This window comes from Neobacillus thermocopriae (assembly GCF_010975035.1).
Taxonomy (GTDB): domain Bacteria; phylum Bacillota; class Bacilli; order Bacillales; family Cytobacillaceae; genus Neobacillus; species Neobacillus thermocopriae.
The window spans coordinates 1-45,516 of record NZ_JAAIUV010000026.1 but is presented as its reverse complement, the minus strand read 5'-3'; the positions used below and the strand labels follow the sequence as shown (position 1 = coordinate 45,516).

Annotated in this window: 45 protein-coding genes and 1 rRNA gene; 44 read left to right on the top strand and 2 right to left on the bottom strand. The window is 37.4% G+C overall.

Features of this window, described 5'->3' with window-relative positions; all coding sequences use genetic code 11:
• Positions 1–307 precede the first annotated feature (307 nt).
• Positions 308–592, bottom strand: a complete 285-nt coding sequence (locus tag G4Z05_RS14150) for an AbrB/MazE/SpoVT family DNA-binding domain-containing protein (RefSeq protein WP_038538253.1) — start codon at positions 590–592, stop codon at positions 308–310.
• A 463-nt stretch (positions 593–1,055) separates the two neighbouring features.
• Between G4Z05_RS14150 and metG the strand changes: the two genes are divergently transcribed.
• The 42 genes from metG to lysS all read left to right on the top strand — a co-directional run bounded on the left by metG (position 1,056) and on the right by lysS (position 43,643).
• Positions 1,056–3,020, top strand: coding sequence for a methionine--tRNA ligase (metG, locus tag G4Z05_RS14145; protein WP_163252468.1), 1,965 nt, complete (start codon positions 1,056–1,058; stop codon positions 3,018–3,020).
• Positions 3,021–3,307: 287 nt separating this feature from the next.
• Positions 3,308–4,075: a TatD family hydrolase gene (locus G4Z05_RS14140; RefSeq protein ID WP_163252467.1), complete on the top strand. Its 768-nt coding sequence runs from the start codon at positions 3,308–3,310 to the stop codon at positions 4,073–4,075.
• A 157-nt stretch (positions 4,076–4,232) separates the two neighbouring features.
• Positions 4,233–5,492 (top strand): G5 and 3D domain-containing protein, encoded by a 1,260-nt coding sequence (locus G4Z05_RS14135; protein WP_163252466.1) that lies wholly within the window; start codon positions 4,233–4,235, stop codon positions 5,490–5,492.
• 202 nt (positions 5,493–5,694) lie between these two features.
• Positions 5,695–6,258: a ribonuclease M5 gene (gene rnmV / locus G4Z05_RS14130; RefSeq protein ID WP_163252465.1), complete on the top strand. Its 564-nt coding sequence runs from the start codon at positions 5,695–5,697 to the stop codon at positions 6,256–6,258.
• On the top strand, positions 6,251–7,129 hold the full coding sequence (gene rsmA / locus G4Z05_RS14125) for a 16S rRNA (adenine(1518)-N(6)/adenine(1519)-N(6))-dimethyltransferase RsmA (RefSeq protein WP_163252464.1): 879 nt from the start codon (positions 6,251–6,253) through the stop codon (positions 7,127–7,129). The genes rnmV and rsmA overlap by 8 nt, the downstream gene beginning before the upstream one ends.
• 176 nt (positions 7,130–7,305) lie before the next feature.
• Positions 7,306–8,184 carry a sporulation peptidase YabG gene (gene yabG, locus G4Z05_RS14120; protein ID WP_163252463.1) on the top strand — a complete coding sequence of 293 codons (879 nt, stop codon included), beginning with the start codon at positions 7,306–7,308 and terminating at the stop codon, positions 8,182–8,184.
• A 187-nt stretch (positions 8,185–8,371) separates the two neighbouring features.
• Positions 8,372–8,635 (top strand): biofilm formation stimulator Veg, encoded by a 264-nt coding sequence (gene veg, locus G4Z05_RS14115; protein ID WP_163252462.1) that lies wholly within the window; start codon positions 8,372–8,374, stop codon positions 8,633–8,635.
• Positions 8,636–8,760: 125 nt separating this feature from the next.
• Positions 8,761–8,940 carry a small, acid-soluble spore protein, alpha/beta type gene (locus tag G4Z05_RS14110; protein WP_038538273.1) on the top strand — a complete coding sequence of 60 codons (180 nt, stop codon included), beginning with the start codon at positions 8,761–8,763 and terminating at the stop codon, positions 8,938–8,940.
• 264 nt (positions 8,941–9,204) lie between these two features.
• The gene (ispE, locus tag G4Z05_RS14105) at positions 9,205–10,074 is read left to right on the top strand and encodes a 4-(cytidine 5'-diphospho)-2-C-methyl-D-erythritol kinase (protein WP_163252461.1); all 870 of its coding nucleotides are present in this window, start codon (positions 9,205–9,207) and stop codon (positions 10,072–10,074) included.
• Positions 10,075–10,128: 54 nt separating this feature from the next.
• Positions 10,129–10,947: a pur operon repressor gene (gene purR / locus G4Z05_RS14100; RefSeq protein WP_038538279.1), complete on the top strand. Its 819-nt coding sequence runs from the start codon at positions 10,129–10,131 to the stop codon at positions 10,945–10,947.
• 11 nt (positions 10,948–10,958) lie between these two features.
• Entirely contained in the window at positions 10,959–11,336 is a 378-nt protein-coding gene (locus tag G4Z05_RS14095) for a RidA family protein (protein WP_163252460.1), read from the top strand.
• A 172-nt stretch (positions 11,337–11,508) separates the two neighbouring features.
• Positions 11,509–11,799, top strand: a complete 291-nt coding sequence (gene spoVG / locus G4Z05_RS14090) for a septation regulator SpoVG (protein WP_003347151.1) — start codon at positions 11,509–11,511, stop codon at positions 11,797–11,799.
• A 204-nt stretch (positions 11,800–12,003) separates the two neighbouring features.
• Entirely contained in the window at positions 12,004–13,377 is a 1,374-nt protein-coding gene (gene glmU / locus G4Z05_RS14085) for a bifunctional UDP-N-acetylglucosamine diphosphorylase/glucosamine-1-phosphate N-acetyltransferase GlmU (RefSeq protein ID WP_163252459.1), read from the top strand.
• Positions 13,378–13,399: 22 nt separating this feature from the next.
• A complete protein-coding gene (locus G4Z05_RS14080) occupies positions 13,400–14,356 on the top strand; it encodes a ribose-phosphate diphosphokinase (protein ID WP_038538289.1) in 957 nt (318 codons plus the stop codon).
• Positions 14,357–14,487: 131 nt separating this feature from the next.
• Positions 14,488–15,123 carry a 50S ribosomal protein L25/general stress protein Ctc gene (locus tag G4Z05_RS14075; protein WP_163252458.1) on the top strand — a complete coding sequence of 212 codons (636 nt, stop codon included), beginning with the start codon at positions 14,488–14,490 and terminating at the stop codon, positions 15,121–15,123.
• A gap of 119 nt (positions 15,124–15,242) precedes the next feature.
• Positions 15,243–15,803, top strand: a complete 561-nt coding sequence (gene pth, locus G4Z05_RS14070; protein WP_163252470.1) for an aminoacyl-tRNA hydrolase — start codon at positions 15,243–15,245, stop codon at positions 15,801–15,803.
• Between the two features lie 164 nt (positions 15,804–15,967).
• Positions 15,968–16,198, top strand: a complete 231-nt coding sequence (locus tag G4Z05_RS14065) for an anti-sigma-F factor Fin (protein WP_163252457.1) — start codon at positions 15,968–15,970, stop codon at positions 16,196–16,198.
• An 80-nt stretch (positions 16,199–16,278) separates the two neighbouring features.
• Positions 16,279–19,815, top strand: a complete 3,537-nt coding sequence (gene mfd / locus G4Z05_RS14060; RefSeq protein ID WP_163252456.1) for a transcription-repair coupling factor — start codon at positions 16,279–16,281, stop codon at positions 19,813–19,815.
• Positions 19,816–19,995: 180 nt separating this feature from the next.
• Positions 19,996–20,532 (top strand): stage V sporulation protein T, encoded by a 537-nt coding sequence (gene spoVT / locus G4Z05_RS14055; RefSeq protein ID WP_038538301.1) that lies wholly within the window; start codon positions 19,996–19,998, stop codon positions 20,530–20,532.
• Between the two features lie 115 nt (positions 20,533–20,647).
• Positions 20,648–22,273 carry a putative polysaccharide biosynthesis protein gene (locus G4Z05_RS14050; protein ID WP_163252455.1) on the top strand — a complete coding sequence of 542 codons (1,626 nt, stop codon included), beginning with the start codon at positions 20,648–20,650 and terminating at the stop codon, positions 22,271–22,273.
• A gap of 1 nt (position 22,274) precedes the next feature.
• On the top strand, positions 22,275–23,741 hold the full coding sequence (yabN, locus tag G4Z05_RS14045) for a bifunctional methyltransferase/pyrophosphohydrolase YabN (protein WP_163252454.1): 1,467 nt from the start codon (positions 22,275–22,277) through the stop codon (positions 23,739–23,741).
• A gap of 17 nt (positions 23,742–23,758) precedes the next feature.
• Positions 23,759–24,037: an RNA-binding S4 domain-containing protein gene (locus tag G4Z05_RS14040; protein ID WP_163252453.1), complete on the top strand. Its 279-nt coding sequence runs from the start codon at positions 23,759–23,761 to the stop codon at positions 24,035–24,037.
• A 71-nt stretch (positions 24,038–24,108) separates the two neighbouring features.
• Complete coding sequence (gene yabP / locus G4Z05_RS14035; RefSeq protein WP_038538310.1) at positions 24,109–24,411, top strand: sporulation protein YabP; 303 nt, start codon at positions 24,109–24,111, stop codon at positions 24,409–24,411.
• On the top strand, positions 24,408–25,040 hold the full coding sequence (gene yabQ, locus G4Z05_RS14030; protein WP_163252452.1) for a spore cortex biosynthesis protein YabQ: 633 nt from the start codon (positions 24,408–24,410) through the stop codon (positions 25,038–25,040). Before yabP ends, yabQ begins: the two co-directional genes overlap by 4 nt.
• Before the next feature lie 15 nt (positions 25,041–25,055).
• Positions 25,056–25,448 carry an FtsB family cell division protein gene (locus G4Z05_RS14025; RefSeq protein WP_163252451.1) on the top strand — a complete coding sequence of 131 codons (393 nt, stop codon included), beginning with the start codon at positions 25,056–25,058 and terminating at the stop codon, positions 25,446–25,448.
• A gap of 95 nt (positions 25,449–25,543) precedes the next feature.
• Complete coding sequence (locus tag G4Z05_RS14020; protein ID WP_038538316.1) at positions 25,544–25,966, top strand: S1 domain-containing RNA-binding protein; 423 nt, start codon at positions 25,544–25,546, stop codon at positions 25,964–25,966.
• A gap of 294 nt (positions 25,967–26,260) precedes the next feature.
• Positions 26,261–28,735 (top strand): stage II sporulation protein E, encoded by a 2,475-nt coding sequence (gene spoIIE, locus G4Z05_RS14015; protein ID WP_163252450.1) that lies wholly within the window; start codon positions 26,261–26,263, stop codon positions 28,733–28,735.
• Positions 28,736–28,827: 92 nt separating this feature from the next.
• Positions 28,828–29,565, top strand: coding sequence for a vWA domain-containing protein (locus G4Z05_RS14010; protein WP_163252449.1), 738 nt, complete (start codon positions 28,828–28,830; stop codon positions 29,563–29,565).
• A complete protein-coding gene (locus G4Z05_RS14005) occupies positions 29,534–30,544 on the top strand; it encodes a protein kinase domain-containing protein (RefSeq protein ID WP_163252469.1) in 1,011 nt (336 codons plus the stop codon). The genes G4Z05_RS14010 and G4Z05_RS14005 overlap by 32 nt, the downstream gene beginning before the upstream one ends.
• Positions 30,545–30,673: 129 nt before the next feature.
• A complete protein-coding gene (gene tilS / locus G4Z05_RS14000) occupies positions 30,674–32,059 on the top strand; it encodes a tRNA lysidine(34) synthetase TilS (RefSeq protein WP_163252448.1) in 1,386 nt (461 codons plus the stop codon).
• Positions 32,060–32,082: 23 nt separating this feature from the next.
• Positions 32,083–32,622, top strand: coding sequence for a hypoxanthine phosphoribosyltransferase (hpt, locus tag G4Z05_RS13995; RefSeq protein WP_231315204.1), 540 nt, complete (start codon positions 32,083–32,085; stop codon positions 32,620–32,622).
• 113 nt (positions 32,623–32,735) lie between these two features.
• Positions 32,736–34,682, top strand: coding sequence for an ATP-dependent zinc metalloprotease FtsH (ftsH, locus tag G4Z05_RS13990; protein WP_163252447.1), 1,947 nt, complete (start codon positions 32,736–32,738; stop codon positions 34,680–34,682).
• Positions 34,683–34,783: 101 nt separating this feature from the next.
• Positions 34,784–35,551 carry a type III pantothenate kinase gene (locus G4Z05_RS13985; RefSeq protein WP_163252446.1) on the top strand — a complete coding sequence of 256 codons (768 nt, stop codon included), beginning with the start codon at positions 34,784–34,786 and terminating at the stop codon, positions 35,549–35,551.
• A gap of 33 nt (positions 35,552–35,584) precedes the next feature.
• Complete coding sequence (gene hslO / locus G4Z05_RS13980; protein WP_163252445.1) at positions 35,585–36,463, top strand: Hsp33 family molecular chaperone HslO; 879 nt, start codon at positions 35,585–35,587, stop codon at positions 36,461–36,463.
• 40 nt (positions 36,464–36,503) lie between these two features.
• Positions 36,504–37,391: a peptidyl-prolyl cis-trans isomerase gene (locus G4Z05_RS13975; protein WP_163252444.1), complete on the top strand. Its 888-nt coding sequence runs from the start codon at positions 36,504–36,506 to the stop codon at positions 37,389–37,391.
• 388 nt (positions 37,392–37,779) lie between these two features.
• Entirely contained in the window at positions 37,780–38,709 is a 930-nt protein-coding gene (gene cysK, locus G4Z05_RS13970; RefSeq protein ID WP_163252443.1) for a cysteine synthase A, read from the top strand.
• Between the two features lie 339 nt (positions 38,710–39,048).
• Entirely contained in the window at positions 39,049–39,885 is an 837-nt protein-coding gene (folP, locus tag G4Z05_RS13965) for a dihydropteroate synthase (RefSeq protein WP_163252442.1), read from the top strand.
• Positions 39,878–40,237 carry a dihydroneopterin aldolase gene (gene folB, locus G4Z05_RS13960; RefSeq protein ID WP_163252441.1) on the top strand — a complete coding sequence of 120 codons (360 nt, stop codon included), beginning with the start codon at positions 39,878–39,880 and terminating at the stop codon, positions 40,235–40,237. The genes folP and folB overlap by 8 nt, the downstream gene beginning before the upstream one ends.
• A gap of 2 nt (positions 40,238–40,239) precedes the next feature.
• The gene (gene folK / locus G4Z05_RS13955) at positions 40,240–40,767 is read left to right on the top strand and encodes a 2-amino-4-hydroxy-6-hydroxymethyldihydropteridine diphosphokinase (RefSeq protein ID WP_163252440.1); all 528 of its coding nucleotides are present in this window, start codon (positions 40,240–40,242) and stop codon (positions 40,765–40,767) included.
• The gene (locus G4Z05_RS13950; protein WP_038538354.1) at positions 40,719–40,919 is read left to right on the top strand and encodes a helix-turn-helix domain-containing protein; all 201 of its coding nucleotides are present in this window, start codon (positions 40,719–40,721) and stop codon (positions 40,917–40,919) included. The genes folK and G4Z05_RS13950 overlap by 49 nt, the downstream gene beginning before the upstream one ends.
• 28 nt (positions 40,920–40,947) lie before the next feature.
• Positions 40,948–41,940, top strand: a complete 993-nt coding sequence (dusB, locus tag G4Z05_RS13945) for a tRNA dihydrouridine synthase DusB (RefSeq protein WP_038538357.1) — start codon at positions 40,948–40,950, stop codon at positions 41,938–41,940.
• A 218-nt stretch (positions 41,941–42,158) separates the two neighbouring features.
• Complete coding sequence (gene lysS, locus G4Z05_RS13940; protein ID WP_163252439.1) at positions 42,159–43,643, top strand: lysine--tRNA ligase; 1,485 nt, start codon at positions 42,159–42,161, stop codon at positions 43,641–43,643.
• A 261-nt stretch (positions 43,644–43,904) separates the two neighbouring features.
• Here the strand turns inward: lysS and G4Z05_RS13935 are convergent, their stop codons facing one another.
• Entirely contained in the window at positions 43,905–44,495 is a 591-nt protein-coding gene (locus tag G4Z05_RS13935; RefSeq protein ID WP_163252438.1) for a TetR/AcrR family transcriptional regulator, read from the bottom strand.
• Between the two features lie 42 nt (positions 44,496–44,537).
• On the opposite strand from G4Z05_RS13935, the gene G4Z05_RS13930 reads away from it, so the two are divergent.
• Both G4Z05_RS13930 and G4Z05_RS13925 read left to right on the top strand, forming a co-directional pair.
• Positions 44,538–45,080, top strand: coding sequence for a hypothetical protein (locus G4Z05_RS13930; protein WP_163252437.1), 543 nt, complete (start codon positions 44,538–44,540; stop codon positions 45,078–45,080).
• Positions 45,081–45,427: 347 nt separating this feature from the next.
• Positions 45,428–45,516 (top strand): 16S ribosomal RNA (locus G4Z05_RS13925); the annotation flags it as partial.

The window sequence follows — 45,516 nt, the reverse complement described above, 5'->3', positions numbered from 1 at the left end:
TAAAGAAACTGGCAAACTGGACTTGGACTAGTCCAAAAATGGTATAATAATTGACCCCGTAGGGGTCAAATTAAAGTTAATATAGACCAAAAATTGCTTAAAATTTGAAAAGGCATTTCGAATTAAGCTTATTCGGAATGCCTTTTGTCTACAATCTGAAAGCCCCAATCCAGTAAGGATAGGGGCTTTTTTTAGATAAGAAAAATTATTTGGACTAGAGATAGGCTAGTGGCAAGGAAGGATTCGACAGCAAAAGCCTCGTACTACTGGTAGCGAAAGCTTTTGATAGTATAAAGGGAATCCCTAATTATTTTACAGTTTCAAAATTGCTTTGAATTTCTTTTAATAATAATTCTGCTCCCTCGCGGCTAAGAATTAATTTTCCACCTGCAAGAGATAAGTTGTCATCTGAAACCTCACCGGTAATTTGACAAGTCATATTTGGCTTATATTTTTTTAAGATAATACGATCATCATCTACATAAATTTCAAGAGCATCTTTTTCAGCAATGCCAAGAGTACGTCTTAATTCAATAGGGATAACTACACGGCCTAATTCATCAACTTTACGAACAATACCAGTAGATTTCATTTGGTTAATCTCCTCTCACTAATAAACTATTAATTTTTTTATTTTATAATTCGTCATTATTCGACAAAATTCTTTTACGTTTATAATACCAGCCATTCCCAAATTCGTCAATTATTTTATTTTGAAAAATATAATGGAAAAATCTACTATTCATCATAATATTGATTAAACCAAGATTTGTTTAAATATCTTCAAAAGGAAGTTTCATATTATCAAATTGGAAATGAACACTAATAATTCTTCTCTGACTTTTCGACATTTTTCTACATAAATTACTCCTTATCTTGAACATAATTCGCTGGGAAGGGCAATCTTATGGGGGGAGGAAAAAGAAAAAATAGAATTTATGAAAAAGCGGTTTCTTGCACTCCTATTTGTTTTTAGGTATATTTTGATGATATAGAAGGGAAAAAAATAGGCCATAATAATTAGATGGGGATTGTTAATATGGAGGAGGATTTACATGGCGGAAAAAACATTTTACATTACTACACCGATATATTATCCTAGTGGAAATTTACATATTGGACATGCGTATACTACAGTTGCCGGTGATGCGATGGCCCGTTATAAGCGGATGAGGGGATATGATGTTAGATATTTAACTGGTACTGATGAGCACGGTCAAAAAATCCAGCAGAAAGCAGTTGAAAAAGGAGTTACTCCTCAGGCTTATGTAGATGAGATTGTGGCCGGAATCAAGGATCTTTGGAAAAAGCTTGATATCTCTTATGATGATTTTATCCGTACAACGGAAGAAAGACATAAAAAAATTGTCGAAAAGATTTTTGCACGACTACTCGAACAAGGGGATATTTATCTTGATGAGTATGAAGGCTGGTATTGTACTCCGTGTGAATCCTTTTACACCGATCGCCAGCTTGTAGACGGAAATTGTCCTGACTGTGGGCGCCCGGTAGGAAAGGTAAAAGAAGAATCCTACTTTTTTAAAATGAGTAAGTATGTCGATCGTCTTTTACAGTACTATGAAGAAAATCCGGAATTTATTCAACCTGAATCCCGAAAAAATGAAATGATTAATAATTTTATTAAACCAGGTTTAGAAGATTTAGCGGTTTCAAGAACGACCTTTGATTGGGGGATTAAGGTACCTGGAGATCCGAAACATGTCATCTATGTTTGGATAGACGCTCTTTCTAACTATATTACAGCTCTTGGTTATGGATCAGAAGATGATTCCAATTATTTAAAATACTGGCCTGCAGATGTCCACCTTGTTGGGAAGGAAATCGTTCGTTTCCATACCATTTATTGGCCAATTATGTTAATGGCCTTAGATTTGCCGTTGCCAAAGAAAGTTTTTGCTCATGGATGGCTACTGATGAAGGATGGGAAAATGTCGAAATCGAAAGGGAATGTGGTAGACCCTGTGACCCTTATTGATCGCTATGGACTTGACGCCCTTCGCTATTATTTATTAAGAGAAGTACCATTTGGTGCAGATGGTGTCTTCACACCTGAAGGGTTTGTTGAAAGAATTAACTTTGATTTGGCGAACGATCTTGGAAATCTGTTAAATCGTACAGTAGCCATGATTGAAAAATATTTTGACGGTATCATTCCGGATTATATTGGTTCCGTAGGAGAATATGACGAAGCATTGCTCCAAATGAACCGTGATACAATCACTAAGTATGAGGAAGCAATGGAGAAGATGGAATTTTCAGTTGCATTGTCTTCTATTTGGCAATTAATTAGCCGGACAAATAAATATATTGATGAAACACAGCCATGGACTTTGGCGAAGGACGAATCACGCCGTAAGGAACTAGCTAGTGTAATGGTTCATTTAGCTGAATCTTTACGTAGAGTGGCTATCCTATTAAAGCCTTTCTTAACTCGGACTCCAGATGGAATTTTTAAACAGTTAGGAATTAAAGATGCGGAATTAATGAAATGGGAAAGCCTTGAGAACTTTGGATTAATCCCTAGTGGTACAAAGGTTGAAAAGGATGCACCACTGTTCCCTAGACTAGATATTGCCGAGGAAGTCGAATTTATAAAAACAAGAATGCAGGGTGAAGCAGCACAGCCTCAAAAGCAGGATGCAGAAGAAAAGAAAGAGGAAAAACCTGAAGATCTTGATGAAATCTCCATTGATGACTTTATGAAAATTGATATGAGAGTCGCAGAGGTAATTGAGGCAGAGCCAGTAAAAAAAGCTGATAAATTATTAAAACTGCAACTGGATCTTGGCTATGAAAAACGTCAGGTCGTTTCTGGGATTGCCCAGTATTATAAACCGCAAGAATTGGTTGGTCGTAAAGTAATTTGTATTACAAATTTAAAACCTGTTAAACTGCGCGGTGAACTTTCCCAAGGAATGATTCTTGCCGGCTCAAAAGATGGAAAGCTTTCATTGGCCACTGTCGATCAAACATTACCAAATGGGGCAAAGGTAAAATAAGTAGAAATAGGAAAAAAGGGGATGTTCCACGTGTAACAATTTTCGTGGTTTTCCCTTTTTTTTATAGATTAAGAAATGATATATTTCGACATTTAATATTGTTTAGAGCAAGCACTATTGACGAGACGCCTCATTGTTTTCCTTTTCTTAGTTGGAGGTCACCACAAGGAAATCTACGTTAGCGTAAACATTGCACGACTGAAAGCGATAGCTTTTGAGAGGAGGTCGTACGCCGCTAAAAAGGGTGCTTTTGCTGTTCTAATGAAAGATGGAAAGAGGGGAAGACATTGTTATTTGATACTCATGTACATTTAAATGCAGAACAATATAATGAAGATCTTGAGGAAGTCATCGAAAGGGCGCAAGAAGCAGGGGTTACCAATATGGTTGTTGTTGGATTTGACCGACCAACGATTGAAAAAGCAATGGATTTAGTAGAGAGGTATGAGTTTATTTATGCCTGTGTTGGTTGGCACCCGGTGGACGCCATAGATATGACCGATGATGATTTAAGATGGATTGATGAGTTATCCTCACATCCTAAAGTAGTTGCCTTAGGAGAAATGGGTTTAGATTATCATTGGGACAAGTCTCCGAAGGAAGTTCAAAAAGAAGTATTTCGTAAGCAAATCAGATTGGCTAAAAAAGTCAAGCTTCCAATTGTCATTCATAACCGAGAGGCAACAGCGGATATTGTAGAAATTTTAAAAGAAGAAAGGGCAGAAGAAATAGGTGGAGTGATGCATTGCTTTAGCGGCAGTCCGGAAACAGCAAAGGAATGCGTCAATATGAACTTCTATATTTCCCTAGGAGGACCTGTTACTTTCAAAAACGCAAAGAAACCAAAAGAAGTTGCAGCAGCGATCCCATTAGATAAATTGTTAATCGAAACAGATTGTCCTTATCTTGCTCCACATCCATACCGTGGAAAGCGCAATGAACCAAGTTATGTGAAGCTCGTTGCTGAACAAATTGCCGAAATAAAGGGAATATCGTATGAGGAAGTTGCAAAAGCAACGACACGAAATGCGAAAAAAATATTCGCCATAAATTGATAAGTCAATTTGTCGAATATCTAGATAGCTTGTCTAAATTTTTTCTAATAACAAAAAGTTCTACATGCCTTCTTTTCTACATAGGATAACCGTGTCGATAAGTTTTCCTTTGCAACATTTCCAATATTGTGCATAATTAGGAATGTGTTCTCAGGATATGCAAGGGTTGACAGTCGGCAATGTGGTTATCATTAATCTCTCCGGAGAAAAGGAGGCGTTTTTCATCGTATTCAAAACCGTGAAAAGCCTGTTTTTCCAGTCTTTGAGCGGGAAATTGACCATTGCTTTTGCTAGTTTTGTAGTTTTGTTAACAGCACTTGGAGTTCTCTTTTACGAAGGATCGAAGAAAACAGTAGCAATAACTTTAAATGGTGATAAGCAGGTCATCCATACCCATGCAGATACAATTGCGGAATTGTTGGATGAACTGGATGTTTACATTCGCTCACATGACTACTTGTATCCTAAAGCCAACACGAAGGTAACTGATGACCTGAAAGTGGTTTGGAAACAAGCGAAACAGGTTACCCTTGTCAAGGATAACGAGAAGAAAACGATTTGGACAACAGCTGAGACTGTGGCAGAAGCTTTAAAAGAATGGAATATTCACTTGAACAAACACGATAAAATTTCACCTGGACCGCAAGCAGCAATCAAAAATAAGATGCATATTGGTATTGAAACAGCCTTTCGATTAAACTTAATTGACGGTGGAATTAAGAAAGAAGTATGGTCCACTTCGACTACGGTCGCTGACTTTTTAACGCAGCAGGGTATTGAACTAAACGAATTTGACCGAGTTGAACCGACATTAACAGAAACCATCCCAAAGAATGGTGTAGTGAACATCATTCGTGTAGAAAAAGTCACCGATGTAGTGGAAGAACCAATTGAATTTGCCGTGATCACTAAGAAGGATGAAACGTTAGAAAAAGGACAAGAAAAAGTAATCACTGAAGGAAGAAAAGGGCTCGTTTCCAAAAAATACGAAATTATTTTGGAAAATGGCAATGAAGTATCAAGAAAATTAATTAGCGAGCAAGTACTGACTGCCAAACAAGATAAGGTTGTAGCTGTCGGAACAAAAGATTTGTCCGTTCAAGTTTCACGTGGTGATGCTGAAACAGGTGTTGAGTACTATGTTACAGCGACTGCCTATACAGCTTATTGCAATGGCTGTTCAGGGCGTACCGCAACTGGTTTCGATCTCCGCGCAAATCCAAATGCTAAAATTATCGCTGTAGATCCGAATGTTATTCCACTAGGGTCAAAGGTTTATGTAGAAGACTACGGCTATGCGATTGCTGCAGATACAGGCGGAGCGATTAAAGGAAATAAAATCGATGTATTCATGTCTTCTAAAGCAGATGCATATCGTTGGGGACGAAAAAAAGTAAAGATAAAAATATTACAGTAACTTTCTTGGTGCAGAGGATTTTTTCCCTGCATTTTTTACTTTTTCCTTATCTTTATTTATACTAAACATCGATCCCTATTTCACTCATAAAGATAAGTTTCTTATACTTTAACTTTATGAACCTGTTCGTATATTTAGACGATGGACATTACAAAAATGTTTCATTTTTTTTTCAATTTTTATTTATTTTTTTGGAGGCAAAATGAAAATTCAAGAAATTATTGTGGTAGAAGGAAAGGATGATACGACTGCGATAAAAAGGGCGGTTGATGCTGATACTATTGAAACAAACGGATCGGCAGTAAATCAATCGACAATAGATAAAATTCGACGGGCACAGAAAACCAGGGGAGTGATTATTTTTACGGATCCTGATTACCCCGGAGAAAAAATTAGAAAAACAATCGCTGAAAATGTCCCGGGATGCAAACATGCCTTCCTGACAAAGGCTGCAGCAATGGCAAAGGGGGATAAAGGAATTGGGGTGGAGCATGCAAGCCCTGAAGCGATAAGGGAAGCATTAAGAGATGCGCAGGTGATGATGGAGCAGCCTGTTGAAGAAATAACCCAGGAAGATTTAATAGCTGCCGGTCTGATTGCCGGTAAAGGAGCAAAGGAAAGAAGGATTCGTTTAGGAGAGCTACTAAAAATAGGGTATACCAATGGAAAACAGCTGCATAAGCGATTAATGATGTTTCAAATTAGCAAACAGGAATTTTTGGAGGCACTTGTACAAGTACTCCAGCAGGAGGGAGAAAATGAATAGAGATATAGCTACCCCTGTACGAACAAGGGATATTTTAGAGAAATATGGGTTTTCCTTTAAGAAAAGTCTAGGACAAAATTTCCTAATAGATACCAATATATTAAAGAAAATCGTCAGTTTTGCGGAGCTTGGGGAGGAATCTGGAGCCATTGAAATTGGGCCAGGTATTGGAGCGCTGACAGAACATCTTGCCCGTTCAAGCAAAAAAGTAGTTGCTTTTGAGATTGATCAGAGACTTCTCCCCATTTTGGAGGAAACCTTATCCCCCTATTCAAATGTAAAAATTATTCATCAAGATGTATTAAAGGCAGATGTAAAAAAGGTAATGTCTCAAGAATTTGAACACATAGAGGATGTGATGGTTGTTGCTAATTTGCCTTATTATGTGACAACGCCAATCATCATGAAGCTTTTAGAAGATCATCTGCCAATCCGAGGAATTGTCTGTATGCTTCAAAAGGAAGTAGCTGATCGAATATCGGCAAAGCCCGGAACAAAGGACTATGGTTCTCTTTCCATTGCTGTACAGTATTATACAGAAGCAGAAACAGTGATGACCGTCCCTAAGACCGTTTTTATTCCTCAGCCAAATGTGGACTCTGCAGTCATTCGGTTGACAAAAAGAGAAACCCCGGCAGTAAAGGTCGAGGATGAGAGATTCTTTTTCATGGTAACCAAAGCGAGCTTTGCTCAAAGAAGAAAAACTTTGCTAAATAATTTAACAAGCCAGCTACCGGATGGCAAGCAAAAGAAAGAAGACATTCTCACAGCTTTAGAAAGCAGTGGAATTGAACCGTCTAGAAGAGGAGAAACATTGACACTAGAGGAATTTGCCCGATTAAGTGACGCTTTATATCGGTACTTTCATTAGACCTGTTAAAAAGGTCTATTTTTTTTTGGAAGTAACAAAGTGGCGGAGGGAAGGAATACCTTTTAAAGATACGACTAAGTCTCCATTTTTTTCACATGGACATCTCCTTTTGCATAGCCTAGAGAGAAACTTTATATATTAAGACCTTTTTTGTTGGTCTTATTGGAGTGACAGCAATGGAAATAAAAATAATGGATTTAGTCGGTAGACGTTCTTATAACTGTGATATTTTGTTTCGGGTTATTGATATACAACAAATTGGCGGCCAGAAAATGGTGAGTTTATATGGGGAAGATTTTCGCCTTGTTGCTGATGCACCATATCACGATTTAATCGTAATCAATAAAAATCAAAGGTCAAAATTCAGAGAGCAGGCTCGAACACTTGAGGAGCAGTCGTTAAAGCTTTTCGAGCAAGATGTTGAATTATTAAAAGAAAGACAGCAATATGAGGCAACAAACGGGTATGTAAAGCAGAACAATTATTTTCAAATGCCAGGAAAAGTGTTGCATTTAGATGGTGATCCCGCCTATTTAAAGAAATGTATGGATTTATATAAAAAATTTGGGGTTCCTGTGTTAGGTATACATTGTCACGAAAAAGAAATGCCACTGAAAATAAGTAGTCTTATGGATTATTATCGACCGGATATCCTTGTCATTACCGGGCATGATGCCTATTCAAAAACAAAAGGAAAAATGTCAGACATTAATGCTTACCGTCATTCTAAACATTTCGTACAGACTGTAAAAGAAGCTCGGAAAAAAGTTCCCCATTTGGACCAATTAGTCATTTTTGCTGGAGCTTGCCAATCACATTTTGAATCACTTATTCATGCGGGTGCAAACTTTGCTAGCTCTCCTTCTAGAATAAATATTCATGCTCTTGATCCCGTATATATTGTAGCCAAAATCAGTTTTACCCCCTTTATGGAAAGAATTCATGTTTGGGATGTTTTAAGAAATACGTTAACAGGAGAAAAAGGTATGGGCGGTATTGAAACAAGAGGGATGCTTCGCATCGGAATGCCATACAATCCAGTTCAGGAAGAATAAGCTTGTGCTTATTTTTCCTAATTATACATATTTCACTACCATTACGGTTACGCTACAAATGTTGCAATTTAGCATAAAAAACAGAAGAAAAATTATTGACAATCTTTTTGTCGGACTGATATAATTTATATTTTTGTTTGACAGAGTTTTGTCAGTGTGTTATACTTTACATAGTGAGGTGGACCGAATGACAAAAACCTTGGCGGATATTAAGAAGTCTCTTGATTCGAATTTAGGTAAAAGGTTGTTATTGAAGGCAAACGGAGGAAGACGCAAAACCATTGAACGATCAGGTATACTTGCTGAAACCTATCCATCTGTTTTCGTTGTTGAATTGGATCAGGATGAAAATGCTTTTGAACGTGTTTCCTATAGCTATGCAGATGTTTTAACAGAAACCGTTCAAATTACGTTTTACGAAGATACAACAGGAAATGCAGCGTTAAGTTAAAATATAAGCATGACAGGCAGTAAACATTTGTTTACTGCCTGTCATTATTTAAAGGGGCTAATTTAGGATATAATCTGATGTTGACTCCATACTAAGAATACTGTGGAAGGAAAGGGGTTGTTTAGATGGGTAGAAGAAGAGGAATAATGTCCAGTCAATTTAAAGAAGAGCTTGCTAAAGACCTTGGTTTTTATGATGTCGTCCAAAAAGAAGGATGGGGAGGCATCCGGGCTAAGGATGCAGGAAATATGGTAAAGCGGGCCATTGAACTTGCTGAACAACAATTAGCTAAAAGAAATTCCTAAGCATTCACGTTTAAACACAAACAATCTTCCACAGTAAGGTCAGGTCTGGGGGTTCCAGGCCTGACTTTTTTATTTATAAACCATGGTGAAAGCTTTAATCCGGAAAAAACTAATGATAAAATATTAAATTTGACAGGGTCTCTTCATACATAGGTCTTACATTTATCATTTTGTGGTAAAATAGGACAATATATGGAAATTGAAGTCAGAACACGCAGACACTTAGGTGTTTGGACCGATATTGTTAAAAGTAGGTGGACAAGCGTGAAGCTTTTAGTAAAAGCACCAGCTAAAATTAATTTAGCTTTGGATGTTTTATATAAACGTCCCGATGGGTATCATGAAGTTGAAATGATTATGACTACGATTGACTTAGCCGATCGGGTTGAACTTACCTTATTAAATCAGAATGAAATACGTATTCTTTCTCATAATCGATATGTCCCAGATGATCAGCGCAACTTGGCCTATCAAGCCGCTCAACTATTAAAGGAACGATTTAACGTCAAAAAAGGCGTGATGATTTCAATTGAAAAAACTATCCCTGTTGCTGCTGGATTGGCTGGAGGAAGTAGTGATGCTGCTGCTACTTTAAGAGGTTTGAATAAATTGTGGGATCTTGGATTGACCTTGGATGAGTTGGCGGAATTAGGGAGTGAAATTGGTTCGGATGTTTCCTTCTGCGTCTATGGAGGTACGGCTTTGGCAAAAGGAAGAGGAGAGATCATCACTGAACTACCTGCTCCGCCAACTTGCTGGGTTATCCTTGCCAAACCATTTATTGGTGTATCAACTTCAGAAGTATATAAAAGATTGGATGTAAATCAGGTTCATCATCCAAATATTGCTGAAATGGTTGATGCAATTCGACAAACGAATTATCAAAAGGTTTGTGATTACGTAGGAAACGTGTTAGAGGATGTTACATTGAAACTTCATCCTGAAGTAGCACAAATTAAAGAACAAATGAAACGATTTGGTGCCGATGCTGTTTTAATGAGTGGAAGTGGTCCAACCGTATTTGGGTTAGTCCAGCATGATTCACGAATGCATCGTATCTATAATGGCCTTAGAGGTTTTTGTGATCAAGTTTTTGCAGTAAGGATGCTAGGTGAGCGGCATTTACTTGATTAAAGGCGCACAATAATAGTATTCTTTTAATAGAATATTCGGTTTTGGAGGATTGTTATGAAATTTCGCCGCAGTGAACGTCTGATTGATATGACCAGCTATCTTCTTGACCATCCTCGTCAGCTAGTGCCTCTCACGTTTTTTGCTGAGCGCTATTCTTCTGCTAAATCCTCAATAAGTGAGGATTTGGCTATTGTGAAGGAAACATTGGAAAAGCAAGGGATTGGGACGCTCCAAACAGTACCCGGTGCTGCTGGTGGTGTGAAATTTTTTGTTAAGGTAAGTAAAGAGGAAGCGGAGCCTTTTGTAAATGAATTATGTAAGTTAATTGCCGATCCTGAACGTCTGCTGCCTGGAGGTTATTTATATTTAACGGATATTTTGGGGAGTCCTCAAGTGGTGCAAAAAGCTGGACGGATCATTGCCTCTGCCTATTCAGAAAAGAAAATTGATGTGGTTATGACGATAGCAACAAAAGGAATTCCTTTAGCTTACGCAGTTGCCAGTCAGTTAAATGTCCCTGTCGTAATTGTAAGAAGAGATAGTAAAGTGACGGAGGGACCGACTGTAAGCATCAATTATGTATCCGGTTCAGCGAAAAGAATTCAAACAATGGTATTATCGAAACGGAGTATTAAGCAGGGAGAGAATGTCCTTATTGTTGATGACTTTATGAAAGCTGGCGGTACAGTAATGGGTATGATGAATATGCTTGAGGAATTTGATGCGCAAGTAGCTGGTATTGCTGTATTAGTAGAAGCTGAGAAAACAGAAGAACGTTTAGTGGATGATTATTTATCACTTGTTAAATTATCTGATGTGGATGTAAAAGAAAAAAAGATTAATGTTCAAATAGGAAATTATTTTGATAAATAATGGAGGAATGAATGATGAAAACGATCCAAACAAAAGAAGCACCAGCAGCCATTGGTCCATACTCTCAAGGAGTAGTAGTAAATAATTTGTTCTTTAGCTCCGGACAGATTCCACTTACTGCAGAAGGTACATTAGTTACTGGTGATATAAAAGAACAGACGCATCAGGTATTTCGTAACCTTAAAGCTGTTTTAAAAGAAGCAGGCGCTTCATTAGAAACGGTTGTAAAAACAACTGTCTTTATTAAGAATATGGATGATTTTGCTGCTGTCAATGAAGTGTATGGCGAATATTTTGCCACACATAAACCGGCAAGGTCTTGTGTAGAAGTAGCACGTTTACCAAAGGATGTTTTAGTAGAAATCGAAGTTATTGCACTTATTAAATAATTAGAATTCTAATTTTGGTATAATTTATTGTTACTTTTATAAAAGTTTAAATGGTCATTCATGCAAACGCTCACTTTTTTACCCGTTTTTTAAAAAATTTTGAATATAAAGAAGGAAATCTAAAAAAGTTGTTGAATTTAAATTACTAGATTTCTAAAAAGGGTGTGAGCACATGGAAGTAACAGACGTAAGATTACGCCGCGTAAATACCGATGGTCGTATGAGGGCAATCGCTTCAATTACATTAGATAATGAATTTGTTGTCCACGACATCCGTGTTATTGACGGTAACAATGGTTTATTTGTGGCGATGCCAAGTAAACGTACTCCTGATGGTGAATTTCGTGATATTGCACATCCGATCAACTCAGGTACGCGCGGCAAAATCCAAGAAGCTGTATTGGCTGAGTACCACCGTTTAGGTGAATTAGAAGTAGAATTTGAAGAAGCCGGAGCTTCCTAAGGATTAAACAACTAGGGCCTTTCTTCTAAGTAAGGCTCTTTTTATTGTGTTTAAATTCCCCTTATTTTATCCTCCATCCCCCTCAAAAAACACAATATTCCGATATTAGACACAATTAGAACATTCCTTGAAATGCATCCTCGTTTACGTTAATATTTACAATGGATAAAAAGGTAATAAGGATAATAATTGGAGGATACGTCCATGTCTAATCGTTATGCTGTGATTTTAGCTGCTGGACAAGGAACGCGGATGAAATCAAAGCTTTACAAAGTGCTGCATCCCGTATGCGGAAAACCAATGGTTCAGCATGTAGTGGACCAAGTTAGAAGTTTAGATATACAGGAAATTGTAACTATTATTGGCCATGGTGCGGAAAAGGTTAAAGCACAATTGGGTACGGCCAGCCACTATGCCCTTCAAGAGGAACAGCTTGGAACTGCCCATGCTGTAATGCAGGCGGCAAAACTGCTTGAAGGAAAAGAAGGGGTTACGATTGTTGTGTGTGGCGATACTCCATTAATTAAAGCAGAAACAATGGAGTCATTATTTAAGCATCATGTTGAGTCACATGCGAAGGCTACTATTCTTACTGCAAGCATTGATGACCCTACAGGATATGGTCGAATTATTCGTAATGAAAGCGGTTATGTAGAAAAAATTGTTGAGCATAAAGACGCATCAGAAGAAGAACGTATGATTAAAGAAATAAATACTGGAACATATTGCTTCGATAATATTGCCTTGTTTGAAGCATTAAAGAAAGTTTCTAATAATAATGCCCAAGGGGAATATTATCTCCCTGATGTAATTGAAATCTTGAAAAAACAAGGTGAAGTTGTTACAGCCTTTCAAACAAAAGATTTCGAGGAAACACTGGGTGTTAATGATCGTGTGGCATTAGCAGAAGCTGAAAGAATTATGCGATTACGTATTAATGAAAGTCATATGCGTAATGGAGTAACCATTATTGACCCTGTTAATACGTATATTGAAGCTGAGGTTGAAATTGGACAAGATACAATAATTTACCCTGGCACAATGATTAAAGGAAAAACCATCATTGGTTCAGACTGTAAGATTGGCCCTCATTCCGAAATCGATTCTTGCAGAATCGGTGATGAAACTGTGGTCCGTCAGTCGGTGGCACATAAGAGTGAAATTGGTTCAAGAGTGAATATTGGGCCATTTGCTCATATTCGTCCTGAATCTGCTATTTATAATGACGTAAAAATTGGTAATTTTGTTGAAATTAAGAAAGCTAAATTCGGAAATGGAAGCAAAGCCTCCCATCTCAGTTATATAGGCGATGCTGAGGTCGGCAGTAATGTAAACATAGGTTGTGGTTCCATTACCGTAAATTATGATGGAAAAAATAAATATTTAACCAAAATTGAAGATGATGTTTTTGTTGGCTGTAATTCCAATTTGGTAGCGCCAGTTACAATAGGAAAAGGAGCTTATGTAGCAGCTGGTTCGACAATTACAAAAGATGTCCCTGGTAATGCTTTATCTATAGCTCGTGCGCACCAAGTGAATAAGGAAAATTATGTTGATAAGCTTAACTTAAAGAAATAAGCAAAATTAATGGAGGGCCCTCATGTCAAATCAATATTTAGACCCAAACTTAAAGGTATTTAGTTTAAATTCCAATATGCCTTTGGCAAGAGAAATTGCCAAAGTGATTGGAGTCGAGCTTGGAAAATGTTCTGTAACGAGATTTAGTGATGGAGAAATTCAAATTAATATCGAGGAAAGCATTCGTGGATGCGATGTTTTTGTCATTCAGTCTACCAACCAGCCGGTAAATGAGAATATTATGGAATTATTAATTATGATTGATGCGTTAAAACGTGCATCTGCGAAAACCATTAATATTGTCATGCCTTACTATGGCTATGCCCGTCAAGACCGCAAAGCGCGTGCTCGTGAACCAATTACAGCAAAATTAGTGGCTAACTTGCTAGAGACTGCTGGTGCGACTCGTGTCCTTTGTCTAGATTTACACGCACCACAAATTCAAGGATTTTTTGATATTCCAATTGATCACTTGATGGGTGTTCCTATTTTAGCTGATTATTTTAAAAACAAAGAACTAAGTGGCGATGTTGTGATTGTTTCTCCAGACCATGGTGGTGTTACAAGAGCAAGGAAAATGGCGGAACGTTTAAAAGCGCCAATTGCTATTATTGATAAACGCCGTCCAAGACCAAATGTGGCTGAAGTCATGAACATCGTTGGTAATATTGAAGGAAAAATTGCTATTTTAATCGATGATATTATTGACACAGCTGGAACGATCACCTTAGCAGCAAATGCCTTAGTCGAAAACGGGGCAAAAGAAGTATATGCATGTTGTACACATCCGGTTCTTTCTGGCCCTGCAATTGAACGGATTCAAAATTCAAAGATTAAAGAGTTAGTTGTAACTAATTCTATTTCCCTTCCAGAGGAAAAGAAAATTGAAAAAATTATTAGCTTGTCAGTAGCACCGCTTATTGGTGAAGCTATTATTCGTATCCATGAAGAGCAGTCTGTCAGCACACTGTTTGATTAAAATAGAAGAAAAATCAAGTTAGACAGGTTCATATCCTCCTGTAAATATATTAGGATTTTACGCTAAAAAACGTTTAGACCTTCCTTTTTTAGGGCATTTTATATAGATGAATAAAAAGGAAGGTGACTTGTATGAGTGCTGTTTTACAAGCAAAAGAGCGAAAAAATCTTCGTCGTTCAGAATTAAAGAAAATTAGGGAGACTGGAAACATTCCTGCTATTGTCTATGGGGCTAAGGTGGAAAGTAAGCCTGTGTTTGTCAGCTCAGCTGATTTTACGAAAGCCATAAAGGCAGTCGGCAGAAATGGAGTCATTTCCTTAGATGTTGATGGCAATAAACAGGATGTTATTTTATCAGACTACCAAGAGGATATGATCAAAAGAGAAATCATTCACGTTGATTTTCTTGCCGTTGATAAATCCTCAAAAATAACAGTTGATGTTAAATTGGCCTTGGTTGGAGATGCTATCGGTGTAAAAGATGGAGGTGTCCTTCAGCAGCCGCTGCACCAAATATCTGTTACCACTACACCGGATAACATCCCACCGCAAATCGAAGTGGACATTTCGAATCTTCAAGTTGGTGAAACCCTTTATGTTAGAGATATTCCTACCATGGGAATGACGATTAATCACGAGGAGAGCGAAGTTGTTGCTTCTATTTTGCCTCCTAAAGTGGAAGAGGAAATTAACGCAGGTGAACAGCAAGAAGGCGGTCATCCTGATAATGAAGAAGGAAGAGAAACCGAACCTGTCGGGAAAGAATAAAAATAGACGTAACCTGATTTGGTTACGTCTTTTATTGCATTTTATTCATTATGGGAGTAAACATGTTAAAAATGTTGTTTAAGAGGCTGGCTAAACAGGAAGAGGAGTTGGGGACCCCTATGAAATTAATAGTTGGGTTAGGTAACCCTGGGAAGCAATACGAAAATACAAGACATAATATTGGTTTTGAAGTGATTGACGAGCTATCCAAACGTTGGGATATACCGTTAAATTACGCTAAGTTTAAAGGAATGTATGGCATCGGACATTGGAAAAGGCAAAAGGTATTACTATTAAAACCTTTAACATATATGAATTTATCTGGCGAATCCATAAGAGCGGTAATTGATTATTATCAAATTGATTTGGAAGATGTCCTTATCATTTACGACGATCTTGATTTACCGGTTGGCAAAATTCGTCTTCGACAAAAAGGAAGCCCTGGTGGACACAACGGCATAAAGTCAACTGTGTCTCATCTTGGTACTCAAGTCTTTAATCGGATACGAATTGGAATTGACCGTCCAGCGGCCGGAATGAGTGTTCCTGATTATGTTTTAGGAAAGTTCCGACCTGAAGAACAAGCAATTGTGAAAGAAACCGTGATAAAAAGTGCTGATGCTTGCGAAGCATGGCTAGATCGGCCATTTTTGCAAGTAATGAATGATTATAATTCATGATTTGATATAATTGGTAATAGTAGTTTTAGGTATGTTACAAGGAATCGTTTCATACAATAAAGCAAAATCGTAATAAACAAATGAAATGAAAGGGTAACCAAGTTGTATAAGTTCCTCCGTTAAGGTTCATACTAAATATTGAATCGAAATGCAGGAGGGATCCTATGGCCATCCATTACCATTGCCGTCATTGTGGCACAAAACTCGGTTCCATTGAGCAAACATCCATTCACTCTGAGACATTAGGCCTTCATAAATTAACAGAGCAAGAAAGACTGGAAATGGTTACCTATGATTCATTAGGTAATATTCATATAAAAGCTATTTGCGAAGACTGTCAGGAAGCTTTAGAGCGAAATCCAGATTACCATCAATATGATTTTATAATTCATTAAACTTAGCTTTGGAACGTCTCCAAAGCATTTTTCTATTTAAAAAATCACCTGGGAAAATACAAAAGGGAGGAGGAGAATCCTTGAAAGGGTTAAAATCTTTATTCTTGCAGCAGGAAGAGATTGATTCCGTGATAGCCGGATTGGAAGAAGGGTTGAAGGAACAGCTGATTGCAGGTCTATCAGGATCATCTAGAACGGTACTAACTGCTGCCATTTACGAACGAACCAAGAAGCCGATTATGGTTGTTACTCATAATCTATTGCAAGCACAAAAACTCTATGATGATATTGCTAATCTATTAAATGAAAAAGAAGTGTTTCTTTTTCCGGCTAATGAATTAATTGCTGCGGAAATGAGCATAGCTAGTCCTGAGTTAAGAGCTCAGAGGATTGAGGCATTAAATTATTGGTGTAATCAAAATCGTGGAGTTTTAATTGTCCCAATAGCTGGATTGAAAAAAATACTTCCTCCTAAGTCATTATGGCAAAAATACCAACTGTCATTAAAAGTAGGGGAAGACTTAGATATTGAACAAATTCTCCATGCATTTGTCCAAATGGGATATGTTCGGGGAGAAATGGTGACAACACCTGGTGAATTTAGTGTAAGAGGTGGAATTATTGATATATATCCTCTTACAGAGGAAAATCCATTAAGAATTGAATTATTTGATACGGAAATAGAATCTATACGCTATTTTTCCATTGAAGATCAGCGTTCTCGAGAGAAGGTAACGGAAGTTTTGATTGGTCCAGCGGTAGAAGTGCTGTTGGAGCCTGAGAATTACCAGAGCATAATCGAAGGGTTAGAAGAAGGCTTAGCCAAAAGTTTGAAAAAATTAAAAGACGATAAATCAAAAATGCAGCTCTCTCAAAATATTAGTCATGAGCTGGAGCAGTTGAAAAACGGCCAAAAACCGGAACAGGTATTTAAATATCTTTCCTTGGCATACAATCCATCTAATAGTTTACTAGACTATCTTCCAAAGGAAGGTTTAGTCATTTTTGATGAAATCAGCCGGGTTCAAGAGATGAATGAATCTCTTGAGAAAGAGGAAGCTGAATGGTACACCTCTCTTTTAGGCGAGGGACAGATTATTCATGATTTACAAATATCCCATAATCTCGAAACTTTTTTACGAAAAAAGGAATTCCCGATTATTTATATGTCTTTGTTCTTGCGACATGTAGCTAATACAAGTCCGCAAAATATTATTAATATATCTTGCAAACCGATGCAAAATTTCCATGGTCAGATGCATTTGTTAAAAGCAGAGATTGAAAGATGGAAAAAAAGTAATTATTCGATTTTATTTCTTGGACCAGATGAAGAGAGGGTTAAAAAGCTTGAGCGGGTTTTAGAGGACTATGAAATTGATGCCGGTATAGTTACGGAAAGCCAGCTGCTCTTACCTGGAAAGATTCAGATTATGAAGGGAAATCTGCAATCAGGTTTTGAACTATCGATCCAGAAAATTGCAGTGATTACTGAGGCAGAGCTTTTTAGTAAGCGCGTGAAGAAATCCAAAAGCCGTCAAAAGCTTTCCAATGCGGAGCGAATAAAAAGTTATTCGGAGCTTAAAGTTGGGGATTATGTGGTTCATGTCAATCATGGAATTGGCAAATACTTAGGAATTGAGACGCTTGTCATTAACGGTATCCATAAAGATTATCTCCATATTCGCTACCAAGGAACAGATAAACTATATGTGCCAGTCGAACAAATTGACCTTGTCCAAAAGTATGTGGGCTCAGAAGGGAAAGAGCCGAAGATTTATAAACTTGGAGGCAGTGATTGGAAGAAGGTTAAGAAAAAAGTCAAATCATCTGTGGAAGATATTGCAGATGATCTTATTAAGTTGTATGCAGAACGGGAAGCGGCTGTTGGATTTGCTTATTCACCTGACGGAGATTTACAGCGGGAATTTGAAGCATCTTTTCCTTATCGTGAAACAGAAGATCAGCTACGTTCTATTCATGAAATTAAAAAGGATATGGAAAGACCACGGCCAATGGATCGGCTCTTATGTGGGGATGTAGGTTATGGAAAAACAGAAGTCGCGATTCGTGCCGCATTTAAGGCAATTGCGGACGGAAAACAAGTAGCATTTCTGGTTCCGACAACCATTTTGGCGCAGCAACATTATGAGACGATACGGGAGAGATTTCAAGATTATCCAATCAATATTGGTCTATTAAGCAGATTCCGAACGAAAAAACAGCAAACGGAGACCATTAAAGGTTTAAAAGCGGGTACAGTTGATATTGTGATTGGAACCCATCGATTGTTATCAAAAGATATTGTTTACCATGATTTAGGTTTGTTAATTATTGATGAAGAGCAAAGGTTTGGAGTTACCCATAAAGAAAAGATTAAAAAGTTAAAAACAAATATAGATGTTTTAACTTTGACAGCGACACCGATCCCAAGAACTCTTCATATGTCGATGCTTGGAGTTCGTGATTTATCTGTGATTGAAACACCTCCAGAAAATCGATTCCCGGTTCAAACTTATGTGATGGAATATAATGGGGTATTGGTAAGAGAAGCCATTGAACGCGAGCTTGCCCGTGACGGACAAGTTTATTTCCTATACAACAGAGTGGAAGATATTGAGCGTAAAGCAGAGGAAATTTCTATGCTGGTACCAGATGCACGTGTTACTTACGCTCATGGTCAGATGTCTGAAAACGAGTTGGAATCGGTCATGCTCAGTTTCTTAGCTGGAGAATATGACGTCCTAGTCAGCACGACTATTATAGAAACGGGTGTTGATATTCCAAATGTAAATACTTTGATTGTATATGATGCTGATCGCATGGGGCTTTCTACACTGTATCAGCTTCGGGGTCGAGTCGGTCGCTCTAATCGTATTGCTTATGCGTATTTTACTTATCGAAAGGATAAAGTGCTAACTGAAGTTGCTGAAAAACGTCTGGAAGCCATTAAGGAATTTACGGAGTTAGGCTCTGGATTTAAAATTGCCATGCGTGATTTGTCCATTAGGGGAGCTGGTAATTTACTAGGAGCCCAGCAGCACGGGTTCATTGATTCTGTCGGATTTGATCTTTATTCACAAATGTTAAAAGAAGCAATTGAAGAAAGAAAGGGAGAACTTAAGACAACAGCTCCACCTTCTGTCGAAATTGATCTTGAAATTGATGCTTATATCCCAGATTCCTATATTAAAGATGGGCATCAAAAAATTGAAATGTATAAACGATTTAGAGGGGCAAGCACACTGGAAGAAGTGGAAGAACTTCAATCAGAAATGCTGGATCGTTTTGGTGAATATCCGGATGAAGTTTCCTACCTTTTTCAAATTGCTGAAATGAAGGTTTATGCAATCCAAAACGGTGTTGAACAAATTAAACAAATGAAAGAGAAAGTAACGATCTTAATTAATGAGGAAGTTACAGCTACTCTAGATGGTAGTAAGCTGTTTTATATCGGCAATAAATATGGTCGATCTGTAACTCCTGGGATGGAGGGGCGTAAGCTCAAAATTGTGGTGAATACAAAAGAATATGAAACAGCCCAGTGGCTTCATATCATTTTTGAAATGATAAAGGGAATTCCAATGGCCAAGCGCGAACAAGCAAATTCGGTTAAATAGTAAATGATGATAAGGATCTACCTCGAAATGTGGAAACTGTTCCCGAATCTGTGAAAAAAATATGATGTATGTGTATAGAACTTTCCAGATGAAAGATACTAAGTTCAAAGTTGGTAGTGAATAGAAATATTGTCACTTCCAAATTTGAAAAATCATCAGATGAAAGTGAGGCAACATTGGATGAAAGCAACTGGAATTGTTCGTCGAATCGATGATTTGGGTCGTGTTGTTATTCCCAAAGAAATACGCAGAACTTTGCGTATCCGAGAAGGGGATCCATTAGAGATCTTTGTTGATCGGGATGGGGAAGTGATTTTGAAAAAGTATTCACCAATCAGCGAACTGAGCGATTTTGCCAAAGAATATGCTGAAGCCCTATTTGACAGTCTCGGTAACCCTGTTTTAATCTGTGACAGAGATTCGTATATTGCCGTGGCTGGTGGTTCAAAAAAAGATTATTTAAATAAAAATATTAGCGAGCTTGTTGAAAAAACAATGGAAGACCGAAACTCGGTTCTTGTTACACAGCAAGGTGATGTTGCCCTTGTAGATGGTCATGATGAATCTGTTTCATCTTATACTATTGGACCTATTATTGCAAATGGGGATCCAATAGGTGCAGTTATTATATTTTCAAAAGAAGGAACGTTGGGTGAAGTGGAACAAAAGGCTGTTGAAACAGCAGCTGGTTTCCTTGCAAGACAAATGGAACAATAAGAAATGAATGCGCCTTAACTTAGGCAGCAAACATATGACAATGAGAAAAGGCAGCGCTGGCTGCCTTTTTTCATGTTATAATTAGGTTTTGGAGTTTATTGTTGGTGGTGAAGGAATGGAGGATCAAAATCCATCAAAGGCTTTGTTTAAAGGGGCCTTTATTTTAACAATTGCTGCAATCATAGTGAAGATATTAAGTGCTTTATATCGAATTCCGTTTCAAAATATTGTTGGAGATATCGGGTTTTATATATATCAGCAAATATATCCGTTTTATGGAATAGCTGTTGTATTGGCTACAACTGGTTTTCCCGTTGTGATATCAAAATTATATGCCGAACAGAAGGAAGAAGGGAATCATGAAAAGTCGAGGCTACTTCTTCTTATTTCCTTTTGTTATTTACAGGTTTTCGGTCTTATTTGCTTTTTGCTCCTTTACTTTGGAGCAAATCAAATTGCCTATTGGATGGACGACCCTCATTTATATATCTTGATTAGAGTAGTTTCCATTGTATTTTTAATTTTTCCTATTGTTTCCGTGTTACGTGGATATTTTCAAGGTATGGGGGATATGGTCCCTACAGCATTATCTCAGGTAGGAGAACAATCCACTAGAGTGGTGACTATTCTTTTCCTATCTTTTTTATTCATGCTCAAAGGAGAATCACTTTATTTTGTTGGCGGCGGAGCTATGGTTGGATCGGTTACAGGAAGTGTCATTTCTGTAATCCTTTTGTTTATGTTTTTATGGATTCGTAAAGAATGGAAATTAGTTGCTCCAAGAAAAGGAATGCTTCAAAATAATAGTCAATATGTTAAACAATTGATAATAGCTCTTACCTATCAAGGACTAACCATTTGTCTTAGTGGTATGTTACTCATTTTTATACAATTGGCGGATGCATTAAATCTTCATTCGTTACTAATTGCTAGTGGAATAAAAAGTGAAATGGCCAAAGGTTTAAAAGGAGTATTTGACCGGGGGCAGCCATTCATCCAATTAGGAACAGTGGCAGCCACTTCCATGTCTTTAACCCTTGTCCCGCTTATTACTCGTGAGCGGTTGGGTACCAAACCGGAATTTTTATATCATAAAATTCAATTAGCTATTAAGGTGAGCATTGTTATTGGTGTAGGAGCTTCCACAGGTCTATGGGCCATCATAAGACCGGCCAATAGAATGTTGTTTGAGAATGAATTAGGTTCCCCTGTTTTGGGGGTCTTATCTTTCGCCATTCTATTTACTTCGGTCATTATAACGATAATATCAATAATGCAAGGAATTGGCCGCCTTATTTTTCCGGCTATTATCATAACGTCCTTGTTACCGATCAAATACGGGTTGAATCTCTTTTTTGTCCCAGACTATGGAATTATGGGGGCTGCTGTTTCGACCGTTATAACTCTTGGAATAATTACGTTCCTACTATTTTTTTATTTGAAAAAGTTAGTACCTATTCCAGTTGTATCTGTGCGTTTTTTTGGTGTAGTCTTTACAGCAGCAATAGTGATGGTGTTCGTTTTAAAAGGATATTTGTTCATATCTGAATTTATAATTGCTACTCTAGGATCGATTAGTCGTCTCACTGTTGCATTTCAATCACTTAGTGCAGTTTGTTTGGGAGCAATGATTTTTACATTTATCATTATTAGGAAAAGGGTGTTCTTGGAGGAAGAATTGGCGTTATTCCCTCTAGGAAGTAAACTTATTTATTTTTTAGCTCGAAAGGACAGAGGGTAAGATGGGAAAAAAAATTGAACTGATTGGGTTAGGTCCAGGTGATATAAACCAGCTTCAGTTTGGTTTATTTAAGAAATTAACGCAGGCAAACCATGTCTATTTACGAACGAAGGAACATCCAGTTGTTCAAGACTTGGTTCGTGAAGGGATGCGTTTTACTTCTTTTGATTCTGTTTATGAAAAACATGAACAATTTGAAGATGTGTATCAAGAAATAGTCCAAATATTGCTTGATAAAGCAAAAACGGAAGTAGTTATTTATGCAGTTCCTGGACATCCACTTGTGGCCGAACGAACGGTTCAGCTATTGCTGGAAAAAGGAGAAGAGGAAGATATTGAAATTTCTGTCATTGGTGGACAGAGCTTTATCGATGCATTATTTGCTTCATTAAAGATCGATCCAATCGAAGGATTTCAGCTTATAGATGGAACTTCATTTCGGTCCAGCGAGTTGCAAGTGACACAGCATATCATCATCAGCCAGGTGTATGACCAATTGGTTGCTTCAGATGTAAAGATTAGTTTAATGGAAAGATACCCTGATGATTATGAAGTTTATATCGTAACGTCAGCAGGTAATCAGGATGAATGCATTGAAAAAGTCCCACTTTATGAATTAGATAGAAATCTCTCAATTAATAACTTAAGATCTATCTATATACCGCCAATTAAAGAAGATCGCCTATTATGGAGGGAATTTTCAAGACTACGTGATATTATAGCTCAATTAAGAGGACCGAATGGATGTCCTTGGGATAAAGAACAAACTCATGAATCATTAAAAAAATATTTAATTGAAGAAACTTATGAGGTCATTGATGCTATTACAAGTGGTGATATTGACCATTTAATTGAGGAGCTTGGGGATGTTTTACTACAAGTCCTATTACATGCCCAGATCGGCGAGGATGATGGTTATTTTTCTATAGAAGATGTCATTGAAGGCTTATCAGCAAAAATGATTCGCAGACACCCCCATGTTTTTGGTGAAATAAAGGTAGAGGATGCCAAGGAAGTTGTCGAGAATTGGCAAGAAATTAAGCGGAAGGAAAAAGGTGAGGTACAAACCTCTTTCCTCGAAGGAGTATCAAAGGAATTGCCAAATTTATTACGAGCTTATGAACTTCAAAAGAAAGCGGCTAAGGTTGGTTTTGATTGGGAGGAAATCATGCCTGCATTGGAGAAAGTAAAGGAGGAATTGGAAGAGTTCATTAAGGAGCTCGATCAAACAGAAGGTAGCCTTACACGTGCAAAAAAAGAATTTGGTGACCTGTTATTTGCATTTGTAAATGTAGCTAGATTTCTAAAAATAAATCCGGAAGAAGCATTATTTGAAACAAATGAAAAATTTATCCGTCGATTTCAATACATTGAAAAACAAGTAGAGAAGAGCGGAAAGGAATTTGAAGAACATACACTGGAAGAACTTGATAAATATTGGGATGAAGCAAAATTAAAAGGTCTATAGAAATGGGGTATCAGTAGATGCGTCTAGATAAGTTTTTAAAAGTATCGAGATTAATTAAGCGAAGAACGTTAGCTAAAGAAGTATCTGACCAGGGCAGAATTGAAGTCAATGGAAAGGAAGCTAAAGCTAGCACCTCTGTTAAAGTAGGGGATGAACTGACTTTAAGGCTTGGACAAAGAAAAATAACTGTACGAATTGAACGAATTCAGGAAACAACTCGGAAAGAAGAAGCGGCAGAAATGTACACAATCATTAATGAAGAAAAGGTTAGTTATACAGATGACCGATTAGAATGAGTCTGTTCTAATTTCTCCCTCCATAACATAAACATGTACCAAAAGGTTGTACAAGATTGTGAGGGATGAAAATGAGCCAATTTTATGATACGAACCCAACTAAAAGTAGTATTCCTGATCATGATGTGATAATGAGAGGTAGGAAATTTCTTGATATTACGGGTGTGAAGCAAGTGGAAAGCTTTGATAATGAGGAGTTTTTGTTGGAAACATCCATGGGGTTTTTAGCTATAAAAGGTCAAAATTTACAGATGAAAAATCTGGATGTCGAAAAAGGTATTGTTTCAATTAAAGGGAAAATTTTTGATCTTGTATACTTAGATGAACACCATGGGGAGAAAGCTAAAGGATTCTTTAGCAAGTTGTTCCGATGACCTTATCAACTCAATTTCTTACCATGCTTTCCATGGTTGGGATGGGGTCTTTATTTGGAGCCCTGTTTGATACGTATCAACGTTTTTTAAAACGGCCGAAACGAAAAGCTTGGATCGTGTTTGTGAATGATTTACTGTTTTGGGTGATCCAAGCTTTAATTATTTTTTATGCATTATTCTTGGTGAATAATGGTGAAATAAGGTTTTATATATTTCTGGCTTTATTATGCGGATTTGCTGCCTATCAGAGTTTATTTAAAAATTTTTATCTTCGTTTTTTGGAGTTTTTAATTAGGACAACCATTGCATTCGCACGAATAGTCCGCAAAACTTTCCAACTTCTTATTTACAAACCAGTTGTTGGTTTGGTTCAATTTGTTATCTTTATTGTTATGTCTGTTAGTACAGGGATGTTATCGCTTGGCAAATTTATATTAAAAGCACTAATATGGGTGCTTAAACTATTATTATCAATTGTAAAAAAGATTCTTTTAATTTTATGGAAACTTTTGCCGAAAAACCTTAAAAATTCCGTCGAGAAGTTATATAATAGAACGGCAGGAAATCTAAAGCCAATCTGGAATAATATTATTAAGTGGTTTAATAAATGGAAGAAGAGAAAAGAGTAAGAAAGGGTCATGGAAATGGGAGCAGAACGAAAAAGTAATGTATCTAAAATTCAGACATCTTATGTACAGCAGAAAGAATATGCAGAAATTGCTTCAGCTCGAAAAAAGAAGTTACTCGCCAGACGCCTTTCTGTATTTTTGGTTTTTGCCTGCATAATATCGTATTTTATGATTTCTAGTTATCTCTCCCAAACCAAAACATTGGAAGCACAACTTACCCAGAAGAAAAAATTAGAAAATGAACTTAAAGAGCTAAAAAAGGAACAGGATTTGTTAAAAGAAGAAATTATCAAATTGAATGATGATGAATATATCGCCAAACTTGCTCGAAAAGAATACTTTTTCTCAGATGAAAATGAAATTATTTTTAATATTCCAGAGGAAAAAAAGGAAAAGAAGGAAAAATGAACCAATATGGAGCATTATTGACACTCAAATTTCCCTTTCTGTATAATATGTTATAAGTTTGATTTTTTATATTTTTAAGGAGGAACATTTTTTTTATGTCAATTGAAGTGGGCAGCAAGTTACAGGGAAAGGTGACAGGAATAACAAATTTCGGAGCGTTTGTGGAGCTGCCGGATGGTTCAACAGGACTTGTACACATTAGTGAGGTTGCTGATAATTATGTAAAGGATATTAATGACCATCTAAAGGTCGGCGATCAAGTTGATGTGAAAGTCCTTAATGTTGAAAAGGATGGGAAAATAGGGCTATCCATTAAAAAAGCAAAAGATAAACCAGAAGCTGAAAGAAGGCAGTCACACTCGCAACGCCCGCGTCAAGCAAGGGCAAACGATCGAAATCGAATGGAATCATTTGAACAAAAGATGGCTCGATTTTTAAAAGATAGTGAAGATCGTTTATCATCCTTAAAGCGACATACAGAGTCTAAGCGTGGTGGAAGAGGAGCTAGACGTGGTTAACTTGCTGCTGACTTTTTAACAGATATAGCAAGGTTTTAAGACAAGTCATGATGACTTGTCTTTTTTTATTTGCAGAAAAAAAATGTGGCGTATACAAATAGCCAAAAAAGGTGTCAATTAGTTCCACAAAATGATAAAAGGTTGGCTTTTAATAGGGGCAGATCAAATTATTTGATTGAAATTAGTGAAAACCGTCGAACACTTTTTTGAATTGACACACTATTTTGACAAAATTTTGAATCTATTAAACTTATAATAGATTTCAACGAAGATGAAAGAATGGGGAGTGTGATTATGGAAAAGACACATGCTAGTTTTATAGAACCGATCGGGGAAGTCAAGCTCCATAAATCAAAATGGGATATGAATAAAAGCTTAAAAAAATTTCAAACAATGCTTGAGTCCTTTTTTATTAAGAATGGAGTCCTTTTATTAATTGTTGGATTTTTGCTAGGTCGGGCATTAATTTTGGCAAAGTTGACACCATTTAGCCTTCCTTTTTTTGCATCTGTTTATTTAATTAAAAAAGATCGGGCACCACTTGCCCTTATCGGATTAATTGCGGGTGCTACAACCCTTTCTTTATCAAATGCCGCATTCACCTTTGTAATAACCTTCAGTTTTTTAGTCATCTTTCGACTCAGTAGTAAATGGATTTCAAACGAAATGAGAGCATTACCTTTCTATGTTGGTATTATTTTAGGGTTGGGAAAGTTAGCCGAGACGTTTATTTTCTCTAAGGAGCTAACACTTTATGATGCCATGATGATTGGAGTTCAAGCATCCCTTGCTTTTATACTAACCCTGATTTTTTTACAGAGTATTCCTCTTTTAACCTTTAATAAACGAAGACAATTATTAAAAACAGAGGAAATCGTTTGCTTAATTATTATGCTCGCTTCTATTATGACTGGAACGATTGGCTGGAAAGTCTACGATTTGTCTATTGAACATATAATGTCCCGTTATTTAGTTTTAATATTTTCTTTTATCGCTGGAGCAACAGTGGGATCTACTGTAGGGGTAGTCACGGGGCTTATTTTTAGCCTAGCAAGTGTTTCAAGTTTCTATCACATGAGTTTATTGGCTTTTTCGGGTGTTTTAGGAGGATTATTAAAAGAAGGGAAGAAAATAGGAGTTTCCATTGGTTTATTCATTGCGACTTTGTTAATAGGAATGTACGGTGAAGGGAGTGGATCTTTAAAACTGACCTTAATGGAAAGCGCGGTTGCCGTATTATTATTTTTATTAACACCGCAAATTTTAACATCCAGATTAGCTAAGTACATTCCAGGCACCCCGGAACACACAGCAGAACAGCAAAAATATATGCGAAAAATGAGGGATGTTACGGCTCAACGTGTTTCACAATTTTCAAATGTATTTCAAGCCCTTTCTAAAAGCTTTTCACAGATGGATTCAGAGCCATTTGAAGATGAAAGCCAACGGGAGTTGGATTTCTTTATGAGCTATGTAACAGAGAAAACTTGTCAAACCTGTTTTAAAAAGGAACAGTGTTGGGCAAAAAACTTTAGTAAAACCTATGCCTATATGGAAGAAATTATTCATGAAATGGATCAAAATAATGGAAATGTTTCTTTGCGGTTGGGAAGGGAATGGGAGAAACACTGCTCTCGTTCGAAGAAAGTATATGAAACAATTGGTCAAGAGTTAACCTTCTATCAAGCTAACCAAAAATTAAAGAAAAAAGTGCAAGAGAGTAGAAGATTGGTGGCAGACCAATTAATGGGTGTTTCGGAAGTGATGAATAACTTTGCCAAGGAAATTCAGAGAGAAAGGGAAAATTATTACAAGCAGGAAGAACAAATAATGGAGGCGATTCAAGGTTTTGGAATTCAAATTGAAAATGTAGAAATATACAGTCTTGAACCAGGTAATATCGATATTGAAATATCCGTTCCATTTTGCAATGGACATGGAGAGTGTGAAAAACTCATTGCTCCGATGCTCTCCGATATTCTTGGAGAAACCATTGTAGTGAAAAAGGAGGAATGTGCTCCTTATCCAAATGGATTTTGCCATACCGTTTTTAGGTCTTCAAAGGCATTTACTGTTGAAACGGGGGTTGCTCATGCAGCCAAGGATGGAGGTTTAATATCTGGTGACAGCCATTCGACCATTGAATTAGGATTTGGAAAGATGGCGCTCGCTATTAGCGATGGAATGGGAAATGGAGAACGAGCCCATTATGAAAGTACGGAAACACTGCAACTATTACAAAAAATTCTTCAATCGGGAATAGAAGAAACATTAGCTATTAAATCTGTAAATTCAATTCTTTCTTTACGAACAACCGATGAAATTTTTTCAACCTTAGACTTAGCTATGATTGATTTAAAAAATGCCTCTGCTAAGTTCCTTAAAGTCGGTTCAACTCCAAGCTTTATTAAACGGGGGAAAAAAATTATTAAAATACAAGCAAGTAATTTACCGATGGGGATTCTTCAAGAGTTTGAAGTGGATGTTGTCAGTGAGCAGTTAAAAGCCGGCGATTTGTTAATTATGATGAGTGATGGGGTATTCGAAGGACCGAAACATGTTGAAAACTATGATTTATGGATGAAACGAAAACTGTTAGAACTAGAAACCGATGATCCTCAAGAAGTAGCTGATTTAATTTTAGAAGAAGTAATTCGATCCAAATCAGATATTATCGATGATGATATGACTGTAATGGTTGCGAAAATAAAACATAATACGCCTAAATGGGCATCTATTCCAATACAGAAAGTAAAGAAAAGAGCGTAATGGACTATTTTATGTAAATACAGGCCAATTATGTATAAAACCCCTCCACAACGTCGAAAATGGTACCAATATGATGTGTGGAGGGACGAGTAATGTATACAGGGAAAATTCGTCAAATTTTATTAATAACGGATGGTTGCTCTAATCATGGTGAAGATCCAATTGCTATGGCGGCTCTTGCTAAAGAACAAGGAATTACAGTTAATGTGATCGGTGTCATGGAACATGATGTCATTGATGAAAAAGGTATGGCTGAAATTGAAGGAATTGCGATGGCCGGTGGAGGGGTCAGCCAAATAGTGTATGCGCAGCAGCTTTCTCAAACTGTGCAAATGGTGACAAAAAAGGCAATGAATCAAACCATACAAGGGGTTGTAAACAGAGAATTACAGCAAATTTTGGGGCGCTCGCAAACGATGGAAGATCTCCCTCCAGAAAAAAGAGGCGAGGTAATGGAAGTTGTTGATGAGTTAGGGGAAACTGTCGAATTGGATGTGTTGATTCTTGTCGACACCAGTGCAAGCATGAAACACAAGCTACCAACTGTAAAGGAAGCTTTATTGGATCTGTCGTTAAGTTTAAATGCCCGAACAGGGGAAAATCAATTTGCTGTTTTCGTATTTCCTGGGAAAAAGAATGATGTCGAAAAATTACTTAATTGGACGCCAAACTTACAAAACTTGACAAGTATATTTTCGAAACTGTCTACGGGAGGAATTACCCCTACTGGACCGGCAATAAGGGCTGCCTTATCCTCGTTTAACCAAAAACGGTCATTAAGGAGCTATTTAACAAATGATGATGAATCATACTTGGAAGAATCAATGTAAGGTTAGTCCTGGAACGATAATAAAAGGGAGATGGCATGGCAATCAATATAAGATACTGAAGGAATTGGGATTTGGAGCAAATGGGGTGGTCTACCTTGCTAAGCATAATAACACTCAAGTCGCTTTGAAAATGAGTGATAATAGTATGTCCATCACCTCTGAGGTAAATGTATTAAAATCTTTTGCAAAGGTCCAGGGGTCAGCCCTAGGACCTTCTTTGTTTGATGTAGATGATTGGCAAACAAATCAGGTTCGTATTTCCTTCTATGCAATGGAGTATATAAAAGGACCTGATTTACTTACATTTATTCAAGAAAATGGAAGTGTATGGACACCTATTTTATTTTTACAGTTATTAAGTGATTTAGATAAAATGCATGAAAAGGGCTGGGTTTTTGGCGATTTAAAACCAGAAAACTTAATTGTCACTGGACCGCCTCCTAAAATTAGATGCATTGATGTCGGAGGAACGACTATTCAGGGAAGAGCAATTAAAGAATTTACCGAGTTTTATGACCGAGGTTATTGGGGATTGGGGTCAAGAAAGGCAGAGGTGAGTTATGATTTGTTTGCCACTGCGATGATTATGATTAACACCGTTTATCCTAAACGATTCAATAAAACAACAGGAGGAATCAAACAGCTTAAAGAAGCAATTCGACAAAAACCGGAATTAAAACGGTATGAGCCAATGCTTTTAAAGGCGCTTCAAGGACATTATTCCTCAGCAAGTCAAATGAGGAGAGATTTATTAGCAATCATAAACAATAGTCCAAAAGATGTTTCTTTAGGCAATAAACAAGCAATGACCCGACCAATGAAACAGACAATACAGAAAAGTTTTAACATCCATCATCCGTCTCTCAGCCGACAGGATTATCGTAAGAAAAAGAGAAAGAGTGGATTAATGGAATTTTTTCTTATCGGAATGGTGTTGTGCGTATGTTATGGCTTGTATATATTTATGAAATTAATGTGATAATGAAACTTTTTTACTGCTAATTCGTATGAAAGAAATCCCATATATTTTAGAAAGCCAATATTTTGATAGCAAGTTATAATAAATGGTATTCTAAATAATGAAGATTCAAGGAAAGAGTGTATTCACATGTTAGAAGCAAAGGTCGAGGCCTTCCTAAAGCGTCATTGTTTTCAGCTTGAAAACATGAAAATTGTCGTAGGTGTTTCAGGAGGGCCAGACTCATTGGCGCTACTTTACTATTTACAAAAAGAGAGAGGGAAGAGAAATCTTACAATTATAGCTGCACACGTAGATCACATGTTTCGTGGTAAAGAATCTTTTGAAGATGCATTATTTGTCAAGCGTTTTTGTGAACAATACGAGATTCCTTTTGAAATGGCTAGGATTCATGTGGCAGAAATTATGGAAGCAGAAGGAAAAAGCGCACAAATTGCGGCCAGAGAAGCAAGATATGATTTTTACGGTAAGGTAATGGATAAATATCAATCCACCTTCTTGGCACTGGGACATCATGGTGATGATCAAATCGAGACAGTGCTGATGAGGCTGACAAGAGGGAGTACTGGAGCTGCAAGAGCAGGGATCCCATTTTCAAGATCCTTTCATTCTGGTACCTTATTTCGCCCTTTCCTTTGTTTAACCAAAGATGAAATTCTTGAGTATTGCAAAAAACATCAACTTACACCGAGGATGGATCCAAGCAATAAGAAAGGTATCTATAGCCGAAATCGATTTCGGCATGAAGTCCTTCCATTTTTAAAGTCGGAGAACCATAAAGTTCATGAACACTTTCAGCGCTTTAGTGAAGAACTACAAATAGATGAAATTTTTCTTCAGGAATTAACAAAAGAAAAAATGAATAAAGTAATGAAAATAAGGGAAAAGCAAAAAATTACGATTAACATACAGGAACTCCTTAGTTTGCCTTTACCTTTACAAAGAAGAGGGATTCAACTAATATTAAACTATCTTTACCGTGAGAAAACAGCAGAACTATCTGCCGTACATATTGATCAAATTTTTTACTTAATCCATTATGGAGGACCGTCTGGTGAGCTCTATTTTCCTAATAATTTGAGGGTTATACGCTCATATCTGGATTTAACCTTTCAGTTCCACCAATTTAAGGAAAAAGAGTATTATTTTGAATTAAAAGAACCGGGGTCGGTCGCACTGCCTAATGAAGCAGTCATTCATATACAATATAATAGTCAGGGGTTGCAAGGGATACATCCAAATCAAGCGATCTTTAATGCAGAAAAGATTAAATGGCCTATCATTATTCGAACACGAAAGCCCGGAGATCGGATGACATTAAAAGGGATGAAAGGGACTAAAAAGATAAAAGATATCTTTATCGATCAAAAAATCCCGCTTTCTGAGCGAGATGAATGGCCTGTCATTACTAATGGTGATGGCTCTATTATTTGGCTTCCTGGCTTAAAGAAATCTTCGTTCGAAGGAACAGAAAAATCAGCTAATCATTATTTAATAATCACATATAAGCAATGATCATCTAGGGGGATAAATAAATGATGAACCAAGATATTGAAAAGGTATTAGTTTCTGAAGAGGAAATTCAGAATAAAATAAAGGAGTTAGCAGCACAATTAACAGAAGAGTATAAGGATCGTTTTCCTCTTGCTGTTGGTGTTCTTAAGGGTGCAATGCCATTTATGGCTGATTTATTAAAGCGTATGGATTGTTACTTGGAAATGGATTTTATGGATGTATCTAGTTATGGAAATGCAATGGTTTCCTCAGGAGAAGTAAAAATTCTTAAGGATTTAGATACATCTGTTGAAGGAAGAGATATTCTTATTATTGAGGATATTATTGATAGTGGGCTGACTTTAAGTTATTTAGTTGATTTATTCCGTTATCGGAAAGCAAAATCCATTAAAATCGTGACTTTACTTGATAAACCAAGTGGAAGAAAAAGCGATATTCAGGCTGATTATGTTGGTTTTATTGTTCCGGACGCGTTTGTGGTCGGATATGGCTTGGATTATCAGGAAAAATACAGAAACCTTCCGTATATCGGTGTATTAAAACCGGAAGTATACAGCAAGTAGTATAAATTGCTGCCTTCCATCTACAAATCCTGTACGAGTGGTAATTCCTTGAATTAGCAAGATTTTCTATGATACTATTTAATATAGTTTGTTTATGCGGGAGGAGGTAAGAGATGAATCGGATTTTCCGTAATACCATCTTTTATTTATTAATATTTTTAGTCATTATTGGCGTTGTAAGTTTCTTTAACGGTAGTAATGAGCCTACCGATCATATTTCATATGATAAATTTGTACAGGAATTGGAAAATGGAAAGGTTAAATCATTTTCTATGCAGCCGGAACGAGGCGTTTTTGAAGTTCGCGGTGTGCTTGAAGAAAATGACAAAAAGTTTATCACATATATTCCTAACAGCGAGAGAATCCTAGACAGTATCCAAAATGCTGATTCCAAAGTGGAAGTCATGCCTGCTAAAGAAACAAGCGGCTGGGTTACCTTTTTTACCTCAATTATTCCGTTTGTGATTATTTTTATTTTATTTTTCTTCTTACTTAACCAAGCCCAAGGCGGCGGCAGTCGAGTAATGAATTTTGGAAAATCCAAAGCTAGGCTTTATAACGACGATAAGAAAAAGGTTCGTTTTAGAGATGTAGCTGGTGCGGATGAAGAAAAAGCGGAATTGGTTGAAGTTGTTGAGTTTTTAAAGGACCCTCGGAAATTTGCAGAACTAGGTGCACGCATTCCAAAAGGGGTGTTATTGGTAGGACCTCCTGGAACGGGTAAAACTTTACTAGCTCGTGCGGTTGCTGGTGAAGCAGGTGTACCGTTCTTCTCTATTAGTGGTTCAGATTTCGTAGAAATGTTTGTTGGGGTCGGTGCATCCCGAGTTCGGGATTTATTTGAAAATGCAAAGAAAAATGCACCTTGTATTATTTTTATTGACGAGATTGACGCGGTAGGGCGCCAACGCGGTGCCGGCCTTGGTGGCGGTCATGATGAACGTGAGCAAACATTAAACCAATTGTTAGTTGAAATGGATGGTTTTGGTGCAAATGAAGGCATCATTATTATTGCAGCAACTAACCGTCCAGATATTCTAGACCCTGCATTGTTACGACCTGGACGATTTGACCGTCAAATTACTGTTGACCGTCCTGATGTTAATGGACGTGAGGCAGTTCTAAAGGTTCATGCCCGCAATAAACCTTTAGATGAATCGGTTAATCTAAAGAACATTGCTATGCGTACACCTGGCTTCTCAGGTGCTGATCTTGAAAATTTATTAAACGAAGCTGCCTTAGTTGCGGCTCGTCAAAATAAGAAAAAAATTGATATGTCCGATATTGATGAAGCTACAGACCGTGTTATTGCTGGACCGGCGAAAAAGAGCCGTGTTATTTCCGAAAAAGAACGTAACATTGTTGCTTTCCATGAAGCTGGTCATACAGTGATTGGTTTGGTACTAGATGAGGCTGAAATGGTTCATAAAGTTACCATTGTTCCGCGCGGTCAAGCCGGCGGTTATGCAGTTATGCTACCGAAAGAGGACCGCTATTTTATGACTAAGCCGGAATTGCTTGATAAAATTGTCGGATTATTGGGCGGTCGTGTCGCAGAAGAGATTGTTTTCGGTGAAGTGAGCACTGGTGCACACAATGACTTCCAGCGTGCAACTGGAATTGCGCGTCGGATGGTTACAGAATTTGGTATGAGTGAAAAGCTTGGGCCGTTGCAGTTTGGCCAGTCTCAAGGTGGTCAAGTATTCTTAGGCCGTGATCTTCACAATGAACAAAATTACTCAGATGCCATTGCTTATGAAATCGATTTAGAAATTCAGCGAATCATTAAAGAATCTTATGAAAGATGTAAGCAGATTCTTACTGAAAATCGCGATAAGCTTGATCTGATTGCTAAAACACTTCTTGAAGTGGAAACATTGAATGCCGAGCAGATTAGGTATTTAGTGGAAAACGGTCGATTACCGGAAAATCCTGCTGAACTAGAATCTTTTCAATCTCCTTCCAAAAAAGCAGATGATGTGAAGGTAAAAATTAATATGAAAAAAGATGAGGATTTACCTGGTACTTCCGATAAATCCGATGAAATAGAGTCTAAATAAGAGTGCTTCCATTGAAGCACTCTTTTTTTTCATATTCCATTAGATGTGGTATGATGTTGCCATGTTAAAAAAAGAAAAATCTGTAGAAGTGAGTGATCGGTTTGATTTTCGTTATTGATGTAGGAAATACAAACATTGTATTAGGTGTTTATGATAATGATGAATTGAGATATCATTGGCGCATAGAGACAAGTAGGAACCGAACAGAAGATGAGTTTGGGATGAACATCAAAGCATTATTTGATTATTCAGGTCTGGCACTTTCAGATATAAAAGGGATTATTATTTCATCTGTGGTCCCTCCAATTATGTTTGCCTTAGAAAGAATGTGCCATAAATATTTTCACATAAAGCCGCTCATTGTTGGCCCTGGGATTAAAACAGGTTTAAATATTAAATACGAAAATCCTAGAGAGGTAGGGGCAGACAGAATTGTTAATGCTGTTGCCGCTATTCATGAATACGGTAGCCCACTTATCATTGTTGATTTTGGAACGGCAACCACGTATTGTTATGTGAACGAAGACCGCCAGTACATGGGTGGAGCCATTGCCCCTGGTGTGGGAATTTCAACAGAAGCATTATATTCGAAAGCTGCCAAGCTCCCTAGGATTGAAATAGCTCGTCCTGAGGGTGTGATTGGAAAAAATACCGTGGCAGCGATGCAGGCAGGTATTGTCTACGGCTATGTAGGACAGGTTGAAGGTATTGTTAGACGGATGATGGATCAGAGTGAAAAGAAGCCGACTGTTATTGCTACAGGTGGCCTTGCAGCTTTAATTGCACAAGAATCTACTGTTATTGATGTAGTTGATCCATTTTTAACATTAAAGGGCTTACAACTTATCTATAAGCGAAATGTAGGTTAACCTAATGGAATAGTATAAAGAAAGGGGTTTATTATGAAGGATTATTTAGTAAAAGCACTTGCTTATAACGGTACGATTAGAGCTTATGCGGTGCGTACAACAGAAACTATTAGTGAGGCGCAATCTCGTCATCAAACCTGGCGCACAGCTTCAGCTGCACTAGGCCGCGCGATGACCGCAGGGGTAATGATGGGAGCAATGCTTAAAGGGGATGCAAAGCTGACCATAAAAATTGATGGGGGTGGACCTATTGGCCCCATTCTTGTTGATGCGAATGCTAAGGGGGAAGTCCGCGGTTATGTTACCAATCCTCATGTTGATTTTGAATCGAACGAACATGGAAAGCTTGATGTTCGCCGTGCGGTCGGGACGGAAGGCATGCTATCAGTTGTAAAAGATATCGGGCTTCGTGATTTCTTTTCTGGTCAAGTTCCGCTAGTCTCAGGGGAGTTAGGTGAGGACTTTACTTATTATTTTGCGACATCAGAACAAGTTCCTTCTAGCGTTGGAGTTGGAGTATTAGTGAATCCGGATGATACTATCTTAGCGGCTGGTGGTTTTATATTACAGGTTCTCCCTGGAGCTGAAGATGCAGTTATTACACAATTGGAAGAACGTTTAAAAACGATCCCGCCAATTTCTAAATTAATTGAACGTGGTCTGACTCCCGAAGACATTCTGGATGAGCTATTTGGTAAAGGGCAGGCAAAAATTTTAGAAACTTTGCCAGTTCGTTTCCAATGTACGTGTTCTAAAGAACGTTTTGCCGATGCGATTGTCGGGTTAGGTGCAAAGGAAATTAATGAAATAATTGTGGAAGAAGGAAAAGCTGAAGCGCATTGCCACTTCTGTAATGAAAAATACCTCTTTACGAAAGAAGAACTTGAAGAATTGAAAAAAGAAGCAAAATAGCTTACAGTCGCTAGGGCTTTTTGTATTGGGGGAGTAAAGGTTGGGGAAAAAGCAGCTTCAGTTGATCATTGTTGGCCTTATCGTCCTTAATTGTTTAACCATCGTATTTTTTCTATTTAAATTAAATAGTGTAAATAGGGAACTTCATAATGATGAGGTTGTGGCAACAGTAGGGAAGCAATCCATCACCCGACAAAAGTGGCTAAACGAATTGGAAGCTAGGTACGGCAAAGAAGTGTTAAAGGATTTGATAAACTATAAAGTTATACAGGTCATGGCAAAAAAAAATAATATAAACATATCAGAGCAAGAGATTGACAGAGAATTTCTTCTTCTGCAAGCTAATCAATCTTTTGAATCAAAAAATGCTGCGGACGAAAAACAATGGAAGGAACAAATTCGTAACAGCCTTATATTAGAGGAGCTTTTAACAAAAGACGTTATCATTTCAGAGAAGGAATTAAAGGGATATTATGACAAACATAAAGATTTGTTTAATATACCCGATGTTTATCATTTGTCCCATATCGTAGTAAGAACAAAAAAAGAAGCGGAAGATGCGTACAAGGAACTGTCTCAAGGTTCAAGTTTCTCAGCATTGGCGATGGAACGCTCCATTGATGAGTTCTCGGCGAATGAAGGCGGAGATATTGGTTTTCTTACTGAAAGGGATAAACGTTATCCTGACCAATATGTCGAGATTGCAAAAAAGTTAAAAAATAAAACTTATAGTAAACCTTTTAAAACAGAAGACGGATATATATTGTTATGGCTAGAGAAAAAAATAAAGGGTAAGAACTATTCGTATAAGGAAGTCCGAAGTCAAATCCGTAGGCAAATGGCCCTTGAACAAATGAAAACACCAGCATCTGTAGAAACTCTTTGGGAAGAGGCAAAAGTCGAATGGTTTTATGGAAAAACAAAATAATTGATAAAACACAGAATTAGTTTCTGTGTTTTTCTTTTATGAAGATAGAAAGTTTTTTTCAGAACTAGCTCCTTCCCCCCCAAGCGGCGATACTCATTCGGTCTCCTCCCTTACGATAAGTCAACATCGAATCTTTTTAGGCTCCATCGTGTTTCCTATATCTCAGTTGGAGGCCACCACAAGGAAAGCTCCGGCAACATTGACATCGCATGACCGAAAGCGATAGCTTTTGAGAGGAGGTCATACGCCGCTGGGCAGGGTGCTTTTGCTTTTCTTTATAAATTCAAACAATTTTTACATTTTTATTGTAAAATGATTGACAAAACCAGGTGATCATTGGTACATTGTTTATAAATCCAATAAAAATACTCGGAATAGAGGTGCCTATATGGTTCGTGTTGCTAATTCAATTGCCGATTTAATTGGCCAAACGCCAATTGTCAAATTAAACAGATTAGTAGATGAAGACAGTGCAGAAGTTTTTTTAAAGCTTGAATACTTTAACCCTGGAAGCAGTGTAAAAGATCGTATTGCATTAGCGATGATTGAAGCAGCGGAAGAACAAGGTTTGATTAAACCAGGTGTAGATACGATTATCGAACCAACCAGCGGTAATACAGGAATCGGGTTGGCGATGGTTGCCGCTGCAAAGGGCTACCGTGCTGTGTTTGTTATGCCTGAAACTATGAGTTTAGAAAGACGAAACCTTCTTCGTGCATATGGTGCTGAACTAGTATTAACTCCGGGACCTGAGGGAATGAAGGGTGCCATTGCTAGAGCAGAAGCACTAGCAGCAGAAAAAGGGTATTTCATGCCACAACAATTTAAGAATAAAGCAAACCCTGAAATTCACAGAAGAACGACAGGTAAAGAAATTGTAGAACAAATGGATCATCTAGATGCGTTTGTATCTGGTATTGGTACAGGAGGGACAATTTCTGGTGCAGGAAGCGTTCTTCGCGAAAAGTTCCCGAATATTAAAATTTATGCAGTGGAGCCACAGGATTCTCCAGTTCTTTCAGGTGGAAAACCAGGTCCGCATAAGCTTCAAGGCCTTGGAGCAGGCTTTGTTCCTGATACATTAAATACAGATATTTATGATGAAGTCATCCAAGTTAGCACAGAGGAAGCTTTTAATGCATCACGCCGTGCGGCGAGAGAAGAAGGGATTCTTGGCGGTATTTCTTCTGGAGCAGCGATCACTGCGGCATTAAAAGTAGCTAAGCAATTAGGAAGAGGTAAAAAGGTACTTGCGGTTATTCCAGACAATGGTGAACGATATTTAAGTACCCCATTATACCAATATGATGCTGAATAATAAGTTATAGGGACACCAGCAACTGCTGGATGTCCCTTTTTTATTAAAGTTAGAAGATTGTTTATAATCCGAGAACTGTCTATCTCAAGCCTCGGTAAGAAGCCTTCTGTCTTTTTACGATAAGTCAATATCTCAACATCGAATCTCTTCATCTCTTCGTGTTTCCTATATCCCAATTGGAGGCCACTATAAGGAATGCTCCAGCAGCATAGCATCGCAAGAAAGCGTGGGAGGAGGCTATGCACAGCTGACCAGGGTCTTCCACTTTTCTGATATAATATTAAAAACTATGGTACAATTTCAAATATGATTGATTTATGCAGCATGGGAGGATAATGGATGAAGGAATATACGATCAAATGCGGTCCCTATACGTTGGATACAAGTAAAAAAACGATAATTATGGGGATTTTGAACGCTACGCCGGATTCATTTTCAGATGGGGGAAAATATAACAGAGTAGATTTAGCTGTGGAGCGCGCGAAAGAAATGGTGGCCAATGGTGCCGATATTATTGATATTGGTGGCGAGTCTACTCGGCCGGGATTTGAACCAGTTTCTGTAGAGGAAGAGTTAAAGCGGGTAATCCCAATTATCGAAGCAGTATCAAAACATGTTCAGGTGCCCATATCCATCGATACATATAAAGCAGAAACAGCAAGAAGAGCTATTGAAGCTGGTGCTCATATTATAAATGATGTATGGGGAGCTAAGGCAGATGATCAAATGGGTGCTGTTGCAGCAAAATACAATGTGCCGATCATTCTCATGCATAACCGAAAGGATCGAAATTATTCATTTTTTATTAGAGATGTATTAAATGATCTATACGAAAGTATTGCCATTGTAAAAAAGGCAGGGGTGAAGGATGAAAATATTATTTTAGATCCGGGTATTGGTTTTGCAAAAGATTATCAGGAGAACCTGTTAATGATGCAAAATTTAGACAAGCTTGTCATGCTCGGTTATCCTGTCCTGCTAGGAACATCTCGAAAATCAATGATCGGACAGGCTTTAAATCTCCCTGTTCATGAGAGAATGGAAGGTACAGGGGCTACTGTATGCTATGGCATTCAAAAAGGGTGCCAAATAATCCGTATTCATGATGTGAAGGAAATGAGCCGAATGGCTAAAATGATGGATGCTCTGAACGGAAAAGGTGATCCTATTGGATAAAATTTTTGTAAATGGAATGGAGTTTTATGGTTATCACGGTGTATTTCCAGAGGAAAACGCGTTAGGGCAGCGCTTTAAAGTAGATTTAATGGTGGTGGTGGATTTAAAAAAAGCTGGACAAACCGATGAACTAGAATACTCTGTTCACTATGGTGAGTTATACCAGGTTTGCAAAGAAATTGTAGAGGGTAAGCCATATAAATTAGTTGAAACAGTGGCTGAAAAAATAGCCGGGGCTGTTTTGGATGGGTTTCCTTTAGTATCGGAGGTAACGATAAAAGTAATTAAACCCGATCCACCAATTCCGGGGCATTACCAATCGGTTGCGGTAGAAATTACAAGGAGAAGATAAAAGTGGGAAATAAAGCATTAATTGCCCTTGGCTCTAACATGGGAAACCGTTATGATAATATATTGACAGCGATAAAATGTTTGATAAAAGATGAGGATATCCAATTGGTAAATTTCTCTTCTTTGTATGAAACAGATCCTGTTGGTTACGAAGAACAGGATTTATTTTTAAACATGGTAATTGAGGTTAACACGGCTTTAGAGGCTATGGAATTACTGGACAGGTGTTTAACAATAGAAACTGAACTTGGAAGGAAAAGAGAAATAAAGTGGGGGCCGCGGACTATTGACCTTGACATTTTGACCTATAATCAAGAAAATATGAAAACAAAGAATCTTACTATTCCGCACCCAAGAATGCTTCAGCGAGCATTCGTTTTGATTCCACTTTATGAAATAAATCCTGATTTTCAACTTTCGGGTATGGATAAATCACTTGAAGAATGGATCAATGAATTACCTGATAAAGAAGGAGTCAGAGTATGGAAGCGGATAAATTGGGAAGACGTATTCGAGCCTATCGAAAATTAAAAGGCTATACACAGGAAGGTTTTTCAAAGAAACTGGGAGTGTCAGTTTCAATATTAGGAGAGATTGAGCGAGGGAATCGTCTACCTACTGATGATTTACTTGAAAGAATTATTCAATCTTTAAAAATAACGAAAGAGGACCTTGTTCTTTAATATTAAAAAAGAAAAGGAGGTTAACTGGATGTTAAAAATTGGCGACGTTGAGATTAAAAATCCAGTCGTTTTAGCACCAATGGCCGGTGTTTGTAATTCTGCGTTCCGTTTAACGGTTAAAGAGTTTGGAGCTGGATTAGTATGTGCTGAAATGGTTAGTGATAAAGGGATTGTATTTAATAATGAAAAAACATTGAATATGCTTTATATTGATGAGCGTGAAAAGCCATTAAGCTTGCAAATCTTTGGTGGGGAAAAAGAAACGCTGGTTGAAGCTGCTAAATTTGTCGATAAAAATACAAATGCCGATATTATTGATATTAATATGGGTTGCCCTGTACCGAAAATAACGAAGTGTGATGCAGGAGCGAAATGGCTGCTTGATCCAAATAAAATTTATGAAATGGTATCTGCCGTCGTTGATGCTGTTGAAAAACCAGTTACCGTAAAAATGAGAATGGGCTGGGATGATGATCATATTTACGCAGTTGAGAATGCACAGATGGTTGAGCGTGCTGGTGGTAAGGCAGTTGCTCTCCATGGACGTACCCGTGTTCAAATGTATGAGGGCAAAGCCAACTGGGATATTATTCGAGAAGTAAAACAGTCAGTGAATATTCCTGTTATTGGAAATGGAGATGTTCGTACGCCACAGGATGCAAAACGAATGCTGGATGAAACAGGTGTTGACGGCGTTATGATTGGCCGGGCTGCACTTGGAAATCCATGGATGATTTATCGAACAGTACACTATTTAGAAACAGGCGAGTTAATAGGTGAACCATCTGTTCGAGAAAAAATCGATGTTTGTATCCTTCATTTGGATCGCTTGATTGCATTGAAAAATGAGGATATTGCGGTTAGGGAAATGCGTAAGCATGCTGCGTGGTATTTAAAAGGTATACGTGGTAATGCAAAAGTACGAAATGCTATTAATGAGTGTCATACTCGAGACCAATTAGTAACTCTGTTAAATGAATTAGTTGCTGAAGTTGAAGCAAGAGAAGCTAATGTCGGTTGAAGTAGGATGATTTGACAATAAAAATATCATTTCCTATAATATTTTTGTTTACTTGTTAAGCTGCCAGTGGAATGACTGGCAGTTTTTATTGTATTAATTTACGATTTTGATGTCTGAATACATTGATTTGTGTAAAATAATAGAAGTATGCTGTCATTGGTACTTGCGCGATGTTTCATGCGTTTTACATAATTAATTGATTAATGGAGTTGATAGCTGTGAGTCATGAAGAATTAAATGACCAATTAAGGGTAAGACGGGACAAAATGAATATGTTGCGGGAAAAGGGATTTGACCCATTTGGTAAGCGTTTTGAGCGTTCCCATACCAGTATCGATTTAATTAACACTTATGGAGAATTAGAAAAAGAAGAACTTGAAGAGAAAAACATTTCTGTTTCTCTTGCTGGCCGGATTATGACCAAACGTGGTAAAGGGAAAGCTGGTTTTGCTCATATTCAAGATCTAACAGGTCAAATTCAAATTTATGTAAGAAAAGATACTGTCGGTGAAGATCAATATGAAATCTTTGACTCTTCTGATTTGGGAGACATCGTCGGTGTTCATGGTACTCTTTTTAAGACAAAAGTGGGCGAGTTATCTATTAAGGTAAAAGACTTTGTTTTCTTAACAAAATCACTGCGTCCGCTACCAGAAAAATTTCATGGTTTGAAAGATGTGGAACAGCGTTACCGTCAGCGTTATCTTGACTTGATTATGAATCAAGAAAGCAAGGAAACATTTATTACCCGTAGTAAAATCATTCAATCTATGCGTCGGTATTTGGATGAACAAGGTTATTTAGAAGTTGAAACACCAATGATGCATGCGATTGCTGGTGGAGCATCAGCACGCCCATTCATCACGCATCATAATGCGCTTGATATGCAATTGTATATGCGTATTGCAATTGAATTGCATTTAAAACGATTGATTGTCGGAGGTCTTGAAAAAGTATATGAAATTGGCCGAGTTTTCCGGAATGAGGGAATATCTACTCGCCACAATCCTGAATTCACAATGATGGAGCTATATGGAGCATATCTCGATTACCAAGATATCATGAGTTTGACAGAAAATATGATTGCCCATATTGCTCAAGAAGTAAAAGGAACTACAACTATCCAATATGGAGAATATGAGGTAGATCTCAAGCCTAATTGGAAAAGACTTCATATGGTAGATGCGATTAAAGAATATACTGGTGTAGACTTCTGGAAGGAAATGAGTGTAGAAGAAGCTCGGGAACTTGCTAAGGAACATGGAGTCGAAATTAACGATAATATGCTTTATGGTCACATTGTTAACGAATTCTTTGAGCAAAAAGTAGAGGATAAGCTGATTCAGCCAACATTTATTTACGGTCACCCAGTAGAAATCTCACCACTAGCAAAGAAAAATGATGAAGACCCACGATTCACTGACCGATTTGAATTGTTTATTGTAGCCCGTGAACATGCAAATGCATTTACAGAGCTTAATGACCCAATTGATCAAAGAGAACGTTTTGAAGCACAGTTAAAAGAACGTGAACAAGGTAATGATGAAGCTCATATGATGGATGAGGACTTTGTCGAAGCGTTGGAATATGGTATGCCGCCAACGGGGGGATTAGGTATTGGTATTGACCGTCTTGTCATGCTTTTAACAAATTCTCCATCTATTCGTGATGTACTTCTATTCCCGCTTATGCGACATAAATAAAATAAACCTAATGAAAAAGTGCCGATCTTCGGCACTTTTTTTATAAGATAAGGAATTAAAATCCAACTATGAAAATGGTCTAGCACATATCTCTCATTGTCGAGTGCTTTCTTTTTCCCCCCCTTCACTAGTGCTCATCAAATCACATCTTGCATTACATAATATGTAATATCAATTTATTTATCTTGACCCTTTAACCGCCGCAGAAACCGATTTGTTGGGAAACGAATAGTTAAGTTTAATAATGACATTTCTACTTAACTATTTACAGAGGGTCTGAAGATGGTGTTCGATAATTAAATCCACTTGATCGGATGAAATCTTATCTGGATGCATAATGATATGCATGGCTAGTCCGTCAATTAATGCGTATAGCCGATCCGTTTCAAGGTCTTGATTAATATGTGGTTTTGTTAAACCATTTTGAATGAGTTTCTCAATAATATAACTCATGACAAATTTTAATTCTTCATAAACTTTCTCACTTAAAGGTTGTAAGTATGGATCGACAAGTGCTTTTGTTGTAAAAGCAAGCCAAACCTCCATTTCAACGCGGGTTTCTTCATTTAATGGAATAAATTCCTTTAATAGATTTTTTATTACTACAATTGGGGGACCATCAAAATTCATCCGTTTTATTCTTTGTTTTACTCTTTCTGAAACAAAGTTCATTGTAAAGGCATAGAGTTCTGATTGGGTTGAAAAATAATGTCGCAGTGAACCTACCGACAAATTCGCCTCCTTCGCAATGTTTCTGACAGTTGCCTGCTCTATACCTTCCCTCTTAATAACTCTTATGGCTGCTTCAGCGACAATTTGTTTCTGTTTTTCATGGTCAACTATTTTTGGCATATTTTCATTATAACTTATTGTATTAAAAAAGGGAGGTAACGAATGATTGGTTGGTTTATCGTGGCTGCTGAAATTGGTTTTTGGATTTTTGTTATATCAGGTTTATTCTTTAGATATATATTAAAATTAAAAAAGCTCGGGGGATTTTTACTGCTAAGTACACCACTAATTGATTTATTATTAATTATAGTTACTGTTATGGATATAAAAAATGGAGCTACAGCCAATACATTCCATGGTTTAGCAGCTATTTATATTGGAGTGACTATTGTCTTTGGCCATCGAATGATAAAGTGGGCGGATGAAAGATTTGCTTATTGGTTGGCAGGCGGTGCCAAACCAAAAATGGCACCAAAATATGGATCTGAACATGCAAAAATAGAAAGAATAGGATGGTTTCGTCATCTTCTTGCATGGTTCATTGGATGTTCATTATTGTATCTAATGGTATGGTTAATTGGAGAACCTTCAAGAACAGAAAGCTTACTAAGTCTAATTAAAACATGGACCATGATTTTAATAATCGATTTTATCATTAGTTTTAGTTACACGATTTGGCCAAAAAAGGAAAAATCAAATATGTAATAAAGCCTTCCAGAAAATATTTCAGGAAGGCTTTTTTGACAATAAGTAAGAACTAAAGTGAGTGAAAATTACAACTTTGGGATTTGGCGATAAAAATATAAAAAAGCTATTGCGCAGGATCGTTTATGATGATATATTAATATCTGTTGTTGCAAGACAACAAACTTTTAAAAACAAAAGATAAAAAAGTTATTGACTTTGGGTTAATGACTTGATATAATAAAAAAGTCGCGCTTGAGCGACAGAGTGAATTGTTCTTTGAAAACTAAACAAACAAAAACGTCAATAATCACAATATTCGTTTCTATTGAAACGAAGCCAACGTTAATTTTATGAGCTAATCAACTTTTTTGGAGAGTTTGATCCTGGCTCAGGACGAACGCTGGCGGCGTGCCTAATACATGCAAGTCGAGCGGACCAATAGAAGCTTGCTTCT

Coding starts and splice junctions, on each gene's coding strand:
- G4Z05_RS14150 (WP_038538253.1), bottom strand. CDS start 592: ATGAAATCTACTGGTATTGTTCGTAAAGTTGATGAATTAGGCCGTGTA.
- metG (WP_163252468.1), top strand. CDS start 1,056: ATGGCGGAAAAAACATTTTACATTACTACACCGATATATTATCCTAGT.
- G4Z05_RS14135 (WP_163252466.1), top strand. CDS start 4,233: ATGCAAGGGTTGACAGTCGGCAATGTGGTTATCATTAATCTCTCCGGA.
- rnmV (WP_163252465.1), top strand. CDS start 5,695: ATGAAAATTCAAGAAATTATTGTGGTAGAAGGAAAGGATGATACGACT.
- rsmA (WP_163252464.1), top strand. CDS start 6,251: ATGAATAGAGATATAGCTACCCCTGTACGAACAAGGGATATTTTAGAG.
- yabG (WP_163252463.1), top strand. CDS start 7,306: ATGGAAATAAAAATAATGGATTTAGTCGGTAGACGTTCTTATAACTGT.
- veg (WP_163252462.1), top strand. CDS start 8,372: ATGACAAAAACCTTGGCGGATATTAAGAAGTCTCTTGATTCGAATTTA.
- G4Z05_RS14110 (WP_038538273.1), top strand. CDS start 8,761: ATGGGTAGAAGAAGAGGAATAATGTCCAGTCAATTTAAAGAAGAGCTT.
- purR (WP_038538279.1), top strand. CDS start 10,129: ATGAAATTTCGCCGCAGTGAACGTCTGATTGATATGACCAGCTATCTT.
- G4Z05_RS14095 (WP_163252460.1), top strand. CDS start 10,959: ATGATGAAAACGATCCAAACAAAAGAAGCACCAGCAGCCATTGGTCCA.
- spoVG (WP_003347151.1), top strand. CDS start 11,509: ATGGAAGTAACAGACGTAAGATTACGCCGCGTAAATACCGATGGTCGT.
- glmU (WP_163252459.1), top strand. CDS start 12,004: ATGTCTAATCGTTATGCTGTGATTTTAGCTGCTGGACAAGGAACGCGG.
- G4Z05_RS14080 (WP_038538289.1), top strand. CDS start 13,400: ATGTCAAATCAATATTTAGACCCAAACTTAAAGGTATTTAGTTTAAAT.
- G4Z05_RS14075 (WP_163252458.1), top strand. CDS start 14,488: ATGAGTGCTGTTTTACAAGCAAAAGAGCGAAAAAATCTTCGTCGTTCA.
- pth (WP_163252470.1), top strand. CDS start 15,243: ATGAAATTAATAGTTGGGTTAGGTAACCCTGGGAAGCAATACGAAAAT.
- G4Z05_RS14065 (WP_163252457.1), top strand. CDS start 15,968: ATGGCCATCCATTACCATTGCCGTCATTGTGGCACAAAACTCGGTTCC.
- spoVT (WP_038538301.1), top strand. CDS start 19,996: ATGAAAGCAACTGGAATTGTTCGTCGAATCGATGATTTGGGTCGTGTT.
- G4Z05_RS14050 (WP_163252455.1), top strand. CDS start 20,648: ATGGAGGATCAAAATCCATCAAAGGCTTTGTTTAAAGGGGCCTTTATT.
- yabN (WP_163252454.1), top strand. CDS start 22,275: ATGGGAAAAAAAATTGAACTGATTGGGTTAGGTCCAGGTGATATAAAC.
- G4Z05_RS14040 (WP_163252453.1), top strand. CDS start 23,759: ATGCGTCTAGATAAGTTTTTAAAAGTATCGAGATTAATTAAGCGAAGA.
- yabP (WP_038538310.1), top strand. CDS start 24,109: ATGAGCCAATTTTATGATACGAACCCAACTAAAAGTAGTATTCCTGAT.
- yabQ (WP_163252452.1), top strand. CDS start 24,408: ATGACCTTATCAACTCAATTTCTTACCATGCTTTCCATGGTTGGGATG.
- G4Z05_RS14025 (WP_163252451.1), top strand. CDS start 25,056: ATGGGAGCAGAACGAAAAAGTAATGTATCTAAAATTCAGACATCTTAT.
- G4Z05_RS14020 (WP_038538316.1), top strand. CDS start 25,544: ATGTCAATTGAAGTGGGCAGCAAGTTACAGGGAAAGGTGACAGGAATA.
- spoIIE (WP_163252450.1), top strand. CDS start 26,261: ATGGAAAAGACACATGCTAGTTTTATAGAACCGATCGGGGAAGTCAAG.
- G4Z05_RS14010 (WP_163252449.1), top strand. CDS start 28,828: ATGTATACAGGGAAAATTCGTCAAATTTTATTAATAACGGATGGTTGC.
- G4Z05_RS14005 (WP_163252469.1), top strand. CDS start 29,534: ATGATGAATCATACTTGGAAGAATCAATGTAAGGTTAGTCCTGGAACG.
- tilS (WP_163252448.1), top strand. CDS start 30,674: ATGTTAGAAGCAAAGGTCGAGGCCTTCCTAAAGCGTCATTGTTTTCAG.
- hpt (WP_231315204.1), top strand. CDS start 32,083: ATGAACCAAGATATTGAAAAGGTATTAGTTTCTGAAGAGGAAATTCAG.
- ftsH (WP_163252447.1), top strand. CDS start 32,736: ATGAATCGGATTTTCCGTAATACCATCTTTTATTTATTAATATTTTTA.
- hslO (WP_163252445.1), top strand. CDS start 35,585: ATGAAGGATTATTTAGTAAAAGCACTTGCTTATAACGGTACGATTAGA.
- cysK (WP_163252443.1), top strand. CDS start 37,780: ATGGTTCGTGTTGCTAATTCAATTGCCGATTTAATTGGCCAAACGCCA.
- folP (WP_163252442.1), top strand. CDS start 39,049: ATGAAGGAATATACGATCAAATGCGGTCCCTATACGTTGGATACAAGT.
- G4Z05_RS13950 (WP_038538354.1), top strand. CDS start 40,719: ATGGAAGCGGATAAATTGGGAAGACGTATTCGAGCCTATCGAAAATTA.
- dusB (WP_038538357.1), top strand. CDS start 40,948: ATGTTAAAAATTGGCGACGTTGAGATTAAAAATCCAGTCGTTTTAGCA.
- G4Z05_RS13935 (WP_163252438.1), bottom strand. CDS start 44,495: ATGCCAAAAATAGTTGACCATGAAAAACAGAAACAAATTGTCGCTGAA.
- G4Z05_RS13930 (WP_163252437.1), top strand. CDS start 44,538: ATGATTGGTTGGTTTATCGTGGCTGCTGAAATTGGTTTTTGGATTTTT.